The sequence below is a fragment of the Candidatus Limousia pullorum genome, assembly GCF_057405065.1.
The window spans coordinates 226613-284283 of record NZ_CM171614.1 but is presented as its reverse complement, the minus strand read 5'-3'; the positions used below and the strand labels follow the sequence as shown (position 1 = coordinate 284283).

Annotated in this window: 49 protein-coding genes, 1 tRNA gene and 2 riboswitches (1 of these 52 cut by a window edge); of the genes, 32 read left to right on the top strand and 18 right to left on the bottom strand. The window is 42.0% G+C overall.

Going from position 1 to position 57671, the window contains the following annotated elements; genetic code table 11:
- Positions 1–385: the start of a hypothetical protein gene (locus CGICJO_RS01300; RefSeq protein ID WP_486499338.1), read on the bottom strand. Its footprint begins 1133 nt before the window's first position; 385 of the gene's 1518 nt are visible here — the first part of the coding sequence; its start codon is at positions 383–385; its stop codon lies off the left edge, out of view.
- A 171-nt stretch (positions 386–556) separates the two neighbouring features.
- The gene (locus CGICJO_RS01295; protein ID WP_486499337.1) at positions 557–1360 is read right to left on the bottom strand and encodes an amidohydrolase family protein; all 804 of its coding nucleotides are present in this window, start codon (positions 1358–1360) and stop codon (positions 557–559) included.
- Between the two features lie 163 nt (positions 1361–1523).
- Here CGICJO_RS01295 and spoVAC point away from each other — a divergent pair, with 163 nt between their 5' ends.
- Complete coding sequence (gene spoVAC / locus CGICJO_RS01290) at positions 1524–1979, top strand: stage V sporulation protein AC (protein ID WP_242968277.1); 456 nt, start codon at positions 1524–1526, stop codon at positions 1977–1979.
- A 23-nt stretch (positions 1980–2002) separates the two neighbouring features.
- Here the strand turns inward: spoVAC and CGICJO_RS01285 are convergent, their stop codons facing one another.
- Genes CGICJO_RS01285 through CGICJO_RS01275 form a run of 3 tightly spaced genes read right to left on the bottom strand, consistent with a single transcriptional unit; the run spans position 2003 to position 3479 of the window.
- Positions 2003–2950 (bottom strand): HipA domain-containing protein, encoded by a 948-nt coding sequence (locus CGICJO_RS01285; RefSeq protein WP_087376938.1) that lies wholly within the window; start codon positions 2948–2950, stop codon positions 2003–2005.
- Positions 2947–3276, bottom strand: coding sequence for a HipA N-terminal domain-containing protein (locus CGICJO_RS01280; protein ID WP_087376936.1), 330 nt, complete (start codon positions 3274–3276; stop codon positions 2947–2949). The genes CGICJO_RS01285 and CGICJO_RS01280 overlap by 4 nt, the downstream gene beginning before the upstream one ends.
- Complete coding sequence (locus CGICJO_RS01275) at positions 3276–3479, bottom strand: helix-turn-helix transcriptional regulator (RefSeq protein ID WP_087376934.1); 204 nt, start codon at positions 3477–3479, stop codon at positions 3276–3278. The genes CGICJO_RS01280 and CGICJO_RS01275 overlap by 1 nt, the downstream gene beginning before the upstream one ends.
- A 662-nt stretch (positions 3480–4141) precedes the next feature.
- Between CGICJO_RS01275 and rpoB the strand changes: the two genes are divergently transcribed.
- Complete coding sequence (gene rpoB, locus CGICJO_RS01270) at positions 4142–7882, top strand: DNA-directed RNA polymerase subunit beta (protein WP_486499336.1); 3741 nt, start codon at positions 4142–4144, stop codon at positions 7880–7882.
- Positions 7883–7896: 14 nt separating this feature from the next.
- On the top strand, positions 7897–11484 hold the full coding sequence (gene rpoC, locus CGICJO_RS01265) for a DNA-directed RNA polymerase subunit beta' (protein WP_486499335.1): 3588 nt from the start codon (positions 7897–7899) through the stop codon (positions 11482–11484).
- A 428-nt stretch (positions 11485–11912) separates the two neighbouring features.
- Here the strand turns inward: rpoC and CGICJO_RS01260 are convergent, their stop codons facing one another.
- The 4 genes from CGICJO_RS01260 to CGICJO_RS01245 all read right to left on the bottom strand — a co-directional run bounded on the left by CGICJO_RS01260 (position 11913) and on the right by CGICJO_RS01245 (position 16257).
- A complete protein-coding gene (locus CGICJO_RS01260) occupies positions 11913–13307 on the bottom strand; it encodes an MATE family efflux transporter (RefSeq protein WP_486499334.1) in 1395 nt (464 codons plus the stop codon).
- A 165-nt stretch (positions 13308–13472) separates the two neighbouring features.
- Positions 13473–14864, bottom strand: a complete 1392-nt coding sequence (gene gltA / locus CGICJO_RS01255) for an NADPH-dependent glutamate synthase (protein WP_087376926.1) — start codon at positions 14862–14864, stop codon at positions 13473–13475.
- Positions 14857–15705, bottom strand: coding sequence for a sulfide/dihydroorotate dehydrogenase-like FAD/NAD-binding protein (locus CGICJO_RS01250; RefSeq protein WP_087376924.1), 849 nt, complete (start codon positions 15703–15705; stop codon positions 14857–14859). Before CGICJO_RS01250 ends, gltA begins: the two co-directional genes overlap by 8 nt.
- A gap of 66 nt (positions 15706–15771) precedes the next feature.
- On the bottom strand, positions 15772–16257 hold the full coding sequence (locus CGICJO_RS01245; protein WP_087376922.1) for a VanZ family protein: 486 nt from the start codon (positions 16255–16257) through the stop codon (positions 15772–15774).
- 184 nt (positions 16258–16441) lie between these two features.
- Between CGICJO_RS01245 and CGICJO_RS01240 the strand changes: the two genes are divergently transcribed.
- The 5 genes from CGICJO_RS01240 (at position 16442) to pulA (ending at position 23657) form a co-directional block, all read left to right on the top strand.
- On the top strand, positions 16442–16951 hold the full coding sequence (locus CGICJO_RS01240; protein ID WP_486499333.1) for a COG2426 family protein: 510 nt from the start codon (positions 16442–16444) through the stop codon (positions 16949–16951).
- Positions 16952–17270: 319 nt separating this feature from the next.
- Positions 17271–18497 (top strand): BaiN/RdsA family NAD(P)/FAD-dependent oxidoreductase, encoded by a 1227-nt coding sequence (locus tag CGICJO_RS01235; protein WP_486499332.1) that lies wholly within the window; start codon positions 17271–17273, stop codon positions 18495–18497.
- A 3-nt stretch (positions 18498–18500) separates the two neighbouring features.
- A complete protein-coding gene (locus CGICJO_RS01230) occupies positions 18501–20105 on the top strand; it encodes an NAD(P)/FAD-dependent oxidoreductase (RefSeq protein WP_486499331.1) in 1605 nt (534 codons plus the stop codon).
- A 70-nt stretch (positions 20106–20175) separates the two neighbouring features.
- On the top strand, positions 20176–21435 hold the full coding sequence (eno, locus tag CGICJO_RS01225) for a phosphopyruvate hydratase (RefSeq protein WP_486499330.1): 1260 nt from the start codon (positions 20176–20178) through the stop codon (positions 21433–21435).
- Positions 21436–21602: 167 nt separating this feature from the next.
- The gene (pulA, locus tag CGICJO_RS01220; RefSeq protein WP_486499329.1) at positions 21603–23657 is read left to right on the top strand and encodes a type I pullulanase; all 2055 of its coding nucleotides are present in this window, start codon (positions 21603–21605) and stop codon (positions 23655–23657) included.
- Between the two features lie 90 nt (positions 23658–23747).
- On the opposite strand, the gene CGICJO_RS01215 is transcribed toward pulA, so the two are convergent.
- The 5 genes from CGICJO_RS01215 to CGICJO_RS01195 all read right to left on the bottom strand — a co-directional run bounded on the left by CGICJO_RS01215 (position 23748) and on the right by CGICJO_RS01195 (position 28770).
- Entirely contained in the window at positions 23748–24674 is a 927-nt protein-coding gene (locus CGICJO_RS01215; protein ID WP_486499328.1) for a DMT family transporter, read from the bottom strand.
- A 125-nt stretch (positions 24675–24799) separates the two neighbouring features.
- The gene (locus CGICJO_RS01210) at positions 24800–25387 is read right to left on the bottom strand and encodes a folate family ECF transporter S component (RefSeq protein WP_486499327.1); all 588 of its coding nucleotides are present in this window, start codon (positions 25385–25387) and stop codon (positions 24800–24802) included.
- A gap of 87 nt (positions 25388–25474) precedes the next feature.
- Positions 25475–25571, bottom strand: a riboswitch (THF riboswitch).
- Between the two features lie 46 nt (positions 25572–25617).
- Positions 25618–26256 carry an ECF transporter S component gene (locus tag CGICJO_RS01205; RefSeq protein WP_486499326.1) on the bottom strand — a complete coding sequence of 213 codons (639 nt, stop codon included), beginning with the start codon at positions 26254–26256 and terminating at the stop codon, positions 25618–25620.
- A 130-nt stretch (positions 26257–26386) separates the two neighbouring features.
- Positions 26387–26501, bottom strand: a riboswitch (FMN riboswitch).
- Between the two features lie 56 nt (positions 26502–26557).
- Positions 26558–27382, bottom strand: a complete 825-nt coding sequence (locus CGICJO_RS01200) for a DUF975 family protein (RefSeq protein ID WP_486499325.1) — start codon at positions 27380–27382, stop codon at positions 26558–26560.
- Between the two features lie 26 nt (positions 27383–27408).
- Positions 27409–28770 (bottom strand): Sapep family Mn(2+)-dependent dipeptidase, encoded by a 1362-nt coding sequence (locus CGICJO_RS01195; RefSeq protein WP_486499324.1) that lies wholly within the window; start codon positions 28768–28770, stop codon positions 27409–27411.
- Positions 28771–28935: 165 nt separating this feature from the next.
- On the opposite strand from CGICJO_RS01195, the gene yfbR reads away from it, so the two are divergent.
- The gene (gene yfbR, locus CGICJO_RS01190) at positions 28936–29520 is read left to right on the top strand and encodes a 5'-deoxynucleotidase (protein ID WP_486499323.1); all 585 of its coding nucleotides are present in this window, start codon (positions 28936–28938) and stop codon (positions 29518–29520) included.
- A gap of 288 nt (positions 29521–29808) precedes the next feature.
- Complete coding sequence (locus tag CGICJO_RS01185) at positions 29809–30972, top strand: LCP family protein (RefSeq protein WP_486499322.1); 1164 nt, start codon at positions 29809–29811, stop codon at positions 30970–30972.
- 118 nt (positions 30973–31090) lie between these two features.
- Here CGICJO_RS01185 and CGICJO_RS01180 read toward each other — a convergent pair whose 3' ends face one another.
- Positions 31091–32773, bottom strand: a complete 1683-nt coding sequence (locus CGICJO_RS01180) for a DUF1653 domain-containing protein (RefSeq protein ID WP_486499321.1) — start codon at positions 32771–32773, stop codon at positions 31091–31093.
- Between the two features lie 156 nt (positions 32774–32929).
- Between CGICJO_RS01180 and CGICJO_RS01175 the strand changes: the two genes are divergently transcribed.
- Positions 32930–33460 (top strand): inorganic diphosphatase, encoded by a 531-nt coding sequence (locus CGICJO_RS01175; RefSeq protein WP_087376895.1) that lies wholly within the window; start codon positions 32930–32932, stop codon positions 33458–33460.
- A gap of 65 nt (positions 33461–33525) precedes the next feature.
- On the opposite strand, the gene CGICJO_RS01170 is transcribed toward CGICJO_RS01175, so the two are convergent.
- Positions 33526–34800, bottom strand: coding sequence for a chloride channel protein (locus tag CGICJO_RS01170; protein WP_486499981.1), 1275 nt, complete (start codon positions 34798–34800; stop codon positions 33526–33528).
- Positions 34801–35038: 238 nt separating this feature from the next.
- Between CGICJO_RS01170 and CGICJO_RS01165 the strand changes: the two genes are divergently transcribed.
- The 3 genes from CGICJO_RS01165 to CGICJO_RS01155 all read left to right on the top strand — a co-directional run bounded on the left by CGICJO_RS01165 (position 35039) and on the right by CGICJO_RS01155 (position 43287).
- Complete coding sequence (locus tag CGICJO_RS01165) at positions 35039–35989, top strand: L-lactate dehydrogenase (protein WP_087376894.1); 951 nt, start codon at positions 35039–35041, stop codon at positions 35987–35989.
- Positions 35990–36327: 338 nt separating this feature from the next.
- Positions 36328–39300: a dockerin type I domain-containing protein gene (locus CGICJO_RS01160; RefSeq protein WP_486499320.1), complete on the top strand. Its 2973-nt coding sequence runs from the start codon at positions 36328–36330 to the stop codon at positions 39298–39300.
- Between the two features lie 297 nt (positions 39301–39597).
- Positions 39598–43287 carry a dockerin type I domain-containing protein gene (locus tag CGICJO_RS01155; protein ID WP_486499319.1) on the top strand — a complete coding sequence of 1230 codons (3690 nt, stop codon included), beginning with the start codon at positions 39598–39600 and terminating at the stop codon, positions 43285–43287.
- Positions 43288–43582: 295 nt separating this feature from the next.
- Here CGICJO_RS01155 and CGICJO_RS01150 read toward each other — a convergent pair.
- Positions 43583–43659, bottom strand: a tRNA-Pro gene (locus CGICJO_RS01150).
- A 238-nt stretch (positions 43660–43897) separates the two neighbouring features.
- On the opposite strand from CGICJO_RS01150, the gene CGICJO_RS01145 reads away from it, so the two are divergent.
- From CGICJO_RS01145 to CGICJO_RS01115, 7 genes are all read left to right on the top strand, one after another.
- Complete coding sequence (locus CGICJO_RS01145) at positions 43898–45019, top strand: hypothetical protein (RefSeq protein ID WP_486499318.1); 1122 nt, start codon at positions 43898–43900, stop codon at positions 45017–45019.
- The gene (locus CGICJO_RS01140; RefSeq protein ID WP_486499317.1) at positions 45016–46287 is read left to right on the top strand and encodes a dihydroorotase; all 1272 of its coding nucleotides are present in this window, start codon (positions 45016–45018) and stop codon (positions 46285–46287) included. Before CGICJO_RS01145 ends, CGICJO_RS01140 begins: the two co-directional genes overlap by 4 nt.
- A gap of 1 nt (position 46288) precedes the next feature.
- Positions 46289–47221, top strand: coding sequence for an orotidine-5'-phosphate decarboxylase (gene pyrF, locus CGICJO_RS01135; protein WP_087377448.1), 933 nt, complete (start codon positions 46289–46291; stop codon positions 47219–47221).
- A 180-nt stretch (positions 47222–47401) separates the two neighbouring features.
- Positions 47402–48487 carry a 3-phosphoserine/phosphohydroxythreonine transaminase gene (gene serC, locus CGICJO_RS01130; RefSeq protein ID WP_486499316.1) on the top strand — a complete coding sequence of 362 codons (1086 nt, stop codon included), beginning with the start codon at positions 47402–47404 and terminating at the stop codon, positions 48485–48487.
- A complete protein-coding gene (locus CGICJO_RS01125) occupies positions 48480–49637 on the top strand; it encodes a 3-phosphoglycerate dehydrogenase family protein (protein ID WP_486499315.1) in 1158 nt (385 codons plus the stop codon). The genes serC and CGICJO_RS01125 overlap by 8 nt, the downstream gene beginning before the upstream one ends.
- 168 nt (positions 49638–49805) lie before the next feature.
- Positions 49806–50378 (top strand): phosphatase PAP2 family protein, encoded by a 573-nt coding sequence (locus CGICJO_RS01120; protein WP_242968320.1) that lies wholly within the window; start codon positions 49806–49808, stop codon positions 50376–50378.
- Positions 50379–50390: 12 nt separating this feature from the next.
- Positions 50391–51062, top strand: a complete 672-nt coding sequence (locus CGICJO_RS01115; protein ID WP_087377454.1) for an acyltransferase — start codon at positions 50391–50393, stop codon at positions 51060–51062.
- A gap of 465 nt (positions 51063–51527) precedes the next feature.
- Here the strand turns inward: CGICJO_RS01115 and CGICJO_RS01110 are convergent, their stop codons facing one another.
- Positions 51528–52043: a cob(I)yrinic acid a,c-diamide adenosyltransferase gene (locus tag CGICJO_RS01110; protein WP_486499314.1), complete on the bottom strand. Its 516-nt coding sequence runs from the start codon at positions 52041–52043 to the stop codon at positions 51528–51530.
- 500 nt (positions 52044–52543) lie between these two features.
- Here CGICJO_RS01110 and rpsJ point away from each other — a divergent pair, with 500 nt between their 5' ends.
- From rpsJ to rpsQ, 11 genes are all read left to right on the top strand, one after another.
- Positions 52544–52855, top strand: a complete 312-nt coding sequence (gene rpsJ / locus CGICJO_RS01105; protein WP_087377457.1) for a 30S ribosomal protein S10 — start codon at positions 52544–52546, stop codon at positions 52853–52855.
- Positions 52856–52937: 82 nt separating this feature from the next.
- Positions 52938–53570, top strand: a complete 633-nt coding sequence (gene rplC, locus CGICJO_RS01100; protein ID WP_087377459.1) for a 50S ribosomal protein L3 — start codon at positions 52938–52940, stop codon at positions 53568–53570.
- A 20-nt stretch (positions 53571–53590) separates the two neighbouring features.
- Positions 53591–54214 carry a 50S ribosomal protein L4 gene (gene rplD, locus CGICJO_RS01095; protein WP_087377461.1) on the top strand — a complete coding sequence of 208 codons (624 nt, stop codon included), beginning with the start codon at positions 53591–53593 and terminating at the stop codon, positions 54212–54214.
- Positions 54211–54504 (top strand): 50S ribosomal protein L23, encoded by a 294-nt coding sequence (rplW, locus tag CGICJO_RS01090; protein WP_087377463.1) that lies wholly within the window; start codon positions 54211–54213, stop codon positions 54502–54504. The genes rplD and rplW overlap by 4 nt, the downstream gene beginning before the upstream one ends.
- Positions 54505–54587: 83 nt before the next feature.
- Entirely contained in the window at positions 54588–55421 is an 834-nt protein-coding gene (gene rplB, locus CGICJO_RS01085) for a 50S ribosomal protein L2 (protein ID WP_087377465.1), read from the top strand.
- 26 nt (positions 55422–55447) lie between these two features.
- On the top strand, positions 55448–55723 hold the full coding sequence (gene rpsS, locus CGICJO_RS01080; protein ID WP_087377467.1) for a 30S ribosomal protein S19: 276 nt from the start codon (positions 55448–55450) through the stop codon (positions 55721–55723).
- A 21-nt stretch (positions 55724–55744) separates the two neighbouring features.
- The gene (rplV, locus tag CGICJO_RS01075; protein ID WP_087377469.1) at positions 55745–56080 is read left to right on the top strand and encodes a 50S ribosomal protein L22; all 336 of its coding nucleotides are present in this window, start codon (positions 55745–55747) and stop codon (positions 56078–56080) included.
- An 18-nt stretch (positions 56081–56098) separates the two neighbouring features.
- Positions 56099–56767 (top strand): 30S ribosomal protein S3, encoded by a 669-nt coding sequence (gene rpsC, locus CGICJO_RS01070; RefSeq protein ID WP_087377471.1) that lies wholly within the window; start codon positions 56099–56101, stop codon positions 56765–56767.
- Positions 56767–57192: a 50S ribosomal protein L16 gene (rplP, locus tag CGICJO_RS01065; protein ID WP_087377473.1), complete on the top strand. Its 426-nt coding sequence runs from the start codon at positions 56767–56769 to the stop codon at positions 57190–57192. Before rpsC ends, rplP begins: the two co-directional genes overlap by 1 nt.
- Entirely contained in the window at positions 57192–57395 is a 204-nt protein-coding gene (gene rpmC / locus CGICJO_RS01060) for a 50S ribosomal protein L29 (protein WP_087377475.1), read from the top strand. Before rplP ends, rpmC begins: the two co-directional genes overlap by 1 nt.
- 17 nt (positions 57396–57412) lie before the next feature.
- Positions 57413–57670, top strand: coding sequence for a 30S ribosomal protein S17 (gene rpsQ, locus CGICJO_RS01055; RefSeq protein WP_087377477.1), 258 nt, complete (start codon positions 57413–57415; stop codon positions 57668–57670).
- The last annotated feature ends 1 nt before the right edge of the window (position 57671 follow it).

The window sequence follows — 57671 nt, the reverse complement described above, 5'->3', positions numbered from 1 at the left end:
CCTCAAAAAAGATGTCGTCAAGAGCCATGAAACATCCGTTTTCCACACAGTTTATAATGTCTTGAAGATACGATGTAAAATCATCGGGATTGTTACTGTTTTCCAGATAGAAAATATCAAAATCTGAGGAAAGCTTTTCATAATCATCGCCGTAATCAGAATAATTAAAGCCGGAAATATCCACACGGTAGGGCTTTGACAGGTTTTCAAGCTCCGCATTGAGAGAGCTTTCCAAAATTACGGCGTCTTCCTCTGAACATCTGTAAATACCCCATTTAATTGTGGCTGTGTTTTGTTCTTTCTTACATCCTGAAAGGGTCAGCACGCCTGCAAGTACAGTGAATGCAAGCAGACAGCACAGAATTTTCTTAAAATTTTTCCTCATAATATCAACTCCTTACTTTTGCAATTATTTTTAATATTTCGTTAATTTAATTATATAATATCCAAAAAACTTTTCAACAATTTATGTAAAAATTAAGAATTTTTTAATAATTACAGAAGCTGCACATAAAAAATCAGCGCCCGAAAGGACGCTGACTAATATATAGTTATATTAAAGTATTTCTAAAAGATTTTTGCTGTTTTTCCAGAGGATTTTTTCTTTCAGTTCATCGGAAATGGGAAGCTCTTTAAAAAGCTTCAAAGCGTTTTTCTGGTCATCCCAAGGGGAATCGGTTCCGAAAAGAATTTTGTCGGGATTGTGGTTTTGTAAAATTCTTAAAATCTGCTTTTCATCAAACTTTCCTATGGTGAAGCTTGTGTCGATGTATACATCTTTGCCCACAAGGCAATCCTCAACATCATCCATATATTCATAACCGCCCATGTGTGCGGCGATTATTTTTGCACCGTTAAGTCTTGGGAGAATACCGGCAAGTCGTTTCGGTGTGCTTCTGTGAACATCCGGGAATGATGGGTCCATTCCGCAGTGGATTAAAATTATAAGTCCCAGCTCTGCGGCGTATTCCATAATGCGGACAACCGCTTCGTCGTCGAGATACAGTCCCTGAAAATCAGGATGTATTTTTATTCCCTTTATTCCTGCGGATTTAAGCCTTTTAAGCTCGTCTTTCATGTCGGGATTTAAAGGATGACAAGCGCCGAAGGAATAAAGTCCTGTTGTATCGCCCTCGTTGTTTATCTCTATTGCATAATTGTTTATTGAATGAACCTGGTCTGCTCTTGAGGCTACCGGCATGTTTACGCTTATGTCAATGCCGTTTTCTCTCATGGATTTTATTAAATCCTCTTTGGTTCCATTTAAAAAGGCATGAGCGCCGGCGGAACTTTCCAAAGCCTTTATAGCGTGGGGTGCAAGCTTTGGCGGAAAAATATGTGTGTGAATATCTATAACCATCTAAACACTTCCTTGATTTAAAGCTATAATTTATTAAAAGAATACAGTATAATTATACATCTGTTTTCATAGCAATTCAAGTTAATTTTTCCGTTGTTTATTTGAATAAATAAAAATACAGGGGAAAATACTACTTTAAAACAGTATGATAAAGGTGATAACTATGAAAAAAATCACAAAAGAGGAATATTCAAAGCTGACAGAGAAAATCTCCCCGCCGTCGCCCACATTGAAAAACTGTGTGTTTGCATTTCTTATAGGCGGTTTAATATGCACCGTTGGTCAGATTTTTCTTGATACCTATTTGAGCTTTGGTTTTTCAAAGGAAGAGGCAGGAATGCTCAATACAATTACAATGATTTTTATAGGCGTAACATTGACGGCTTTCGGAATTTATGAAAAGATAGGAAGCAAGGCGGGAGCAGGAACTCTGGTGCCTATAACAGGCTTTGCAAACTCCGTGGCGTCCTCAGCAATCGAATTTCGCACAGAGGGTTTCATAACCGGAGTTGGCGTTAAGATGTTTGTAATAGCCGGCCCGGTAATAGTCTACTCGATAGCCGCAGGCGTGGTTTACGGGGTTGTTGTTTTTCTTATGAAGATTATAACAAAGGCATAGGAGGTAAAATTCCTATGCCTTTGTTATAGAGTTTGTATTCTTGCGGAAATAAGATTTATCAGATTTTCTTTTTGTTTGTCGGCGATTAAAGATTCTTTGCACATTGAAATGAGTTTATCTTCCGATTTTTTCAGCTTGTCTATCATTTTCTCGGCGGCGGTTTTTGAAAGACCGGAGTTTTCGGCAAACACAAGAAAATCTTTTCTGCGTATGTTTGTTTTTTTACCGTTCATTGTCAAGGCAAACTGTTCCTTGTCCTCCGGCATTATTGTATTGACAGGAAGCAGGTCATAGGCCGGTGAGAGAACATATTCCCCTGAGCCTTCAAAGGTTTCTATAAGGGAAAAGTTTTTAAGATGCATGTCGGAATTTCCAACAATATATGAAAATACAAGACGCATGAAAAGCTCTGTCATATCAAGTCCGGTTCGTGAGGAATATTTGCTTATTATTTTTGCACAGCGCTCATAGGAGCCTCTGTATTTATCCTGTGTAAGCCTCAGGTCAAGCTGACAAAAATCTTCCATAGCCAGCATCTGTATTTTTCCTTTATCAGAAAAAATTCTGTCCACACGTTTTGTTATATAGGCGAGATTTTCTCCGTCTTTTACAAGTGCATGAGGAACCGTAGGAATTCCAACAACATCAGCCATTGTCATTATAAGCTGTTCCGCCTGAGGAAGACATTCAAATTCTTCTACCTGAGGTTTTAAAATGTATCCGGTGGGATAATTTACGATTGTAAGCTTTGTTTTTTTATCGGTTGACAGATGGAGAGATAATTTTTTCTGTACGCCGGGAACGGTGTAACCTCTGTTTATATTTTCTGATACCAAATGTATCAAAGCTTGGTTTGATATTTCAATTTCCGGAAGCTGTGCAGTTCCGAAAAATTTTTTGATACAGCTTTTATGCCAGCCTGTTTCGTATTCCTGTGTTTTTAAAGGCTTACCGCAGCAAAGACAGTTCATATGCGTTCCTCCCTTATACTTACATTTCCTATGCAGTCTTTACAGGCAACCATGAGAAGCTGAAACCTGTCTTTTGTGTCGATTTTCCAGTTTCTGCTGACGATATTTAACAACCAGCCTTCGGGTATTAAACCGTCAAAAAAAGGAAAAAGAACTTTTGATGTGTACATTTCTTTTTGTAATGGAAGGGTAAGGGACACGGGAGCAGGGTTTTGGGATAAAAGATAGTTTTCATCGTAGAGAAAAGAATAACCGCTGTCTGTTTCTTTTAATTCTCCTGCGTAAATATTTCTCACATACACATAGGCAGTTCTGAGAGTCTGCATTACTTATCTTCCTTTCTGCCGGGAACCGCTTCCATGCCGAACATGGCAAGTGCGGCGTTTACTTTGTCCATTCTTACTGTTTCTTTACCTTGTTCCAAATCCCTTACAAATCTAAGGCCAAGCCCCGAACGCATGGCAAATTCCTCCTGGGTAAGACCTGCCGCTTTTCTGTTTTCTTTAATAAATCTGGCAATCCTGTTCATGGTATCACACTTTCAATAATTTTATTGTTAATAATTATTTTATACCTTATCGGGTATAAAGTCAATGATTTTTTATAAATTATACCTTTTCGGGTATATTTTATGTGTTAATGATAATTTTATACCTTATCGGGTATAAAAATAAACTTAGATTTTCAAAAAAGGAAATAAAATCTCATAGATAAATTGCTGTCAAAAGTTCCTTTAAAAACAACCAACACCACCGGGTGTTTCTTGGTAGAGCTTAAAAATTTCCCCAAAGGCGTTTTAATGCTTTTGGGGAATTATTTTTTGAAAAATCTTTATTAAAATGAAAAAAATCCCGTAAAATACGGGAAAAAGGCAAAAATGCCCTTGACAAACAAAATGAGATGTAGTAAATTATTAAGATGTAACATCATGGGGATATGTGTCTGCTTGTCTTTAAAAACAGGCAAAAAAAATTTGTTGACCGTTGGTATATTAGCACATAATATGCCGGATTGTCAAGAGTTTTTCAGAAACATTTCCTCCCTGATTAAAACAGAAAAATTGCTTATTTTGTGACTGCATTATATATATCGCTTTTGTCGCATGAAGCAAAACCCGAAGCTTTAAAAGCTTTGAGGGAACAGCGTTAGATTTTTTATCCTAAATGATTTCTTAAAGGAGTGATACGCCCGATGGTAAATGTCAAACCGGTAAAGCTTGGAAACAACATCAGACAGAGCTTCGCAAAAATTGACGAAGTTATCGAAATGCCAAACCTTATTGAGGTTCAGAAAAAGTCATATGACTGGTTTATCAAAGAGGGACTTGCAGAGGTATTCAAGGATGTTTCAGGAATAACCGATTACACAGGTAATCTTGTTCTCGATTTCATTGACTACAGTCTGGACGTTGATAAGCCCAACTACAGTGTTATCGAATGTAAAGAGAGAGATGCAACATATTCCGCAGCATTGCGTGTAACTGCTCGTCTTATCAACAAGGAAACAGGCGAAATTAAGGACTCCAACGTGTTCATGGGCGATTTCCCGCTTATGACCGCAAGCGGCACCTTTGTTATTAACGGTGCAGAAAGAGTTATAGTTTCTCAGCTTGTAAGAAGCCCGGGCGTTTATTATAAGATGGACCACGACAAGACAGGTAAAGAGCTTTTCAGCTCCACTGTTATTCCTAACAGAGGTGCCTGGCTTGAATACGAAAACGATGTAAACGACGTTTTCTATGTTCGTATAGATAAAAACAGAAAGATTCCGGTTACTGTTTTCATCAGAGCCTTGGGACTTGGTACAAACGCAGAAATCCTTGAGTGCTTCGGCGACGACGCAAGAATTAAGGCAACTATTGAAAAGGATACAACAAACTCAGTAGACGAGGGTCTTATTGAAGTATACAAGAAGCTCCGTCCAAGTGAGCCTCCTACAGTTGACAGCGCAAAAACCCACATTCACAATCTGTTCTTCGATTCAAGAAGATACGATATGTCAAGGGTTGGCCGCTATAAGTACAACAAAAAGCTCGGTATCTCCAACAGACTTGCAGGCTGTGTTTTGGCAGAGCCTATTGCAAATCCGAGAACAGGCGAGGTTATGGCTCTTCGTGGCGACACAATTTCCAGAGAAAAGGCAAAGGAAATTGAAAACGCCGGCGTAAGCGTTGCATTTGTTGCAGGCGAGGACGGAAAGGTAATCAAGATTATATCAAACGGAATGGTTGATATAAACGAGTACGTAAGCTTTGACGCAAAGAAAGAATGCGGCATAAACGAAAAGGTAAGCTTTGCAGTTCTCTGCGAAATCCTTGACAGCTGTGAGAATGAAGAGGAACTCAAGCACACAATCAAGAGAAGAGCTGCTGACCTTATTCCTAACCACATAACAATCGACGATATTTTCTCTTCAATCAACTACATGAACTGCCTTGCAGAGGGCATCGGCGTTACAGATGATATCGACCATTTGGGCAACAGACGTATCAGATGCGTAGGCGAGCTTTTGCAGAACCAGTTCAGAATCGGTTTCAGCCGTCTTGAAAGAGTTATCAGAGAGAGAATGACATTGCAGGCTTCCGACCTTGAGTCACTTTCCCCTGGTTCTCTTATAAATATCAGACCTGTTACAGCGGCAATCAAAGAGTTCTTTGGTTCTTCACCGCTTTCACAGTTCATGGACCAGAACAACCCTCTTGCAGAGCTTACTCACAAGAGAAGACTTTCAGCATTGGGTCCTGGCGGTCTTTCCAGAGATAGAGCCGGATTTGAGGTTCGTGACGTTCACTACACCCACTACGGACGTATGTGTCCTATCGAAACTCCTGAAGGTCCTAACATCGGTCTTATTTCCTACCTTGCAACATTTGCAAGAATTAACGAATACGGCTTCATTGAAGCACCATTCAGAAAGATAAACAAAGATACCGGCGTCGTAACAGACGAGGTTATCTACATGACAGCGGACATGGAAGACGAATTTGCAGTTGCTCAGGCTAACGAGCCTTTGGACGAAAACGGCAGATTTGTTCATAAGAAAGTAAACGGACGTTTCAGAGATGAATTCGTTGAATTCCCGGCAGAGCGTTTCGACTTTATGGACGTTTCTCCAAGAATGGTTGTTTCCGTTGCTACCGCTATGATTCCGTTCCTTGAAAACGACGACGCAAACCGTGCTTTGATGGGTTCAAACATGCAGAGACAGGCAGTTCCGCTTCTCGTTACCGAGTCACCAATCGTTGGTACCGGTATGGAGTACAAGGCAGGCGTTGACTCAGGCGTTTGTATCCTCTCAGAAGAGGACGGCGTGGTTATGAGCGTTGACGCAAACCACATCAGAGTTCAGTATGACTCAGGCAGAGTTCAGGACTTTGACGTTATCAAGTTCCTCCGTTCCAACCAGGGAACATGTATAAACCAGATTCCGGTTGTTTCAAGAGGACAGAGAGTTGTAAAGGGCGAGGTTCTTGCAGACGGTCCTTCAACAAAGAACGGCGAAATTTCCCTTGGTAAAAATGCCCTCATCGGCTTTATGACATGGGAAGGTTACAACTACGAGGACGCAGTTCTCATCAATGAAAAGATAGTTAGAGATGATGTTTACACATCAATTCATATAGAAGAATACGAAACAGAAGCAAGAGATACAAAGCTTGGACCGGAGGAAATCACAAGAGATATTCCAAACGTGGGCGAGGATATGCTTAAAGACCTTGACGAGGACGGTATTATCCACATCGGCGCAGAGGTTCATGCAGGCGATATTCTTGTTGGTAAGGTAACACCAAAGGGAGAAACAGAGCTTACAGCCGAGGAAAGACTTTTGAGAGCTATTTTCGGCGAGAAGGCAAGAGAAGTAAGAGATACATCTTTGAGAGTTCCTCACGGTGAATGCGGTATCGTTGTTGACGTTAAGGTGTTCACAAGAGAGGACAGCCGTGACGAGCTTCAGCCCGGCGTTAACAAGGTTGTACGCTGCTATCTTGCTCAGAAGAGAAAGATAAGCGTAGGCGACAAGATGGCCGGACGTCACGGAAACAAGGGTGTTGTTTCCAGAATTCTCCCTGTTGAGGATATGCCATTCCTTCCGAACGGTACTCCGCTTGATATCGTTTTGAACCCGTTGGGCGTTCCTTCACGTATGAACATCGGTCAGGTACTTGAGGTGCATCTTGGTTATGCAGCAAAGGCTCTTGGCTGGAAGATAATGACTCCTGTATTCGACGGCGCACACGAGCAGGATGTATTCGAGGCTTTGGAACAGGCTGGCTACAGCCGTGACGGTAAAACATGGCTTACCGACGGACGTACAGGCGAGCGTTTCGACAACCCTGTTACAGTAGGTTACATGTATTACCTCAAGCTCCATCACCTTGTTGACGATAAGATTCACGCAAGAAGCACAGGTCCTTACTCCCTTGTTACTCAGCAGCCTCTGGGCGGTAAAGCTCAGTTCGGCGGCCAGCGTTTCGGAGAAATGGAAGTTTGGGCACTTGAAGCTTACGGCGCAGCTTATACACTTCAGGAAATCCTTACAGTTAAGTCCGACGACGTTGTTGGACGTGTTAAGACCTACGAGGCAATCGTTAAGGGCGAAAACATCCCAACACCTGGTATTCCTGAGTCCTTTAAGGTTCTCATTAAGGAACTCCAGTCCTTGGCTCTTGATGTTAAGGTTCTCGATAAGAACAACGAAGAAATCGACCTGAAGCAGAAGTTCGACGATGACGACGATATTCCGACACATGCAGATGACGGAGAAGAGCCGGATACAGTATTCGACGAAAACGAAGTAATGACAAATATGGACGACGGTTTCTCCCTTGACGAGGATTCCAACGAGGGCAACTTCTTTGACGAGCGTTCAATATTTGATGACACCGATGATTCCGCCTTTGATTATGACGATCACGGCGCAGATGAGTTTTAAGGAGGAGAAGCACAATGGATCATAATGTTTTTGAGTCTATTAAAATAGGACTTGCTTCCCCTGACCAGATAAGAGCATGGTCTTATGGCGAGGTAAAAAAGCCGGAGACAATCAACTACAGAACATTGAAGCCTGAGGTTGACGGCTTGTTCTGCGAGCGTATTTTCGGACCTACAAAGGACTGGGAATGTCACTGCGGTAAGTACAAGAGAATCCGCTTTAAGGGCAAAGTCTGCGACCGCTGCGGCGTTGAGGTAACAAGAGCTAAGGTAAGACGTGAGCGTATGGGTCACATCGAGCTTGCCGCTCCTGTATCACATATCTGGTACTTCAAGGGTATTCCATCAAGAATTTCACTTATGCTTGATATTTCCCCAAGAATGCTTGAAAAGGTTCTGTATTTTGCCTCATACATCGTAACAGATCCCGGCGACTGCCGTGACCTTGTGAAGATGCAGTGTCTCTCAGAGCGTGAATACAACGACATGAGAGAAAAATATGACGACGATTTTAAGGCGTCTATGGGTGCGGAAGCTATCAAAGAGCTTTTGCAGGAAGTAAACCTTGACGAGCTTTCAGAGCAGCTTAGAGCACAGCTTGAAAACGCTTCAGGTCAGAAGAGAGTTCGTCTTTTGAAAAGACTTGAGGTTGTAGAGAGCTTCAGAATGTCAGGCAACCGTCCTGAGTGGATGATTCTTGACGTTGTTCCGGTAATTCCACCGGATATCAGACCGATGGTTCAGCTGGACGGCGGACGTTTCGCAACCTCCGACCTTAACGACCTTTACAGACGTGTAATTAACAGAAACAACCGTCTTAAAAGACTTTTAGAGCTTGAAGCTCCGGATATAATTATCAGAAATGAAAAGAGAATGCTTCAGGAAGCTGTTGACGCACTTATCGACAACGGCAGAAGAGGCAGACCTGTTACAGGTCCTAACAACCGTCCTTTGAAGTCACTTTCAGATATGCTTAAGGGTAAGCAGGGACGTTTCCGTCAGAACCTTCTCGGTAAGCGTGTTGACTACTCCGGACGTTCTGTTATCGTTGTTGGCCCTGAACTTAAAATGTATCAGTGCGGTCTTCCTAAGGAGATGGCATTGGAGCTCTTTAAGCCATTCGTTATGAAGCGCCTTGTTGAAACAAAGAATGTTGTAAACATCAAGGCTGCAAGAAAGGCTGTTGAAAGAGCAAAGCCTGAGGTTTGGGACGCTCTTGAAGTTGTAATCAAGGGACATCCGGTACTTTTGAACCGTGCTCCTACACTTCACAGACTTGGTATTCAGGCTTTCGAGCCGGTTCTTGTTGAAGGCCGTGCATTGAAGCTTCACCCACTTGTTTGTACAGCATTTAACGCCGACTTCGACGGCGACCAGATGGCTGTTCACGTTCCTCTTTCCGCAGAGGCACAGGCTGAGGCAAGATTCCTGATGCTGGCTGCCGGAAACCTTTTGAAGCCTTCCGACGGACGTCCTGTTGCAGTTCCTACACAGGATATGATTCTTGGTTCTTACTACCTGACCCTTGATAAGGACGGAGAACCGGGCGAGGGCAAGGTATTCTGCGATGTAAACGAAGCTATGATGGCATACAGCGCAGGAGTTGTAAAGCTTCATTCAAAAATCAAGGTTCGCCGCACTATGGTTATCGACGGTGTGGAGGAATCCGGTATCATCGATACAACAGTTGGTAAGATTATATTCAACGATCCAATTCCTCAGGATTTGGGATTTGTTGACAGATCTAAGCCTGAAAATAAATTTAAACTTGAAATTGACTTCCTTGTTGGCAAGAAGCAGCTCGGTAAAATTGTTGACGCTTGTATCCGTATCCACGGCGCAAACGTAGCCGCTCAGGTGCTTGACGATATCAAGGCACAGGGTTACAAATACTCAACAAGAGGTGCTATCACCGTTGCTGTTTGCGACGCTGAAATTCCACCGGCAAAGAAAGAGATTATCGCAGCCGCTGAAAAAGAGGTTGACGAGGTAAGAGAGTACTACATGAACGGTATGTTCTCCAACGAAGAGCGTTATGCAAGAGTTCTTAAGATTTGGGAGAAAGCCACAAACGACGTTACCGCCGCACTTCAGAAGAACTTGGGCAGATACAACCCAATCTACATGATGGCGGATTCCGGTGCCCGTGGTAGTATGAGCCAGATTCGTCAGCTTGCCGGTATGCGTGGTCTTATCGCCAACACATCAGGTAAAACAATCGAAATTCCAATCAGAGCTAACTACCGTGAAGGTCTTAACATTTTGGAATACTTTATTTCATCCCGTGGTGCTCGTAAGGGTCTTGCCGATACAGCTCTTAGAACTGCTGACTCCGGTTACCTTACCCGTCGTCTTGTTGACGTTTCACAGGATGTTATCATCCGTGAGGACGACTGCGGAACCCACGAAGGTCTTGAAATCTTTGACATCAAGTCAGGAAATCAGGTTATCGAAGGTCTCCACGAGCGTCTTGTGGGCAGATATCTTGTTGATGATTTCTGTGATAAGGAAACAGGCGAGGTTCTTGTATCCAAGGATAAGATGATGGACGAACACGATGCAGATATTATCGTAAATGCAGGTACAGAAAAGATTACAATCCGCAGCATTTTGGGCTGCCGTGCAAAACACGGTGTCTGCAAGAAGTGCTACGGTTCCAACCTTGCAAACGGTATGCCTGTTAATGTGGGTGAGGCTGTTGGTATTATCGCAGCTCAGTCAATCGGTGAGCCTGGTACACAGCTTACAATGAGAACCTTCCATACCGGTGGTGTTGCTTCCGCAGAAGATATCACACAGGGTCTTCCACGTGTTGAAGAGCTTTTCGAAGGCAGAAAGCCAAAGAGCCTTGCTATCATCAGTGAAATCGACGGTGTGGTTCGCTTTGAGGAAATCAAGAACAACAGACACGCTGTTGTATTCAATCCGGAAACACAGGAAGAGAAACAGTACCTCATCCCATTCGGATTCAGAGTTAAAGTTGAAGAGGGACAGCAGATTAAAGCCGGCGATAAAATCACCGACGGTTCTGTTAACCCACATGATATACTTGCAATTCTCGGCGCAAATGCCGTACAGGACTACCTCATCTCTGAAGTTCAGAGTACTTACCGCTTGCAGGGTGTTGATATCAACGATAAGCATATCGAAGTTATCGTTCGCCAGATGATGAAGAAGGTAAGAGTTGAGGATGCCGGAAGCACAGAGTTTATGGCAGGCCAGATGTACGACAAGAACGACGTACTCTTTGCAAACGAAGAAATTCAGAAGAGAATCGCAAACGGCGAAACCGGACTTAAAGAGGCAACATATACTCAGCTTCTCCTGGGTATCACAAAAGCATCTCTTGCAACAGACAGCTTCTTGTCTGCCGCTTCCTTCCAGGAAACAACAAGAGTTCTCACAGACGCCGCTATTAAGGGTAAGGTTGACCCGCTTATCGGACTTAAGGAAAACGTTATTATCGGTAAGCTTGTTCCTGCCGGTACAGGTATGGCAAGATATAACAACATCCAGATAGAGGAGAACACACCGGCAGTTCAGTCCGCCGCCAACGTAACTCCTCTCGAAACCTCCGACATAGAAGACTCCTCCGAAGAATAATTTTATATCCGACTTTTTTGATTCCGCCTTGCATGGCTTTCTTATAAAAATAAGGATGATTACAAGGCGGGCGAGACCTTTTGATTAGTCTTTGGAGTGGTTCGCTCTCGGTTGGGTTCCATTTTTAAATATTAAAATTTACAGCCATGGTTTATTTTGTGCCATGGCTGTGTTTTTTAATTCCGCCTTGCTGCATGGTTTTCTTATGAAAATAAGGATGATTAAAAGGCGGGCGAGACCTTTTGATTAGTCTTTGGAGTGGTTTGCTCACGGTTGAGTTTCAATTTTAAATATTAAAATTTACAGCCACGGTTACTGTTTAACCGTGGCTGGGTTTATTTGTAAAAGATAATATTTATTTTCTTTTATAGAAAACAAGAAAAATCCGCAGTTACCATTGAACTGCGGATTTTTGTGTTATAAGTTATTTATATCTCAGCTATAGGAACTCCGGGCTGGAGCTTTGAAAATACTTTTCTGTTTATTCTTGTATAGAGGAAGATTGCCACTATAAGTGCGCCTACCTCAGCTATAGGATATGCAAACCACACAGCGTTTACGCCAAAGTTTGAAAGAACAAAAGCGGCAGGTAAAATGAAAACAAGCTGTCTAAGCAATGAAAGTATCATGCTGGAAAATCCTTTACCCACAGCCTGGAAGGTGGTGGAGAAGATTATATCGATAGCCGCAGGCAGGAAAGAAAGGCTGATAAATCTCATGGCCTTTATACCCATGTTCAATATATCGCCGTTGGCGTTGAACAAAGAGAGTATCTGAGCAGGGAAAACCCAGAAAATTACTGTTCCGCAAAGCATTATAAAAGCGGCTATGATACAGCCGTATCTTATAGCGGAATGAAGTCTGTCCTTGTTTTTTGCGCCGAAGTTGTAGCCCATAATAGGCATAAGTCCCTGATTTAACCCGAAAACAGGCATAAATACAAAGCTCTGCATTTTGTAGTAAATTCCGTGTACGGAAACTGCCGCCTCGGAAAATCCCATAAGAATTGCGTTGAGTCCAACAACAAGCACAGAGCTTATGGACTGCATTATAATAGAGGGAAATCCTACGGCATAAATATTTTTTATAATTTTAAGGCTTGGCTTGAAATTTCTGACATGAACCTGAACCGCATGTTTCTTGAAAAAGAAAATATATATTGCAAAAAGCATTGCCAAAATCTGACCTATAACAGTTGCGATTGCTGCTCCGGCAACCTCCATTCTCGGGAAAGGTCCGATTCCGAAAATAAACAGAGGGTCAAGTACAATGTTTGTAACAGCTCCTATAAGCTGGAAAATCATTGGGAAAATCATGTTTCCCGTTGCCTGAAGAACCTTTTCAATGGCTATTTCCACCATAACGCCCACGGAGAATATAAGAATAATTGAGGTGTAGTCTACACCGTACTTCATTACTCCAGGTGTTGGGTTAAAAAGCTTGAAAAAAGGAACTGTCAGGAAAATTCCAACCAGCAAAAATACCAGCCAGCTTATTATAGAAATAAAAATTCCGTTTGCCGCACCGTTGTTGGCAAGCTCCTGATTTTTTTCTCCCAGTCGTCTTGAAATAAATGAGTTTATACCAACGCCTGTACCTACAGCCACAGAAATAGTCATAAGCTGTAAAGGATAGGCAAGAGAAAGGGCGGTAAGTGCGTCCTGACCCAAACTTGAAACAAACACACTGTCAACAATATTGTACATTGCCTGTATAATCATTGAAAACATTGTGGGCAGTGACATTGAAAGTATAAGCCTAAGCATTGGGGTACTTCCCATTTTATCGGCAGAAATGCTTTTCTTTTTAATGTTCTGACTCATATTATCCCCCTTGCAGTAATAATGAAGAACAAAAAAGATGATATATTATGTTTTCTTGAAATAAAATTTAAGGTAAGTGGTTTTTACTTTCTAAAAAAAGAGCAAAATATATGATGCATATCAAAACTGGTATGCATCATATGAATTTGTCTTATTATATAATAATCACTTGCGCTTCTTCAAAAGCTCGTCAATGGATTTAGCAGCCTGCTTACCTGCGCCCATAGCCAGGATAACTGTTGCAGCACCTGTAACAGCGTCGCCGCCTGCATAAATATTTTTAAGTGATGTCTGCATTGTCTTTGGATTTACTGTGAGACAGCCTCTTCTGTTTGCCTCAAGACCCGGAGTAACTGAAAGGATAAGTGGGTTTGGAGTATTTCCTAAAGCCATGATAACGCAGTCAATATCCATTGTGAAGTTGGAACCCTCAACTACTACAGGAGCACGTCTTCCTGATGCGTCAGGCTCGCCAAGCTCCATGGATACACACTCGAGCTTTGATACCTTGCCGTTTTCATCGCCGATAATTCTTACAGGGTTTGTAAGTGTCTTGAAGATAATCTCTTCTTCCTTAGCGTGATGAACTTCTTCTTTTCTTGCAGGCATCTCATTTTCAGAACGTCTGTAAACTATGTAAACATTCTCTGCGCCAAGACGCTTAGCACTTCTTGCGGCGTCCATAGCAACGTTACCGCCGCCTACAACAGCTACGTTCTTTGGCTTAACAATGAATGTGTCGTACTTGTCATCGTAAGCCTTCAAAAGATTGATTCTTGTGAGGAACTCGTTTGCGGAATAAACACCGATAAGACCTTCGCCGTCAATTCCCATAAATGCAGGAAGTCCTGCGCCTGTTCCAAGATAGATTGCCTCAAATCCCATATCGAAAAGCTCGTCAAGTGTGAGGATTTTTCCGATAACCATGTTTGTTTCAATCTTAACGCCGATAGATACCAAATCCTCGATTTCCTTTTCAACAATCTTCTTAGGAAGTCTGAATTCAGGAATACCGTACATCAAAACGCCGCCGGCTTTGTGGAGAGCTTCAAAAATTGTAACCTCATAACCAAGCTTTGCAAGGTCGCCTGCGCAGGTAAGACCGGATGGGCCTGAACCGATAACAGCTACCTTGTGGCCGTTTGTTGCAGGCTTTACAGGTTTTTCCTCACAGTTTTTCATGTGGTAGTCGGCAACAAATCTTTCAAGACGTCCGATAGCAACGCTCTCGCCCTTGAGACCTCTTACGCACTTGCTCTCGCACTGTGTTTCCTGAGGGCAAACTCTGCCGCAAACAGCAGGAAGTGAGTTTACAGTCTTAATAATCTGATAAGCCTCTTCAAATTCGTTGTCCTTGATTTTCTGAATAAACTGTGGAATCGGCACGTTAACAGGACATGCGCTTACGCAGGCAGGAGTTTTACAGCCCAAGCAGCGGTTAGCCTCGTTTATAGCCATTTCCACATTGTAGCCTGCGGAAACCTCTTTGAAGTTCTTGTTTCTGAGCTGTGGCACACGCTCAGGCATTCTTGTTTTATTTTTATCCATATTAAACATTTTCTGCACCTCTCATCAAACGGCAGTCAGGCTCTCTTACTGCTCTCTGCTCTAAATCCTTATATGTGCCGAGACGCTTCATAGCCTCGTCGAAGTCAACCTCGTGACCGTCAAAGTCAGGGCCGTCAACACATGCAAACTTTGTCTTTCCGCCTACTGTAAGTCTGCATCCTCCGCACATTCCTGTGCCGTCAATCATAATCGGGTTCATGCTTACGATTGTTTTGATGCCGTATTCCTTTGTAAGCTCGGAAACAGCCTTCATCATAGGAATAGGACCGATAGCGATAACCAAATCGTATGTGTCGCCGATTTCAAGGCTTCTTCTAAGTGTGTCTGTAACAAAACCCTTGTTGCCGTTTGAACCGTCGTCGGTCATAACGGTGAGTCTTGAGCAAACCTTCTGCATGTCTTTTTTGAGTATAATAAGGTCTTCTGTTCTGAAGCCTGCGATAATGTCAACATATGCGCCCATATTGTGAAGAGCTTTTGCCTGTGGATAAGCGATAGCACAGCCTGCACCGCCGCCGATTACACATACTCTTTTGTATCCCTCAAGCTCGGAAGCTTTTCCCAGAGGGCCTACAAAGTCGGAGATGCTTTCGCCTGCTCCGTATGTGTCCAAAAGCATTGTTGTTTTGCCGACTTTCTGATATATAATAGTAACAGTTCCCTTTTCTCTGTCGTAGTCGGCAATAGTGAGAGGAATTCTCTCTCCGTATTCATCAACACGAAGAATGATAAACTGTCCGGCTTGTGCCTTGGCAGCTACAAGGGGAGCTTTTATTACCATTTTTGTCATGGATGGATTGAGATAAGTCTTTTCTACAATTTCAAACATCTTAATCTTCCCTTTACTTATAGAATAATATATGTATCGCCTTGCTTTTATGGCAAAGGCGGATTTTCAGCAGTTTTTTTCTTCTTTTTTCTTTTTATGCCTTGCCATTACAATATAAAAAAGCAGGGCAATTAAGGTTCCGGCTAGAACGCCGCTGAAGTCAAGCAATACATCTGAAACCTGACTTCCTCTGCCGTCAACAAAAAGCTGTACTGTTTCGTCGCTTACGGCAGTTGCAAGCCCTATAAAAAGAATTGTAAATATGTTCTTACAGGGAGTTTTTGTGAATACTCTGAAAGCAGAGGTTGTTATTATACCGAGAAGAAAAAATTCGGCAAAATGCGCCGTTTTTCTAATGATATGGTTTGTCAAAACTATGTTTAGATTCAGGCTTTTAAAAAAGCCGTTGATAACGTCAACTATGCTTTGACTGTTTGCGCCGGACACAGTCGCCGGCTTTAAAGAATTGGATAAAATAAAAACAATGTAGCCTGCGGTGAGTATAATCATGAAAACTTTTAATATTTTGTTATCTTTGGCTGACTTATTCATTATATCACCCCATTGTCTTATCTATTTTAAACCAAAAAGATTTTTATGTCAAACTTTAGTTGTAAATTCTCCGTTTTTGAGGTATAATGAAGTACTGACAGGCTTACTTTTGTTTATATTTTTGTCTATATAAACACTGTAAAAAATATATGTTAATTTTTTGTTTAGTTTATTACGGAGGTTGATGTTTTTGGAGGGTCTTATTCAGTCAATGATTGAAGCAATGGCCGGTATTCCCAAGGAATTGATTATATTTATCGTTTCCATGTGTCCTATACTGGAGTGCCGTGGCGGACTGATTGCGGCAAGCTTTCTCGGAGTAGATCTTTTGCCTGCTTTGGGTATCTGTATTATCGGTAACTTGCTGCCTATACCATTTATCTTACTTTTTATTGAAAGAATTTTTGCAAAGCTGAAAAATACAAGGTTTGTAAAGCTTGTTGATAAACTTGAAGCTAAAGCAAATGAAAAAGCCGAAGTGATTATGAAGCACAAGGTTTTCGGATTGTTCATTTTTGTAGGTATTCCTCTTCCGGGTACAGGAGCTTGGACAGGTGCTTTGGTTGCAGCTTTGTTTAAGTTTAAATTTAAAGATGCTATGAAGAGCATTATCCCCGGCGTGCTTATGGCTTCAATTATAATTGCAAGTCTGTTCTTCGGACTTATTCCTGCAATTGTAAATTTGTTTGTGTAATTTAAAACATAAAATATAACGAGAACAAAAACCGTCTGGCTTTTAAAAGTCAGACGGTTTTTGCCATGTTAAAATGATTTAGTGTGATATATTGTGTTTTATTTGGTGTCCAATTAAAATTTTAATTATATCATAGGGAAAAATCGGATAATGCAATTTTTTTCCGGCAGATATTTTATGGAATTTCTTCTGTAACAATTATATACGATGAAAAAACCAATTCTGTAACTTTTTTCCGAATTAAAATCAGAAAACACATCGAAAAATTACGATTATATGCTATAATAAAAACAACTAAAAAATAAGATACGGAGTAGCTATGGAAAATTATTTTGCCAATGTGGCTGTAATAGGCGGAGGAGCGGCCGGTCTTGTATGTGCCGTAACCTGCGCTCAAAAGGATAAAAACAGAAAAGTAATTATAATAGAAAAGGAACAGCGTGTGGGAAAGAAAATTCTTGCTACCGGCAACGGAAGATGCAATCTCACAAATATGAAGGCTTCCCCTGAAAATTATCACGGAAGCTTTCAAAAGGGCGTTGAAAATCTGTTGAAAGAAATACCCCCCTCAGAGGTTTTGAGATTTTTTGAAAATATAGGTCTTTTTTGGAAAGAAGAGGACGAGGGGAGAGTTTATCCCTACAGCAATCAGGCGTCATCTGTGCTTGATGTTTTAAGACTTGCCCTTGACCGTCTGGGCGTTGAAGAAAAATGCGGATGTGCTGTTAAATCTGTTTCAAAAAGAGGAAATAAGTTTTCGGTTGTCTGTGACAGCTGTACTGTGACAGCGGAAAAGGTTGTGGTATGTACAGGTGGAAAAGCCTCGGAAAAGTTAGGCTCCGACGGAAGCGGACTGAAATTTTTAAAGGAAATAGGACATACAATAACACCTCTCTATCCGTCACTTGTGCCTGTTTCAGTAAAAAATCCATATATGAAATCATTAAAGGGAATTAGATGTATGGGAGAGGTTTCCCTTGCTGATGAAAAGGGAAAGATAGTAAAAAGAGAACAGGGAGAAATCCAGTTCGGCGAAAAGGCTCTTTCCGGAATTTGTGTTTTTAACCTTTCATCATATGTTGGTGAAATCAAAAAGCCACGCATATATCTTAATCTTTTTCCGGAATATGATTTTAACACACTTGTTGACCTTTTGTTTAAGCGTAGGAAAATGCTTTCTGAAAATACTCTTGAGGACTTTTTTACGGGAATGCTTCACAAACGAATAGGCTTTGTTGTTCTTAAAGATGTTCTTTCAAAAAACCTTTCACAGAAGGTTGGAACCCTTACAAAAACCGATATAAAGCAGATTGCGCAGACACTCACAAAATGGGAATTTGACTGCACAGTTAATATGAATTTTTCCTCCGCTCAGGTGACAAAAGGCGGAGTAAGCGGAAAGGAAATAGACCCTTTTACAATGGAAAGCAAAAAGATCAAAGACCTTTATATCTGCGGAGAGGCGGCAGATGTGGACGGAGACTGCGGCGGCTATAATCTGCAGTTTGCATTTTCCTCCGGAATTATGGCGGGAAGGATGGTTTGATTTATGATAAAAATATCTGATATGAAATTCCCTGTTGACTATACGGAAAAGGATATACAGCAGAGGATTGCAAAAGAACTTAGAATAGAAAAAGAGAAAATAAAACGTTTTTCCATTGCCAGACGTTCCGTGGACGCAAGGAAGAAAAACGATGTTAAATTTATAATTTCTGTAAATGCTGAGATTGACGGCGACGAGAAAAAAGTAATCTCCCGTGCAAAAAGCAAAAACGTGACCACAGCAAAACCCTTTACCTATAAAATAGAAAAATGCAGGGAAATGAAAAATCCTCCTGTTATAGTTGGCTTCGGGCCTGCGGGACTTTTTGCAGGACTTTTCCTTGCACGTGCCGGAGCTAATCCCATAATCCTTGAAAGAGGAGAGGACGTGGACAGCCGAACAAAGGCGGTTGAAAATTTCTGGAATAACAGGGAGTTTTCACCTCTTTCAAATGTGCAGTTCGGAGAGGGCGGCGCAGGAACCTTTTCCGACGGAAAGCTTAACACAGGCACAAAGGATATAAGAAGCCGCATTGTATTGGAGGAATTTGTGGCTCACGGCGCGCCCGATGAAATACTTTACAATGCCAAGCCCCATATCGGCACGGATAAGCTGAAAACCACGGTAAAAAATATACGTGAAGAGATAATTTCTTTGGGAGGACAAGTGTATTTTTCCACAAAGCTTACGGATATAAACATAAAAAACGGAGCAGTTACCGGAGCGGTGGCAGAGCAGAACGGAAAGAAGCTTATATTTGATACGGAAAATCTTATTCTTGCCATAGGTCACAGCGCAAGGGATACCTTTGAAATGCTTTACAATAAAGGTATTTTTATGGAGCAAAAGCCTTTTTCCGTTGGTGCGAGAATTGAACATCTGCAAAAGAACACAGACAAAGCCCAGTACGGAGAATTTGCAGGAAAAGGACATCTGGGAGCTGCCGACTACAAGCTAAGCGAGCATTTAGAAAACGGCAGGGGAGTTTATACCTTCTGCATGTGTCCCGGCGGAATGGTTGTAGGTGCCGCCAGCGAAGAAAACACGGTTGTAACCAACGGAATGAGCGAATTTGCCCGTGACAGAACAAATTCCAACGCCGCACTGCTGGTTGGAGTAAATCCCTCTGATTTCGGTTCGGACAATCCTCTTGCAGGCGTTGAATATCAGAGAAAGCTGGAAAAAGCCGCATTTCTTTTGGGCGGTGAAAACTACAACGCCCCTGCCCAGCGTGTGGAGGACTTTCTCCAAAACAAAAAATCCACAGCTTTCGGAGAGGTTATACCCTCATATCTTCCAGGAACAGAGCCCTCAAACCTCAGGGGAATTCTTCCCGACTATGTGTCCGAGTCAATGGCTCAGGCGATAATTAAAATGGACAGAAAGCTTCACGGCTTTGCAAACGGCGACGCAGTTTTAACGGGAGTTGAAACAAGAAGCTCTTCACCGGTGAGAATTTCAAGAAACGCAGAGTATCAGTCCGTAACCCTTTCAGGACTTTACCCCTGCGGAGAGGGCGCAGGCTACGCCGGAGGAATAGTTTCCGCCGCTGTAGACGGTATAAAGCTTGCTTCTTATATAGCAGATGTGTCCGTGTGCGGTGATTGATAATTTTTCTTTCATAGATAATATATCAGCTTAAATTGGAAAAACTATTACTTGACAGGAGGTTTTTCTAATGGATTTAAAAATAAAATGTATTGACGGAAGAGAAATAATTGACTCAAGAGGAAATCCCACGGTGGAAGCTCAGGTTTATCTGGAATGTGGTGTCACTGCGGTGGCTTCTGTTCCCTCGGGAGCGTCAACCGGTGTTTATGAGGCGGTGGAGCTTCGTGACGGTGACGGAAGATACAACGGAAAAGGCGTTTTAAAGGCGGTTGAAAATATAAAAGAAAAAATTTCTCCGGCTTTAAAGGGAATAAATGTAACAGAACAGCGAAAAATCGATAGAATAATGATAGAGCTGGACGGAAGCGACAACAAGAAAAATCTTGGAGCAAATGCCGTTTTGGCTGTTTCCCTTGCCTGCGCAAAGGCGGCGGCTAAGGCTCTCTGTGTACCGCTGTACCGTTATCTCGGCGGTTTTAACAGCTCAAGACTACCGGTTCCCATGATGAATATTTTAAACGGCGGAGCTCATGCTTCAAACAATGTGGATATTCAGGAATTTATGATTATGCCGGTGGGCGCTCAGAGCTTTTCAAAAGGCCTTATGCAGTGCTGTGAAATTTATCAGGCATTGGGTTCAATCCTTAAAAGTCAGGGAAAATCCACAGCGGTGGGAGATGAGGGCGGTTTTGCCCCTGACCTTGCCACAGATAAGGACGCTTTAAAGCTTATTATGGAAGCTGTTCATAAGGCAGGCTACAACAGCGAAAATACAAAAATCGCCTTGGACGCCGCTTCCTCCGAGTGGTATAAGGACGGAATTTACACACTTCCAAAGCGTGGAACAGTGGCGGACAGCGACCAGCTTATTGACTATTACGACAAACTGGCTTCTGAATTCCCTATTATCTCCATTGAGGACGGACTAAGCGAGCACGACTGGACAGGATGGCAGACATTGACTTCACGTCTGGGAAAAAAGCTTCAGCTTGTGGGTGACGATTTGTTTGTGACAAATGTTACAAGACTGAAAAAGGGAATCAAAATGGGCGCAGGAAATTCCGTATTGGTGAAGATAAATCAGATAGGAACATTGTCTGAAACCTTTGACACCATAGAAACCGCCCACAAATCCGGATACACCGCAGTTATTTCCCACAGAAGCGGAGAAACCGAGGACACCACAATAGCCGATATCGCAGTTGCGGTAAATTCGGGACAGATTAAAACAGGAGCTCCATGCAGAACAGAGAGAACTGCAAAGTATAACAGACTTTTAAGAATTGAGCAGGTTTTAGCAAGTTCTGCACAATATGGAATAATATAGAAAAAATCTAATCAAAATGTGAATATTGTAAACTAAATATTAAAAGAATAAAACCGCCTGATGGGTGGTTTTATTCTTTTAGGGAAAATCAAAATGACGGTTATGTGATAAAATAATGTTAAATTATGACTATTATACGAAAATACGAATGGGTAGGGGCTAAAAATATGCAATATGTGAAAGATGCATTGTTAAAGTCAAAAGAGAAAAACGAGGCGACTTGGAAGGTTCTTGATAAGTTTTCATACGACGGCGATGATTTGGGTGCGGTCTATTCAAAGGCTGCAACCACCTTTAAGGTGTGGGCGCCCACAGCGCAGATGGTAAAGCTGCGTCTTTATTCAGTTGGAAGCCGTGAGGAACAGCCCAATGTCAGCGATGTTATATCTACCAAAGAGATGGAGCACACACCTGAAAATGGTCTGTGGAGCATTACTGTAAAAGGAAATCTTAAAAATATATATTACACATACCTTGTAACCGTATACGGACAGGAAAATGAAACAGCGGATATCTATGCAAAAGCCGCAGGTGTAAACGGACTTAGATCCATGGTTGTGGATTTAAGCGATACAAACCCTCACGGCTGGAACAAGGACTCACATATATTTGTGGAGAATCCCACCGACGCAATTATCTGGGAAACACACGTTAAGGATTTTTCCTATGCTCAGTCCAGCGGCGTCAGCCATAAAAACAGGGGAAAGTTTCTGGCTTTTACCGAGCATACAACCATGTACGGAGTAAGGGACAGACGTGAAACCTGTGTTGATTACTTAAAAAAGATAGGAATTACCCATGTTCAGCTTATGCCTATATACGACTTTGCAACCGTCAACGAGGCGGGCGGCGACGAGTACAACTGGGGATATGACCCGCTGAATTACAATGTTCCCGAGGGAAGCTATTCCAGCGACCCGTTCCACGGCGAAGTTAGAATAAAGGAATGTAAAGAGATGATAAAAGCTCTCCATGACGCAGGTATCGGCGTTATCATGGATGTAGTTTTCAATCACACATACAAAAGCAGGGATTCCTGGTTCAATCTCACTGTTCCCGGCTACTATTACAGAATAGGAAAAGACGGAAAATGGTCTAACGGCTCAGGCTGCGGAAACGATACAGCCAGCGAGAGAAAGATGTACAGAAAATATATGGTTGATTCTGTTCTTTACTGGGCAAAGGAATACCATATAGACGGATTTAGATTTGACCTTATGGGACTTCACGATGTGGATACCATGAACGAAATAAGAAAAGCTCTGGACAGTCTTCCAAACGGAAGCAAGTACCTGATGTACGGCGAGGGCTGGAAGATGTTTACAAATGTGGACAGCGGAATTTTTCTTGCTAACCACACAAATATGGGATATCTTGACAGCCGTATAGGTTCTTTTAACGACGGAATAAGAGATTCACTGAAAGGAAGCGCCTTTGACGACAGAAACAAGGGCTTTGCTCAGTGCGGAGTAAACAAGGGCGGAATAATTATATCGGCTGAGGGTCAGTGCGGAAAATACTGCGGATGGGCGCAGGCGCCTACTCAGACAATAAATTTTGTTTCCTGCCACGACAATTACACACTTTATGACAAGCTTGTTTCCTCATGTATAGGAAACAGGGATTACAAAATGAGATACGAAAATCTTATCCCAATGGTAAAGCTTTGTCAGACCTTGATTATGACTGCTCAGGGAATACCTTTTTCTTTGGGCGGAGAGGAATTTTGCAGAACAAAGTACGGCGATAAAAACAGTTATCGTTCTGCACCGTCGGTTAATATGGTTGAATGGGAAAACCTCAGCAATTACGGCGATGTAAGCGACTACTATGCCGGACTTATAAAGATAAGAAAGCAGTTTGATATGCTCAGAGACCCAACAAGAGCCACAGCCAACAGATTGAAGTTTTTCCAAAATCTCCCGAACTATGCCGCAGGATTTATGATTTCCGAAGAGGACGGAGAGTTTGGCGAAAATAAACATCATAAAATGGCAGTTATTTTAAACGGAAGCGCAGACAATTATCTTGACGCCGAAATTGAATACAGCGACGGTTCCAACTGGGTTGTTTTGGCAGACGGAACAAATTCCGGAGTCAGAAGCTTGGGAGTTGTTTCCAATAACAGATTTATGCTGAACAGAAACTCAGCCGTTATACTTATATATAAGTCGTGGTACGACGAGATTATGGAAAAACAGCAGAAAGGGAAGAAGCATTGAACTTTCCTGAAATCCGCTTGGCAGGATTTAAAAAAGAATTTATAAAAAATAAAAGCGCAGAAACATTTTTTCTCTGTTTCTGCGCTTGTTTTATTTGCTGCTGATTTTTACAGGACAAGGACGGGAAAATTTAAGCTCCGAAAGCACAAGTCCGGAAATTGTAAGTATTATTCCCAGAGCCGCCTGAAATGTTATCTTTTCTCCCAGAACAATCACTGAGGTGATAACGGTAACAACAGGCACCAGGTAGATGTAAACGCTGGTTTTTACATCACCTAATATTTTTATTGTCTTGCCCCAGATTGCAAAGCAGGCGGCGGAAGCCAAAAGTCCCAGATACAAAAAGTTTGCGATTATCTGAGGTGATGAAAATTTATCAAGGGTTATATTGAAATCCATGAAGAAGAGAGCCGGTATCATAAAAATCAGACCATAGCCGAAGCATCTTCTTGTGGTTTGAATTGTGTTGTAGCCGTAGCTTCCGATTTTCTTGGTGATAAATGAATATACAGCCCAGATAAAAGCGGCGAGTATTGCCAGAATATCACCCATTGGATTGAAGCTGTAGCCCTGACCGTCGTTAAAGCTGATTATGGCAATTCCGCAGATTGCCGCAAAGAAACCAAGATAAAAGTTTAATTTAGGCTTGTCCCCTTTATTGAACAGGGCAGAAATTATTCCGCTGAAAAAGGGAGATATTGCAACTATTACGCCTACGTTTGAAGCCAAGGTATAGGTTAATGCAATATTCTCAAAAAGAAAATAAAGCGTAATTCCGCAAAGTCCTGCCGAAGCAAAAAGCAATTCGTGTTTTCTGTCCTTTATTTTCATTCTTTTCGGGTAAAAGATATTGAGAGCAATAAAGCCTATTATAAAGCGGCAGAAAAGAATTTCAATGGGAGTAAATGAAGTAAGCAAAACCTTTGTGGATATAAAGGTTGTACCCCATATAAGTATAGTGATGACAGCGGTAAGATGTCCGAAAGCCGGACTGTCCGTCTCGATTTTTCTTATCATACTTTAAAGACCCCTTTGTTAAAAATACCAAAGACAAATTTACATCAAAACAGCCTTTCAGTCAATAGAAAAGTTTTTAAACAAAATAAAAAACCAGCCGGGGAAGCTGGTTTTAGTATATAAAGTTAAGTTTTTGCTCTTACAAGCTTTGCCTTTTTTACAACGGATACCAAAGAGAAAATTACAATAATCTCGAAAGGTGTTGTTACAAGCTGTTTTAATGCTCTTGCGGCAAGGTACTCGAAATACGGGAAGCCGTACTGAACGGTGAGCCAGAAGGTTCCCAAAAGCAGCTCAACAAAAATTGTGATAATGAGCTTGCTTATGATTACCCTTGGAAGTGTGGCGTTGTTTTTGTAAAGAAGCATACCGTAAACAAGACCGCTTAAAGCGGCGTTGATTGTCCAGCCGGGGAAATATGCGCCGCCTGTTGAATTTAAGAAAAATGACAGCATATCGCCGCAGCCGCCCATAATGGCTGTGGGGACAGGGCCTAAAATCATACCGCAGATTGCAGTTGGTATAAAAACAAGGCTGAACTTTACGCCGGGAAATGCGGCGAGGGTGAAGTTTGCGTAATATCCCAATACAACTCTCAATGCCAAAAGCATACCGCAGATAGCCACGGATGCGGGAGAGGATAATTCGTGGGAAGAACGTCTGAGTTTTTCAAGCGGAGTCATATTGTTTCCGCTTTTTGCAAAAATTGACATAAAATACCTCCTTTTTAATTGTTGCTACAAAAGGAGGTTATAAAAAGGGCGGAATTTCACAATTCCGCCCGCATAAAGTCCTGATGTAACAGCGGGATGCGAAATTTGTACCGCAGGTTAACCTTTCGTCCCAATGACAACTCCCCGTTCATTGGGCACTTCACGCACAAATTTCTACTCTGTGAACATATCTGATTATAGCACAAATAATGTCTTTGTCAATCGGTTTTTTAAATTTTGCTGTGTATAAGTCTTGACAGCGGCTTGTAAAGTAAGAAAACCAAAGCCGAAACAAGAACTCCCTTTAACAGGTTAAAAGGTGCAACAGCCAAAATTACAAAGGACAAAATTCCGTCGATGTTTGGATTTATAGCTGAACCCATCTGAACAAATGCTTCCATTGGCATTTTAAATGCTGCGGCATATGCAGGAAGAAGCAGGTAAGCGTTTAAAAATACTGCGGCAACAGCCATTGCCACGGTTCCTATGCCCATTCCCAGAAGAGCGAAGCTTCTTTTCTTTTTCCATTTGTACAAAAGGGAAGCAGGAACAACAAAGGCGCATCCCATAAGGAAGTTGGCAAGCTCGCCCACGCCTGCGGTCATAGTGCCTTTTAACACAAACTTTAAGAGGATTTTTACAAGCTCCATTACGATTGCCCAAACAGGACCAAGAGAAAATCCGCCTATAAGCACAGGAATTTCGGAAAAGTCCAGCTTGTAGAAGTCCGGTGCGATAAATGGAAGCGGAACCTCAAAAAACATAAGGGCAGCCGCCAAAGCGGAAAGCATTGCGGCTATGATAAGCCTGTTGAGATGTGTGTTTGTGTGCTGTTTTGCACTGTTGTTGACCTTTGATTTTGTCTGCATAACAAAAACCTCCAATAATAGAAATGATTTAAAGAAGATTTGTTGTCTGTTGCAAAAAAAGAACCCCCGAATATTCGGGGGTATTCGACAGCTTAATGTGCTGCACAAAAATGTGCCAAAAGCATTAAGTGTTTATCTTCTTTCATCCGGACTATAACCGTCGGTTTCGGAATTTCACCGAATCAGCGTTACGCTCGTGGACTTTAACCACCGGTGGGGAATTGCACCCCGCCCCGAAGACAACTTATTTTCTTTTATTAAATTATATGACGTATGTTTTAGATTGTCAATAGCCTTGTTTTTAAAACTGCTGAAAAGCGGAAGCATTTGCCACAGGAATATTTTGATTTACAGCGGTTTTAAACTTATTTTTGTACTTGTTTTCAAGGTAAAAGCTGAAAATTATCATTGTTACAAAGAAATAGGGAGTAATCCATAAAATAGGAATTATAAAAAAACCCAGCAAATACCAAGGAATAAAACTCAGGTAAAATAGTATAATATTGCCTTTTTGGTTTTGACAAATTTCCCTTGAACGGCGGAAATGTGCATTGCTGTTTATCTGAGGCATCATTGTGAATGCTGTGGCAGCATAAAAAAGAGATGTACAGAGATATACAAACAGGATAAGCCCCAAAACAATGAAAATTGAAAATACCGCCGCTCCCACAAGGGGATTGGTTGTGTTTTTCAGGGGAGTGAAAACAAACAGCATAACAACTCCTAAAAGAGGGAGAAAGGATATTAAAAGCCTTGCCAGAACTCTTATTAAAAGAGAAAAGCTGAATTTTAAGGCGCACTTATAAAGTCCGTTGCCGCCGTAATAAAATATTTCCGATAATTTCGGCTGTTCATCCCTTGCAATAAGCAGAAACAGTCTATAGCATCCCAAAAACAAGGGGGAGAAGAAAAACATAGCCGCTGCGCAGAATATTCCCTGAATAACAGGCAGTAAAAATCCCGTTTGTTCTATACCGGGAATAAGGCTTCCCAAAAGTCCTATAAGATATGATAAATAATTTCCCGCCGCAGCTGTTAAAAGGCAAACCATCACGGCTCCCACGGAAAGGGAAATTCCCCCATGGGAGAGCTTGGCTTTTGCGGTAAGTTTTAAAGCTTTAAACAACTTTTTCAGCTCCTCCGAAGATATTATCAGTCCTCTGCAGCCATTTTGTACATGGCTTCAAGGCAGATTTGAGCGTGCAGGAAAAACTTTTCTGCGTCAATGCTTTCGTTTGCCTGGTGAAGTCCACATTCATCGCCTGGGAAAACTCCGCCGAATGCAAGGCCTTTTCCGCCAAGTGTCTTAGCGTAAGTGCCGCCGCCGGTTGTGTAAAGGTTTGGATATTCTCCCATAATGTCCTTGTATGCTTCGCTTAAAAGGTTTACAAGCTTGCTGTCCTTTTCAAAGTAAACAGGCTTTTCGTGTTTGATAATTCTGAAATTAAGACCCTCGTACTTTGCGGCTGAGAAAACTCTGTCGATTATATCCTTGCCGTTTACGGTGACAGGATATCTTATATCAAGTGTGGCAGAAGCACCATTCTCGCCAATGCGTACTGTTCCAACGTTGATAGTTAAATCTCCGGAAGCCGCATCACGCATTTTAAGACCCATTGAAATTCCGTTTGTTTCTGTTCCTATTCTGTAGTTTATAAATGAACAGATACTGCCCATTGCCTTTAAGCCGTAGTGGGAGCAGAGCAGAGAAACAAGCTCGGTTATTGCGTTTTTGCCCAGGTCAGGCTCACAGGCGTGGGCGGATTTGCCACGGCTTATTATCATCATTCCGTCTATTGTGTATTTAAACTCAAAATCTCCGTCCCTTGCATCGGCAAGACGCAGAAGCTGGTGGTCGTCGTTTTCGCTGGCGTCCAGCAGTGCATAGGCATAATCGGGAACAGCGTTTATAGCCTCTCCGCCGTTAAGCTCTGTAAGAATAGTGCCGTCATGTCTGTCGAGGGATATTTCAACCTGCAAAATTCCCTTTTCGCCCACGCATATTCCGTAATTGCTGTCGGGAGTAAATGCCATTTCCGGCAAGGGTTCATTTTCAAAGTAGATTTTCATATCCTTCATGCCAACCTCTTCGTCGGTTCCGAAAATAGCACGGAGTGTGTTTTTAATATCCACATTGTTGTCCTTCAATGCCTTCAGACAATACAAAGTGATAAGTGCAAAGCCCTTGTCGTCTGCAACTCCTCTTCCGTAATATCTGCCGTCCTTTACTGTCAGTGCAAATGGCTCTGTATTCCAGCCGTTTCCCTCGGGAACAACATCCAGATGTGTCAAAACGCCGCAGAGCTTTCCGGAGTCGCCCAGCTGAACATGACCGCAGTTGCTCGCAACTTTCTTGGATGTCAGTCCGAATTCCTCAGCCCTTGACATTATAAAGTCCAAAGCTTTTTCACATTCGTCGTTGTAGTAACGTGATATGGATTTAAAGGAGACAAGGGTGTTCAAATCCTTTAATATATCGTCCTTGTAGTTAAGAATTTTTTCGCCAAAACTCATATATAACTTTCCTTTCTAAAATAAGGCAAATAAACTATTTACCTTACAGTAATATTGTAATATAATATTCAGAAACAGTCTGAATTTTTTTGTGTTAATTGTGTTAAATTATATTATAGCAGATAGCAGTAAAAAATGCACTATTTTTTTAAGGAAGTGATTTTTATGGAACAGAGTAATTTTTTCGCAATGCTTTCAAGAATGAAATATATAAACCGCTGGGGTCTTATGAACAACACAAGAACCGAGAATATCTCTGAACACAGCATACAGACTGCTATAATCGCTCACGCTCTCTGTGTTATACACAACAAAAGATTTAACGGCAATATTGATGCGGACAAAATAGCAGTTGCCGCCATGTTTCATGATGTTTCGGAAATAATAACAGGCGATATGCCTACACCGGTTAAGTACTATAACCCGGCAATTGTTGAGGCATATAAAAAGGTAGAGGAAATCGCTGTGGATAAGCTTCTTTCCATGCTTCCTGATGATTTGCGTGAGGAGTATTCTCCTGTTTTAAATTTTGAAAGGGAGAATAAGGAGCTTTACAGATATATTAAAGCCGCCGATAAAATCTCTGCCCTTATAAAATGCACGGAGGAGCAAATGACCGGAAGCCGAGAATTTGACCAAGCCAAAAAGACGCTGGAAAATGACCTTAAAAACATGAAAATGCCGGAAATAGAGGTGTTTTTAAAGGAGTTTTTGCCGGCTTTCAGCCTTACTTTAGATGAACAAGGGTAAAACTTTACATAATTTTGATGTGTATAAATGCATACTGTGATATTTTGCTGAATTTATTTATAATTCTAATTTAGAATTATTTTTTTCGCCTGATAGTTGTATAATATTAAAGTCAAAAATTCTACCTGATTTACACTAAAATTACATAAAATCCCATTTTAGTCGGGATTTTTTAACATGAAGTGTTTTAAGACAAGTATAATTTAACCTTAAAAGCATTATAAATTATTGCGGTTTTTCGTGATACAATCTTACACTATTATTTTTATTTTTAAGAGAGGCGATTCCATGGCGGGTAATGATAACAGAAGCAGAGATATCAGTTCCAATTCAAAAAAGAATAAAGTGCCTAAGTTTAAGCCCAAGGGAACGGCAAGAAGAGTTGTGGCAGTTTTCCTTTCTCTGATATTTATTGTGCTTGGCTCCGGTATTATTTATTATTATAAAACCCTTGATTCTTTTAATTTTGATAATTTCAGCAAGGAGAGCAATCTTACTGATGAAACCACAGAGGGAGAGGCTCCTGATTTGGGCATCGGCGATCTGAATACCGATATGGATTCCGGCTTGCTTAATGACCCTATGGTGCTCAATGTTATGCTTTTCGGCAGCGATATGAGAGACTGGAGCGGAGAGGATTACGGCAGAAGCGACAGCTTGATTCTCCTTTCCATAGATAACCGCCACGATAAAATTAAGCTCACATCATTTTTGAGAGATACCTATGTGGAAATTCCGGGTTACGGTAAGCAAAAGATTACCAACGCATATTCATTGGGCGGACCTGAGCTTGCTATAGAAACTGTTGAGTATAATTTTGGAATAAAAATAGACAGATATGCAGTTGTAGGTTTTGATGCTTTTGAAAATATAGTTAATACTTTGGGCGGAATTGACATAGAGCTTACTCAGGGTGAGATTGACTATATTAACCATCAGAGATACAGAAACGGTCAGACTGATACGGAAAATGAGATTACCGCAGAGCCGGGCATTGTACATCTCAATGGTTCTCAGGCTCTTTGGCATTGCAGAAACAGAGGCTTTGATGAAAGAGACAGCGGCGACCCGTTTATTTTTGAGGGTGACGACTGGGACAGAACCGACAGACAGAGAGATTTCCTCAACACGGTTATGGAGGATATGAAAACAGCTTCACTTCCTCAGATTATCCAGATTGTCAGTGAAATAGGACCTATGATAACCACTAACCTGACAAAAAGCGAGATAACAACACTTGTTATGAACTCCTTGACATATCTCAGCTATGATATGGTAGAAACAACGGTTCCTAATAATTATTGGGAATACGGCGAAACCTCAGACGGTCAGTCAATAATAAGAATTTATGATTTTGACGCCGCAAGAAAAGAGCTTGCAGTGTTCCTTTATGAGGAGCTTGTAAGCGGCGGTACTGAAATAGAATCGGAAGAAGAAAACGTATACTATTAAAATAATCTTAATCACCGTGCCGAAAGGTACGGTGATTTTTTATAAGAAAATCCCGGATTTACTGAACTAAGCTTTGTAAATCCGGGATTTTGAAATTTAATTTACATCAAATCAATTATCAGTCCATGGGAGCGAAACGAAGCATTTTCTTTCCGTCACGTTCTATAACCTCATTGAACATAGCGTATGGTCTTACCCAAAGGCTTCCGTCCATGGCGTTTTTGTAAACTACCATTTCCTCTTCGGTTTCGCTGTGTTTTGCAATACCTACAACCTCGTATTCGCCGCCTTTGAAATGACGGTATCTGCCGAGATGTACAGGCTGCGGAACCGGAACCTCTTCAACCTCAACAGCTGGTTCCTCAGCAACCGGTGCTTCTGTTATTTCTTCAGCTGCCGGAGCCTCCTGCTGTGGTTCAGCGTTTTGGCACTGATCTTCCGGAAGTCTGAAATCAGCAGAACCCTGAACAAGGATTCTAGCGGAATATGCCGGAATGCTTATATTTGCCCAGCCGTTTGCCTGGAATGTTTCGTAGTTATTTAAAACATCAACAAGATATGTGTCGCCGTCAACCTTGAAGTCCATGTTTTTGTCCTCTGCGGCAAGGTTTAATGCGATATATACTGTCTGATCCTCATACTGACGCTTGTAGACAAGCTGTTCGTTTCTGATATTTACATTTTCAAATGTTCCGTATTTAACGGCTTTAAGACCAAGTCTTGCCTTTCCCAGACGTCCTAAGAAGCTGCAAAGCTCAAGGTTTGGATTTACAAGATTGTGGAAATCAAGGCATGGACGGAGAGCTTCGTCGCTTGTGTTGCTTCTTACGCCCTCTATTGCGTATTCACTTCCGTAATAGATTGACGGAACACCTGGCATTGTGTACATGAGTGTGTATACGTTGGCAAGGTGATTTTTATCTCTCAGTGTGCTTGCAATTCTGTTTACATCGTGGTTGTCAACAAAATTGTAGGTGTAGATATTTCTGTAAATACCGCCGCCGTAAGCGCCGCCGAACTGACGCTGAAGTGAGTGGGCGATTTCAAAATAGTTGTGGTCATTATGGGAGGAGTAAATTCCCTTGTAGCACTCATAGTTTGTAACTGAGTCCAAAGCCTCAGGGTTTGCATAGCGTGTATAGTCGCCATGAATTATCTCTCCGTAAAGCCAGAAGTCGCTTTTCTTTGATTTGCACAGCGCTCTAAGCTCTTTAAAAAAGTTTACGTCGATGCAGTCCGCAACATCAAGACGAAGTCCGTCTATGTCAAATTCGTCAATCCAGAAAGAAACTGCGCCTAAAAGGTGGTTAACAACGTCACGGTTGTGGTGGTTGAGCTTTACCAGGTCATAGTGTCCTGCCCAGCCCTCGTACCAGAAGGGGTCGCCGTAAGGGCTTGAACCGCCGAAATTGAGATTTTGGAACCATCCGCAGTATGGTGAATTGCTTCCCTTTTCCTGAACATCCTTAAATGCCCAGAACTCTCTGCCTACATGGTTGAATACGCCGTCAAGTATAACCTTTATGCCGTTGCTGTGAAGAGTGTCACAAATTCTTTTGAAAGACTGGTTGTCGCCAAGTCGCTTATCTATTTTATAATAATCACGTGTATCGTAACCGTGTTTAGTGCTTTCAAATACAGGGTTGAACACTATGGCGTTAACTCTAAGCTCCTTATAATGGTCTATCCACTCGTAGATTTTATCAAGTCGGTACTCTTGTTTATTATCGTTCATAATAGGAGCACCGCAGAAACCCAACGGGTAGATATTGTAGATAATACTTTCGTTAATGAAACTCATGATACATGACCTCCGGATTAGTGTATTTTACTGACTTTTGTTAAACTTAATCAATAACTTTATTTAGTTTAACATAAAATTGGCTATTGTGCAACAGTTTTCTATATGTTATAATATAGGGGCAGTATTAAAAAATTTTTACTTGGAGGGAAAAAAATGAATATTTGGCACGATATGGATTCTTCCAGAATCAACGCATTGGATTTTATGGTAGTAATAGAAATACCGAAGGGCAGTCAGTCTAAGTACGAGCTTGACAAACAGACCGGCTATTTGGTGCTGGACAGAATTTTGCATACCTCTACTCATTATCCTGCTAACTACGGATTTATTCCGAGAACATATGCCGACGACGGTGACCCGCTTGACGTACTTGTTTTGTGCAGTCAGGTGATGTACCCTCTTACAACAGTAAGATGTTATCCTATCGGCGTTATAAATATGATAGACAACGGAAAGAATGACGAAAAGATTATTGCAATTCCTTTCAATGACCCGTCATATAACACATATTCCGACATTTCACAGCTTCCTATGCATATTTTCGAGGAAATGGCTCACTTCTTTAAAGTGTACAAGTCCCTTGAAAACAAGGAAACAGCGGTAGACGAAGTTCAGGATGCGGCAAAGGCTATTGAGATAGTTCATTCCTGCATCAAGAATTACAAGGAAAAATTCAACTGTTGAAATTAAAATAAAAAAACAAGACACCGGTTTCGATGTCTTGTAAAAAACTAAGGTTTATTTAGGATTTACTTTGCATTTATGTTTATGTATTCAGCCTTTAGTTTTGAATAAAGAATTTTTTGGCTGGAGTACAGACCGTAATATCCTGAGAGCATGTAGCTTACGGATACGGCAACGGCAAAGAATATAAGTCCATGTGCTCCGAAAATTTCAACGCTGAGAATAATTGATGCAACAGGGCAGTTTACAACGCCGCAGAAGGTGGCAACAAGTCCGATAGCTGCGCCGAACTGTGGGTCAAGACCCAAAAGACTTCCGGCAAAGTAACCGAAGGCTGTTCCTATAAACATGGTTGGAACGATTTCGCCGCCTTTAAATCCGGCAGATATGGTTACCGCTGTGAAGATGATTTTCATTATAAAGTCAAACCAGTAGACCTGACCGCCGTTGAATACACGTTCTATGTATTCCATACCGGTTCCGTTAAAGCGGTGTGTGTTTATAATCAAAGTGAGAATAACCACAATAAGTCCGCCTACAAATATTCTTATGTATGAATTTTTAAAAAGCTTTTTGAAAAGCTTTGCCGTATTTTTTAATGTGATACAGAAAATAATACTCACAACGGCGCAGAGAACTCCTAAAAGCAAAACCCTAAGCAATGTAAGTATTTCGATATCGGGAAAATGCTCAACGGCAAAGTAAAGGGGAGCGGCTCCCATAAGTGAAGATACTGCAAATCCTGACAGAGAAGCTATAAGACAGGGAACAAGTGCGCTGTAATAGAAAACGCCGACGCTTATAACCTCGATTGCAAATATAACAGCGGTCAGTGGAGTTCCGAAAAGAGCTGAAAAAACACTGCTCATTCCGCACATTATGGCAATATGCATGTCCTTTTCATCAAGCTTGAAAATTCCGCCCATTTGGCGTCCTATACTTCCGCCAAGCTGTAAAGCGGCTCCTTCTCGTCCGGCTGAACCGCCGAAAAGCTGAGTAGTAACAGTTGCGGCGAAAATCAGCGGCGCTATAAGTATGGGAACTTCGTTGTGAGAACGAACGGAGTTTATTACAATGTTTGTGCCGGGGTCGCTGTCGAATTTAAGTCCTCTGTACATTAAAACTATAAGAAGACCCGCAAAGGGCAGAAAATAAAGCAGAAAAGGGTTTGCATTGTGAAGCTCGGTGACGTATTTTACGCTTTCGTGAAAAAGTCCTCCGATAAAGCCTCCTGTGCATCCGGTGATACCTGCCACAACAGCCCATTTGAGAAATGTAAATATATAATTTCGTATGGAGAGAATTTTCCTGCGAAGAAAAGATTTTAACTGGTCTTTTATTTCTTCCGGAGATTTCTTCGGGAATATTGATTGATTGCCCTCATTTTCCTGATTCAAATAAGACGCCTCCTAACTGTCTTTTAATTTGAATGAATTTGTTTTAGAGTAAAACACTGATAATTTTACCACCAAAAATCAGCGCAGTCAATTTTAATGAGTAAGTTTTGTTTATATTAAAAATTTCGGTTTCTTTCTTTAAGGAGGGGAAAAACCGTTCATATGAAAGGTTGATGTAAAAATGATGCTTAACAAAAGAAAAGTTGTTATTGTAGGTACAGGAATGGTAGGAATGAGCTTTGCTTATGCTCTCCTTAACCAGAATGTCTGCGACGAGCTTGTGCTTATAGATATTAACAAGAAGCGTGCAGAAGGAGAAGCAGCAGACCTTAACCACGGCGTGGCTTTCTCTTCAAGCAGCATGAGAATTTATGCAGGCAACTACAGCGATTGCTCAGACGCAGATATCGTTGCAATCTGCGCAGGCGCAAACCAGAAGCCCGGCGAATCCCGTCTTGAGCTTTTGCAGAGAAACACAGCTGTTTTCAAGTCCATAGTTGGCCCTGTTGTAAGAAGCGGCTTCGGCGGAGTTTTCCTTGTTGCTACAAACCCTGTTGACATTATGACAAGAATTACCTGCGAGCTTTCAAACTTTAACCCATCAAGAGTAGTGGGAACAGGTACAACCCTGGACTCTGCAAGACTTCGTTACCTTGTTGGCGATTATTTCAGCGTTGACCCAAGAAACGTTCACGCCTATGTTATCGGTGAGCACGGCGACAGCGAATTCGTTCCGTGGTCACAGGCTCTCATCTCCACAAAGAGAATTACAGATATAGTTGAAAAGAGCGGTGACCAGTACAGCCTTGAGGATTTGGATAAAATAAGCGGCCTTGTAAGAGGTGCAGCTCAGCACATTATCGAGGCAAAGGGTGCTACCTATTACGGAATAGGTATGGCTATGGTTAGAATTGCAAAGGCTATTTTGCAGAACCAGAACAGCGTTTTGACAGTTTCCGTAAGACTCAGAGGCGAATACGGCAAAAAGGGCGTATTTATCGGAAACCCTGCAATTATCAATAAGAACGGTGTAGACAGAACAATCGAGCTTGAACTTACTCCGGACGAGCTTGAAAGAATGGAAAATTCCTGCACACTTCTTGATGAATGCTTTAACAGCATTGAGCTGTAATGAGAATTATTTAAACCTTAAAAATAAGATTTTAATAAAAATTATATATCTTGTTATAAACAGAGAGCGATTGCCGTTCTCTGTTTATTTTTTATACCTTTTTTTCCTTTTTCTAAAATTAAATTTGAGTAAGCAACATGCATTTTTTAAAAAAGAAAATTCTGTAAAAGCGAAACAAAAATGATTTATGAAAATGTGATAAAATAAATAAAACTTATCAAATTAAACCGGATATTTTTATTGACAAGGCCGCTGTTTCTGATATATAATGGAGAAGGTAAAAAGTGTACTTTTTATTCCGAATACTGATTACTAAAAAAAGAACGGAGGTTATTGTTTTGAAAAAAGGATTAAAAAAATGTCTTTCAATAGTTCTTACTATTGCAATGTTGGTATCTGTTATGTCTGTATCCCTTATTGCTAATGCAGCAGAAGATACTGTAACAATTAACGGTAAGAAATATTCTGTTGGAGATACTATTGAAGTGAAGAAGGAAATCACTGTTAATGATAAGTGGCTGCTTAACGGCCAGGTATCCATCCCTTATAACAGTGATGTCCTGAAATTTGTTGAAGAAGAACCATCAAAAATGTTCCCTGTAGCTAACGGACATAGTTTGGTATACTTTAATACAGGAAGTGAAATCAATTTCAACTTCCTTGATGTAACCAACGGTATCGACTTTACACAGGGCGGAATTCTCTATGACCTTACTTTTGAGGTTATCGCAGGTTCAGCTGAAGAAGTTACAATCGATGACGATCTTCAGGTTATAAGCACATTCCCATTTGCTGGTGACCCTCAGTCAGAAGAGAATAAGGGTAAGCCAGTAGAATATCCTTTTGACAGCGCACTTGAAAATGGCACAATTCCAGCTGATAAGGGTACAGAAGGCGAAATAGAGATTAAAGGTCCTGAGGCTGAAACTTTGACAATCAACGGTTACGAAGCAACAGTTGGCGAGACAGTTTATATCTCAAAGAAAATTCAGGTAAATAACAACTGGCTTATGAACGGTCAGATTTCTGTTAAGTATGACCCAGAGTATCTCCAGTTTGCTCCTGTAGAAGATGAAAAAATGTTCCCGAATGTATTCGGAATCGGTTCTTTCATGTATAACGATGTAAAAGATAAAGAGAGCGGCGCAAGCGTTGGCGAAATTAGAATTACCTTTACTGATGTTACAGCAGGTTATAACTTTACAAACTCAGCAGTTCTCTACGATCTTCCATTCACAGTTATAAAGGGTTCAGATACAGCTAAGAACGTTACTGACGAAATCGAAGCAATGAGCAGCTTTAATTTTGCCGGCGATCCTGCAGATCAGGAAAATCCTGACTATACAATGGTAAATGTTGTTGATGAGTCTACAGGCGAAATCGATGCTGCAAAGGGTACATCCGATGAAGAGCCGGTTGTAGCAGATACACCTGCAACAACAGAGAAGATTATCGTTAACGATATTGAAGTTGTTGCCGGCGACGAAATCAATTATTACCTCAATATAAAGGATGATAATTGGTTTGCAAACGGTCAGTATGAGATCACATTCAACAACACAGTTCTTGATCTTGTTGTAAATGACGATTCTATTACATATCCTGTTATTACAGCAGCAGGCGTTTCTGTAGTTGACAACGTAGTAGACAACGGCGACGGTACATCTACAATTTACTTCAACTTCTCCACAACAAACGGTGTAAGCTTTGAGGAACTTGGCAAAGTATTTGATTTCTACTTCACAGTAAAAGAAGATGCAGCTCCTGGCAACTACACAGTTGATACAAAGATTGTTGAAACATATGTATTCTCTAAACCAGGTCAGCCTGACGGTTCAAGCTATGATATGACAAATGTATATAATGAAGAGACAGGCGAACTCGATGTTCAGGAATCAAATCTTGTAACAGAGATTAAAGATATCGACGCATCCGCTCTTGAGGCTCTCATCGCAGAGGCAAAGGCTCTTGCAGCAGAAGAAGGCTACACAGAAGAATCTATCGCAGCTCTCAATGAGGCTATCGCAGCAGCTGAGGCAGTTGCAGCAGATCCACAGTCACAGGATCAGGTTGACGCAGCAGTTAAGGCTCTCCAGGCAGCTATGGACGCAGTAAAAATCGACGTATCAGCTCTCGAAGCACTTATCGAGACAGCAGAAGCAATGGATACAACAGGCTACACATCAGAATCTGTTCAGGCATTGGCAGATGCTATTGCACACGCTAAGACAGTAGCAGAAGCTCCTGAAAGCGTACAGGCAGTTGCTGATGAAATCGTAGCTCTCCAGGCAGCTATCGATGGTCTTGTAGTTGATACAGCAGAACTTGAGGCTCTCATCGCAGAGGCAAAAGAGCTTGCAGCAAAAGAAGGCTACACAGAAGAGTCTATCGCAGCTCTCAATGCAGCAATCGCAGCAGCAGAAGCAGTTGTAGAGAACCCAGCAGTTGAGGACGTTGCGGCTCAGCTCGAAGCTTTGAAGGCAGCTATGGATGCAGTTAAGCCTGACACAACAGCTCTCGAAGCACTTATCAAGACAGCAGAAGCAATGGATACAACAGGCTACACATCAGAATCTGTTCAGGCATTGGCAGATGCTATTGCACACGCTAAGACAGTAGCAGAAGCTCCTGAAAGCGTACAGGCAGTTGCTGATGAAATCGTAGCTCTCCAGGCAGCTATCGACGGTCTTGTAGTTGATACAGCAGAACTTGAGGCTCTCATCGCAGAGGCAAAAGAGCTTGCAGCAAAAGAAGGCTACACAGAAGAGTCTATCGCAGCTCTCAATGCAGCAATCGCAGCAGCAGAAGCAGTTGTAGAGAACCCAGCAGTTGAGGACGTTGCGGCTCAGCTCGAAGCTTTGAAGGCAGCTATGGATGCAGTTAAGCCTGACACAACAGCTCTCGAAGCAGCAATCGCAGCAGCAGAAGAGAAGCTTGCTGATGACAAGTACTCACCAACAAGCAAAGCAGCTCTCCAGGCAGCAGTAGATGCAGGAAAAGAGCTCCTTGCAAAGGTTGAAACAGAATTCGTTGTTTACGAAGATGTAGTTGCAGCAACAGAGGCTATCAACACAGCTATTGACAACCTCGTAGAAGGCGTTCTTCTCGGAGATGCAAATGACGACGGTAGAGTTAATATCGACGATGCATCTTATATCCAGAACTTCCTTGTAAAGCTTAACGTAACAATTAACGAGCTTGCAGCTGATGTTAACAAGGATGGCAAGATTACAATAATGGATACAACAATGATTCAGGTTCGTCTTGCAACTAATGCTGAGAATGAGTATGTATTCCCGGACGAAATCTGATTATTAACAGGTATTTAAAATTAAGGTATTGAAAGTTTGTTTTTTATTCAGTATTTGGGATTATAACAAGTAAATAAGTTATGCGGAGTTTGTAAACTGTTTTTACAAACTCCGCTTTTTTATTAAGGTGATATTTTTGATATGATACATAAAAGTATGTAAAATGTATTGTGAATAATACTAAAAAAAGTTTTTATTGATATATATTATTGACAAAAGGGTTGAAAATGGTATAATGAATATGTACAAAATAAATTAAATTATAGTTGTGCGTAAAAAAGATTGGAGGTTTAAACAGTGAAAACAAACTACTTGAAAAAGTGCATTTCCGTGCTACTTTCCATTTCAATGATTGCTTCTCTGTTTGCTGTTTCCTTTACAGCCTCAGCGGAAGAAGTTTTGGTAGTTGACGGAAAAAGCTATCAAATGGGCGATATTGTTGAGCTTAAGGGCGAGCTTCAGGTAAACAATTGGCTCATGAACGGACAAGTTGAAGTTCCTTACGACAATTCAAAGCTTAAACTTGTCGATAATCAGACAGAGGAAGCTATGTTCCCAGAACTTACAGCTCAGGGAATCACAGTATTCTACAACAACCTTGACGAAGGAAAATTCCTCTTTAACTTCTCACAGCCATTGACCGGAGCTGACTTTACAACAAGCAAGACTTTGTATGATCTTAAGTTTGAAGTAATCGGCACAGGTGAAACAGCTTTGGCAGACGGCGTTAAAATTGTAGATATGAAATCTTACAATTTTGAAGGAAGTCCTGAAGGTAAAGATGACTTTACAATGGTTACTGTTAACGATGAAAACGGCGGAATTATTGCTGATAAGGGTGCTATAAAGAACGAGGCAGCTCCTGATGCAGAAGAGCCGGTTGAAAAAACTCTCACAGTTGACGGTAAAATTTATAATGTAGGTGACACATTTACATTTGTAGGCGATCTCCAGACAAACAGATGGCTGATGAATACCCAGTTTGAACTTAACTTCGACCAGACAAAACTTAACGTTGTTGAAGCAAATTATCCTGTTCTCGATGCAGCAGGCATTACAGTATTTGAAAATTTCAGCAACGAAGAAGGCTGGTATACATTTAACTTCTCAGATCCATCAAAGGGTGCAAACTTCACAGAGAAGGGCGAACTCTATGTTATCACATTTGAAGTTGTAGGCACAGGCGAAACAACTTTGAATGACAAGACAAACATCGTTGAGATGTCCTCCTTCCCATTTGACGGAGATCCTGCTGATCATAAGGATGAGGATCTCAGACCTGTTGATATTACAGACGGAAACGGTGCTTTGAATCCTGATAACGGTACAATTAGCAACGAAATTAAGGACGAAACTCCAGTAGAAAAGACTCTTACAGTTGACGGTAAGACCTATAATGTAGGCGAAACATTCAAGCTCGTAGGACAGCTCCAGGCTAACAGATGGGTTATGAATGCTCAGTTCGTTCTCAACTTTGATGCTTCCAAGATTAAGATAGTTGACACAGCTTATCCTGCAATAGAAGCTGCAGGCATCGCAACCGTAGAAAACTACAGCAATGATGAAGGCTGGTACAAGTTCAACTTTACAGATGTTGAAAAGGGTGTTGACTTTACATCTACAGCAAACCTTTATGAGGTAACCTTTGAGGTTATCGCAGGCGGCGAAACAACTCTTGCTGATAAGGCAAATGTTGAGGTTCTTTCAACATTCCAGTTCGAGGGTTCACCTGCTGATCATCCTGATGAAGAAATAGAAATCGTTGACATCGCAGACGGCAACGGCGGTATCAAGGCTGAAGAAGGCAAGATCGAACATCTCGTTGACCCAGAGGAAATTCCAGTAGAAAAGACTCTTACAGTTGACGGAAAAACTTACGATGTAGGCGATACATTTAAGCTTGTAGGACAGCTCCAGTCTAACAGATGGGTTCTCAATTCCCAGTTTGATTTGGAATTCGATGCTTCCAAGCTTAAGATAGTTGATACAGCTTATCCTGCAGTAACAGACGCAGGTATCACTGTTTATGACAATTATGACAACGACGAAGGCTGGTACACATTTAACTTTACAGATATTGAAAATGGTGTTAACTTTACAAAGACAGCTAACCTTTACGAGGTAACCTTTGAGGTTATCGCAGGCGGTGAAACAACTCTTGCTGACAAGGCTAAGTTTGTAGCTCTTTCAACATTCCAGTTTAAAGGTTCACCTGCTGACAATCCTGGCGAGCCAATCGAAATCGTAGATATCACTGACGGCAACGGCGGTGTAAATCCTGACGAAGGTAAGGTTGAGCACGTTATCGATCCAGAAGAGATTCCTGTTACAACTCTTGTAGTTGACGGAACAGAATACAATGTTGGTGATACATTCAGATTTAACATTGACCTCGAAACATTGAGATGGATTTTGAATGCTCAGTATACAATGAATTTCGATGCTTCTAAGCTCCAGATTAAATCAGTTGAGTATCCAACAGTTACAGAGGCTGGAATTGGTGTTATTGACAATATAAGCAACGAGTCCGGATTCTTTACATTTAACTTTACAGATGTAACAAACGGTGTTGACTTTACAATAAGAAACGTACTCGCAACTTTGGAATTTGAAGTTGTAGGCACAGGCGAAACAAGCCTTAAAAATGCAGGTAAGTTCGATGTATTGAGCACATTTAACTTTGACGGTTCTCCGGCAGATCCTGCAAACGAAGGCAAACCAATTGAAATCACAGATATCACAGACGGTAAGGGCGGCGTAGATCCTGAAGACGGTAAGGTTGTATATTACTATGGTGACCCAACAGTTGTTGAAGACTTTACAGTAAATGGACAGGAAGTTCAGGAAGGCGATATCGTTGAGTACCGTGTATGGGTTAAGAACGACGAGAACTGGCTTGTAAACGGCGAGTTTGATATTCTCTATACTAATGCATATCTTGAGTTCCTCGATGTTACATATCCGGGTCTTGCAAGCATTGCAGGATACGTTGTAGACAATCAGATTCCTGATTCCGGTCTTACAGAATCTCAGGGCAAGCCAGCAGGCGAATTGCTCTTCAACTTCTCCAACATCCACTCCGGTGTTGACTTTACTGAGGGTGCATACATGGCAATCTTCAGATTTAAGGTTCATGAGTCCACAAATCCTGATATCCCTGCACAGGGCGCTTCTGTAATCGAGCTCAACGGCAATGTTGTAAACGATATGTATGCATTTAAGTTTGCAGGTTCAGGTGCATCACACTCTATCACAGAGAAACAGGAACTCGACAGATTGATCGGTGAAGACGGCTTGCCAACAACAGACGAGTTCAGACTTGAAACAGAAATTATCCGTGAAATCAAGATTGATGTTACAGAGCTTCAGAAAGCTTATGACAAGTGGTCACAGTTTGACACAGAAGGCTACACAGCAGAGTCAGTTGCAAACCTCAATAAGGCTCTTGAAGAAGCTAAGAAGATTCTTGATGACGTAGCAGCAGGCAACGCAGACGCATATACTCAGGAAATCATCGACAATATGACAGCAGACCTTAATGCTGCAGGAGAAGCACTTGTAGTAGATAAGCAGCCTCTCGTTGATAAGATTGCAGAGGCTCAGGGTTATGTTGACGATGAAGAAACTCTTTATGTACCTGAAACAATAGAGGCTCTCAAGGATGCTATAGAAGCTGCTCAGGCAGTTGTAGACGATGAGAATGCTACAGTTCAGGATGTTAAAGATCAGATTGCAGCTCTCGAAGAGGCTATAAACAATCTTAAGAAGGGCGCATATCTTGGTGACGTAGACCTTAGCGGTGAAGTAACCGTAGTTGATGCAACAATTACACAGACTGTTCTTGCTAAGTTTACAGTATCTGTATTCTATGAAACACTCGCCGATGTAAACAAGGACGGAGAGATAACAATTTATGATGTTACATTGATTCAGATGATTGCAGCTGATCTCTATGAAACTGAAATCGTAGCTATTCCAGTAGAATAATTCCTATTAATTTGTTTCATTGATTGCGCACGAAAGATGAACAAATAATTTAATTTATTGAAAAGGGCTGCGGCGTATGCTGCAGCCCTTTACCTTTGAAACGAAATAAAAGAAAATACAAAAAAACAAAAAGCCGATACTTTATGTGTCGGCTTTTAATGGATAAGTCTGTTTCAATGTGTTATAACGGTTGATATGATATCTGGTGAAAATAAGGTTTAGAAACCTGTATTTTTGTTTGTTACAGAATAAAACAAAAAAACCGATACATTTGTATCGGTTTCCTTGCTTTTAGTGGTCGAGGTGACAGGATTCGAACCTGCGGCATCTTGGTCCCAAACCAAGCGCTCTACCAAACTGAGCCACACCTCGATATTTGTCGGTGCTGACAACGTCTATTATTATATATGCTCTTTGTGGTTTTGTCAAGCTTTTTTTAAAAAAATGTTTAAAAAAATATTTTTGCCTGTTTTTAGAGTATTTCAGGGCGAATAATCTATGTATCTCCCTCTTTTAAGTGTTTTTACTTGTGTTTTTTGTGCAAAAGGGTTATAATTAAAAAGAATACACTGTTATCAATTTATCCCTTATATTAAAAGAGGTGGTTTTATTGAAAAAACTTTCAAAAGCTTTTGTATCCCTATTTATTGCCGCTTTGCTTCTTGTTATTTCTGCGGTAAGCGGTTTTGCGGTTTTAATGTCTTACGAGATAAACAGCATAGGTCTGAAAATTGATATACCTAACGAATACAGAATTATTATGAGAGATACTCCCTCTGACGATCCGGTATTTGAGCAGGTGGGTTTGGATTACGACAGTGTAATGACCAATCTGGGAAAATCGAATGTTTATTTACAGGGCTATAACAGCGATAATACGAAGATTATAGCTGTTACCATGAATATAGATGAGTCCAGCAAAGAAATTGTCAGCTACAATAATCTTGATGAAAGCCAGCTGGAAACTATTCAGCAGGGTTTTATGGCTTCGGAAATGTACAAAGAAGCAAAAGTAACGGAGTTAGGTCAGCTCAAGATGATTTCTCTGGAATTTCAAAGCACAGCCAGCGGGGTTGATGTTTACGGAATACAGGGGAATGTGGTTGAAAACGGAATGAACTATAACATAGTTATTCAAAAGACAGGCTCTGCCCTCACTCAAACAGAGAGAAACGAGTTTGACTCTATATTAAATTCCGTTGAAATAAGAGAACCTGATACCGGCGTGTTTACAGGAAATATGATTTTAACTCTGCTTATCGCTTTTCTTTGTGCAGTGGTTGTAATTTTGTTTGTGATAATATTAAAAAACAGAAAGAAAAACAATATGGAAATCACAGCCAGCAGCAGCCGCAAACTTCCCTCATATATTGACGGTCAGGAAGCAGACGACCTTATGGTTGTAAGGGCTAAACATGCTGAAAAGCACGATTATGTTACAAAGAGCATAGACGAAGCTATAAGCGAGGAAAAAAATAAAAAGGAAAATAAAAAGGATAAGGAAAAGGACTCCAAGGTTGAAGAAGGCAAAAAAGAGGAGTACCTGGACAAATTCTTTGATAACAAAGGGGAAAACAATGTCCCTGAACCCAAGGAAAAGAAAAAGAATTTCTTTGAAAAAAGACAGGAGAAAAAACAGGCGGAGAAAAGGGAAAAATCCCTTGAAGCTTTTAAAAACGCCGAAGAATATAATGTATTTGACGACCAGCAGAAAGGTGATGATGAAAATTGAGTACCCTTCTTATTAAAAACTGTTATGCGGTACTGCCTGAGAAAGAAAAAGAGGAGAAATGCTCTATATTGGTGGAAGACGGAAAGATAAAAGAGCTTTACACCCATGTTCAGGAGGCTGACAAGGTTATCGACGGTGAGAACCTTGTGGCTGTGCCGGGATTTGTGGATATACATGTTCATCTGAGAGACCCGGGACAGACTCAGAAAGAGGATATTATAACAGGCTGTAAGGCTGCCGCAGCGGGAGGAGTTACTTCTCTCTTGGCTATGCCAAACACACTGCCTACAACAGATAATCCCGAAACTGTTGAATATATTTTAAATAAGGCTAAAGGAGCGGACGCAAAGGTTTATGTTGCCGCAAGTATAACAAAGGGACTTGAAAGCCACGAGGCTACAGATTTGGAAGCTTTGGCAAAGGCGGGAGCAGTCGGACTTACCGACGACGGAAGACCTGTTGAAAACACAGCAATCCTTGCTGAAGCAATGAAAAAAGCGCCTAAGCTCAATATGACGGTTGTTGCCCATTGTGAGGACTTGTTCCTTGCCAAGGGCGGTAAAATCAACGAGGGAGAGGTTTCAAAGGCTCTGGGCGTAAAGGGAATTCCGGCCGCCGCAGAGGACTGCGGAACAGCCAGAGAAATTGCCCTTGCTGCTGCCTATGATGTTCCTGTACACATTTGTCACGTAAGTACAGCCACATCCGTTGCCCTTATCAGGGACGCAAAGAACAGGGGTGTCAAGGTGACAGGAGAAACAGCTCCTCATTATGTAACGTTTACAGAAAAAGAGCTCCTTTCCCGTGATGCGGACTTTAGAATGAATCCGCCGCTGAGAACCGAAAAGGACAGACTGGCTGTTATTGAGGGACTCAAGGACGGTACACTGGACGCAATAGCAACAGACCATGCGCCGCATACACCGGAGGAAAAATCAGATTTTGAAAAAGCTCCAAACGGCTCAATAGGTATGGAAACATCATTTTCCGCCAGCTATACCGCATTGGTTAAAACAGGAGAGCTTACATTGTGCGAGCTTGTAAAGAAAATGAGCACAAACCCGGCAAAAATTCTGGGAATTGAGGGCGGAGAAATCAAAGTAGGCGCAAGCGCAGATATTGCCCTTATAAACCTTGACAAGAAGTGGACGGTAGACCCGGAGAAGCTTCACGGAAAAAGTAAAAACACCCCGTTTAAAGGCAGAGAACTTTACGGTAAGGTTGAATATACCATCTTAGATGGAAAAATAGTTTTTGGAGGAATATAAAATGGCATTTGACAGACTGATTGAAAATATTGTGGAGAAACAGAATCCAACTGTAGCAGGACTTGACCCTAAGCTTGACTACATCCCTTCCTACATCAAGGAAAAGGCATATGCACAGTACGGAAAGACCCTTGAGGGAGCAGCAGAGGCTCTTTTTGAGTACAACAAGGGACTTATTGACGCTCTTTGCGACATCGTTCCGGCAGTTAAGCCACAGGCAGCATATTACGAAATGTACGGCTGGCAGGGTGTAAGAACACTTGCAAGAACTATCGAATATGCTAAGAGCAAGGGAATGTTTGTAATCACAGACGGTAAGAGAAACGATATCGGCTCAACAATGGAAGCTTATGCAGCAGCTCACCTTGGCACAACAGATATCGAGGGTGAAGCTTGTGAGGCTTTCGGCGGCGACGCTCTCACAGTAAACGGATATCTCGGTTCTGACGGTATTATGCCTTTGGTTGACATCTGCAAAAAGGGCGACAAGGGTATTTTCGCTCTTGTTAAAACTTCAAACCCAAGCTCAGGAGAACTCCAGAATCTTCAGCTCACAGGCGGCGAAACAATCTACCTCCACATGGGTAAGATGTGCGAAAACTGGGGCGAATCTCTCCCAGGCAAGTACGGTTACTCAGGCGTAGGCGCAGTTGTAGGCGCAACATACCCAGAACAGCTTGAGGAGCTTAGAAGAGAGCTTCCAAGAACATTTTTCCTTGTTCCCGGCTACGGCGCACAGGGCGGCGGCGCTCAGGATATAAAGCACGCTTTTGATAAGAACGGTATAGGCGCAATCGTTAACTCCAGCCGTGCTATTATGTGCGCATGGAAAAAGGAAGGCTGCCCGGAGGAAGATTACGCAATGGCAGCAAGAAGAGAAGCTATAAGAATGAGAGATGATATCAGAGCTGTAGTAGGAGAAATGAAGCTCTGATTTGATATCCAATAAATATATGAAAATACGAAAAAACAGCAGGATATTTTAAGCAAAATGACCATTTTCTATTGACTAAATGGCATAAAAGGAATATAATTATTCCAATCGAGTATCATGCTTTCTCGTTAAAATTTTCACGAGGTAAGCGTCAAAACTTATTTAAGGGAGTAGATAATAATGGCACGAGTATACAATTTTTCGGCAGGCCCCTCTATGCTTCCTGAGTCTGTACTCAGAAAAGCAGCTGACGAGATGCTGGACTATCAGGGCAGCGGTCAGTCTGTAATGGAAATGTCACACCGCAGCAAGGTGTATGACGCAATCATTAAAGAAGCAGAGGCTCTTTTGAGAGAAGTTATGAACATACCTGACAATTACAAGGTTTTGTTCCTCCAGGGCGGCGCTTCATCTCAGTTTGCAATGGTTCCAATGAACCTTATGACAAAGAGCGGCAAGGCCGACTATGTTATCACAGGTCAGTGGGCTAAAAAAGCATACAAGGAAGGCGCACGTTACGGAAAGGCAAACATCGTTGCTTCCTCCGAAGACAAGACTTTCTCTTATATTCCAAAGCTTGACCCTTCAACCTTTACAAAGGATGCAGACTATTTCCATATCTGCATGAACAATACAATCTACGGAACAGTTTATCACGAGCTTCCTGACACAGGAGATGTTCCTCTTGTAGCTGATATTTCTTCCTGCATTCTTTCTCAGCCAATCGACGTTTCTAAGTTCGGCGTTCTCTATGCAGGCGCACAGAAGAACATGGCTCCTGCAGGTCTTACAGTTGTTATCATCAGAGAAGACCTTATCGGCCACGCTATGGACATTACACCAACAATGTTCAACTATCAGACACACGCCGACAACGGCTCTATGTTCAATACACCTCCTTGCTACACAATTTATATTGCAAAGCTTGTTCTTGAGTGGATTAAGAACGAAATGGGCGGACTTGAGAAGATGAAAGAGTACAACGAGAAAAAGGCTAAAATCCTTTATGATTTCCTTGACAGCTCTAAACTTTTCAAGGGCACAGTTGTTCCTGAGGACCGTTCTTTGATGAATGTTCCGTTTGTAACAGGCGATGCAGACATGGACGCAAAGTTTGTTAAAGAGGCAACAGAACACGGTTTTGTTAATATCAAGGGCCACCGTTCAGTTGGCGGTATGAGAGCTTCTATCTACAATGCAATGCCAATCGAGGGCGTTGAGAAGCTTGTAGCCTTTATGAAGGAGTTTGAAGAGAAAAATGTATAATATATTAACTTTAAATAAAATTGCAAAAGTTGGCACAAACAGACTGGGCGACAATTATGCTTGCTCAGACAGCGTAGCAAATCCTGACGCAGTTCTTGTACGTTCTGCCGCTATGCACGATATGGAAATGCCTGAAACTCTTCTTGCTATCGCAAGAGCAGGCGCAGGCGTAAACAACATCCCTGTTGCAAAATGCGCAGAAGAGGGTATCGTTGTATTCAACACACCAGGCGCAAACGCAAACGCAGTTAAAGAGCTTGTTATCGCAGGCTTGCTCATGAGCTCAAGAAAGGTTCTTGCAGGTATTGAGTGGGCTAAGACACTCAAGGGCAACGGCGACGCAGTTGGCAAGATGGTTGAAAAGGGCAAGAGCCAGTTTGTAGGCCCTGAAATTAAGGGTAAGAAGCTTGGCGTTATCGGACTTGGTGCAATCGGTATTCTCGTTGCTAACGCTGCTGCTGACCTTGGCATGGAAGTTTTGGGTTATGACCCATATATCTCTGTTGACGCTGCTTGGAAGCTTTCACACAACGTAAAGCACGCACAGACAGCAGACCAGATTTATGCAGAGTGCGACTACATTACAGTTCACGTTCCTCTCAACGATTCAACAAGAGCAGGAATCAACGCATCTACAATCGCAAAGATGAAGGACGGAGTTAGAATTCTCAACTTCTCCCGTGACGGTCTTGTTAATTCCGCTGATATCCTTGCAGGAGTTAAGTCAGGAAAAATCGCATGCTATGTAACAGACTTTGCTACAGATGATATCCTCTGCGAGGAAAACATCATCGTTATGCCTCACCTTGGCGCATCTACACCTGAGAGCGAGGACAACTGCGCTGTTATGGCAGCAGACCAGATTAAGGATTATCTTGAGAACGGAAATATCACAAATTCCGTTAACTATCCTGCACTTTCAATGGCAAGATCCGGAGATATTCGTTTCTGCGTAATGCACAAGAATGCTCCTAAGATGCTCACACAGATTCTCGACTGCATCACATCAAACGGTGCAAACGTTGAGGGTATGGAGAACAAGAGCAAGGGTGAGTATGCTTATACAGTTGTTGACGCAACAGGCGCAGACCAGGCTGTAAAGGCATCCATCGAGGCAATCGAAGGAGTTATCAGAGTAAGAGTTATCTGATTATAAATAATAAAAAGCTGTATGGGTTTTCCGTACAGCTTTTTTGTTTTTAAAATATGCAGAAAAGCAATAACTTAGCAAATATTTAGAAAACTAACACTTTAAATTGAATATTAACTGTGGTATAATGCCTCTTGTAATATCCTTTTATTGGTTGGAGGTGAATACTTGGAAACTTTTATTCAAAATGTGACAAATATTGACTTTGGTATTCTGGATTTTATACAGCAGAATCTTAGAAATCCTTTTTTCGACTTCCTTATGCCATTTTTAAGCGCAATAGGAGAAGCCGGCATTGTTTGGATTGTAATTTGCATAGGTATGCTTTTTCCTAAAAAGACCAGAATGTGGGCGATTGCCGGTCTTTTGGCTATGCTTGTGACCTGGCTTTCCGGAGAAGTAATTCTGAAAAACCTTATTGGAAGAGTCAGACCCTGCAATGTAAATTTGGCGGTGGATATGCTGGTTGACAGACCGTCTTCCTACAGCTTCCCGTCAGGACATACAAGCTCATCCTTTGCCTGTGCTACGGTTATTTTCCGTATGAATAAAAAGTGGGGCATAGGTGCTTTGATTCTTGCCGCTTTGATTGGATTCTCCAGACTGTACAATTATGTGCATTTCCCAACAGACGTATTGGCAGGTATGCTCTGGGGTATTTTGCTTGCATCGGTTGTAGTTTGGGTATTTAAAAAATATAATTTGTTTGATGACAAAAAAGATTTAAACCTTAATAAATGAGGAGAGATTATCATGGAAAAATTGATGATTAAAAACTTGTTTGACCTTGACAAAACTATTGCGAAAGATCTTTTTGAGGGCGCTGTTTATCCCTGGGAAGTTCTTCCGAAGATTAAGGAGTTTATTGTAAAGCTAGGCAACACTCTTGACCCTGAGATTTACGAGAAAAGGGGAGAGGATATCTGGGTTGCAAAAAGCGCAAAGGTTGCACCATCAGCATATCTGGGCGGTCCACTTATAATTTGCGAAAATGCGGAAATCCGCCACTGTGCTTTTATCAGAGGCAGTGCAATAGTCGGAGCAGGAGCAGTTGTTGGCAATTCCACAGAGCTTAAAAATGCAGTGCTCTTTGACGGGGTTCAGGTTCCTCATTACAATTATGTGGGCGACAGCATTTTGGGCTACAAGGCTCACACAGGTGCAGGCGCAATCACTTCAAATCTTAAATCAGACAAAAAGCTTGTTACTGTTATGTGTGACGGAGAAAAGGTTGAAACAGGCGTTAAGAAGTTCGGCGCAATGCTGGGCGACTTTGCAGATATCGGCTGCAACAGCGTTTTGAACCCGGGCACAGTTGTCGGCAGAGGCACAAGAGTTTATCCTCTTTCAATGGTTCGTGGCTATGTTCCCGAGCACAGCATATACAAGAACAGAAACGAAGTAGTAATAATAGAAGACAAATAATTTTTTTGTCCGCCTTTTTTTAGTTCCGCCTTGCAAAACTTAGTTGTAGAAATAAACATCGTTTCAAGGCGGGCGAGACTTTTGATTCCGACCTGCAAAGGAAAGATATAAAAATTAACTTCCACACAGGTCGGACGAGACCTTGGTTTTAGAAATTAGAATGGCTCTGACACGGTTAACTTCGTGCAGAGCCATTTTTTTATTATTATAATGTTTAATGAAAAATAACACTCAATATGCGCAGCGATTACTATATATAATAGAAAGCCATAATATACATATTAAAGCTAAAAGAACAAACCCTATTAAGAGCAAGCCATTCTAAGGCGCACAACGAAAGGTTTCGCCCGCCGAGTGCTGGCGTTGATATCTATAGAAAACTTTAGCTCGGCGGAACAAAAAGACTCGCCCGACGTGTGCAGGTGTTTATTTCATAGGTAAACTTTTGCACGTCGGAAATAAAAATCAAAATTCGATGCCTTCTCGGGCGGGGATGCCTCGCTGGTAGGGGTGCTTTTCGTTTACGAAATGGGTGATGTAGTCAGCAAGAACGGAAAACTTCTCGGGAACTTCATGACCGGTGAGAACTATTTCCAGAGTTTGTGGGGCGTTGGAAAGAAACTCGTAAACCTCTGCATGGGATACCATATTTAAAGTAACAGCGGTCAAAAGCTCGTCAAGGATTATCATGTCGAATTTGCCCACTATGGATTTTTCAGCGGATACTCGGAAAATCTCTCCCATAAGACGGGCGCAGTTTTCCTTTTCCTCTTCTGACATGGTAAAGGTGAATTTTAGCTCCACGGGACATGGGGCAAGGGTTATGTTTGAAAGCTGCTTTAGAGATGTTCGTTCCCCTGTTGACATGGTTTTTAAAAACTGAACAAAAAGAACCTTTAAATCCCTGCCGGCTGCTCTTACGGCAAGACCTGTTGCGGCGGTGGTTTTTCCTTTACCGTCGCCGTAATAAATGTGTATCATAAAAAGATACTCCTTTTCGTAATATATTTCCAGACCAATAGAATTATGTATATGATAAACGGAAATGGATTATTTTTCAAGGTTTGGTGATGAAGATTTTCTCAAAAATATTATGTACAAAATATACAAAAATATCATATATATTGAATGAAATATTTTCGCATAATTTTTGTGATTTTTCTTGAAAAACAGGGGTTCATAGTGTATAATAATACCTGCGTGACTGCACTATATATGATATGCGATGAAGCGGGAGGTTGCGGCAGTTAGCCGGTTTTTCCGTGGAGTATGTCCGATTTTAAACCGGGCGATAACGAAATAAATTCGGGGTTTTTGCGACATAAGGAGTTGCTGTGTCGTATTGTGTCCGAATGCTTTTCTGTGAGTACCCGTTGGTTGATAAAAGCCAGACGGGTTTATTGTTAGGGTGAGAGGAAACACCCGGCAATGTGGAAAGAATTTTAAAAGCCCGCCAACTAAAAATTAAGGAGGCGACGACAATGGCAGTCAAGGAAAAAATCAGAATAAGACTTAAGAGCTACGATCATCAGTTGGTTGATCAGTCAGCAGAAAGAATCGTTGCAACAGCAAAGAGAACAGGTGCCAGAGTTTCCGGTCCGGTTCCGCTTCCAACAGAGAAGCAGGTTGTTACAATCCTCAGAGCTGTTCACAAGTACAAGGATAGCCGTGAGCAGTTCGAGATGAGAACACACAAGCGTCTTATTGATATTTTAAGACCGTCAAACAAGACAGTCGAGGCTCTTATGAGCTTAGAGCTCCCTGCCGGCGTTGATATTGATATTAAGCTTTAATCTTAATAGGCATATCAACCTACAAGCAGACAGGGTCATGTTGGCGAAAGCCAACCAATAACCTTATAAGGAGGATATAGAAATGCAAAAAGCAGTAATCGGAAAAAAGGTTGGAATGACACAGATTTTCGATGAAAAGGGAATTGTAGTTCCTGTAACTGTCGTTGAAGCAGGTCCATGCGTTGTTTCAATGATCAAGACAGTTGAAAACGATGGCTACGCAGCAGTTCAGATGGGCTGGGGCGATTTAAAGCCACACAAGGTTACAAAGCCAATGAAGGGTCACTTCGAGAAGGCTGATGTAGCTCCAAAGAGAATTCTCAAAGAGTTCCGTTTTGACGATGTTGATGCTTACAAGGTAGGCGACATTGTTAAGGTAGACGCTTTTGAGGCAGGCAACAGAGTTGATGTAACAGGTACCAGCAAAGGTAAAGGTTACGCCGGTGTAATTAAGAGATGGAACTTCCAGAGACTTAAGGAAACACACGGTTCAGGTCCGGTTGCTCGTCACGGCGGTTCAATCGGTGCTTGCTCTGACCCATCAAGAGTATGGAAGGGCAAGAAGATGGCAGGTCACTTGGGTGCTGAGAGAGTTACAGTACAGAACCTGCAGGTTGTTAAGGTTGATGTTGAAAACAACCTTATCGCCATCAAGGGTGCTATCCCCGGCCCTAACGGCGGTACAGTAGTAATTAAAGATACCGTTAAGGCTTAAAAGGGAAGGAGGATTTATAAATGCCAAACGTAGCAGTAGTAGATATGGCAGGCAAGCAGGTTGGAACAATCGATCTTGCTGAGTCCGTATTCGGTATAGAGCCAAATGCAGCAGTTATGCATCATATGGTAGTTAACTATCTTGCTAATCAGCGTCAGGGTACACAGTCTGCACTGACAAGAGCAGAAGTTTCCGGCGGCGGCAGAAAGCCATGGAGACAGAAGGGCACAGGCCGTGCAAGACAGGGTTCAACAAGAGCTCCTCAGTGGACACACGGTGGTATCGTATTTGCTCCGAAGCCAAGAAGTTACAGATTTACAGTTAATAAGAAGGTAAGAAGACTCGCTATGAAGTCTGCTTTCTCTTCAAAGGCAGCAGCTAATGAGATCATCGTAATCGATGCAATCAAGGCTGACGCATATAAGACAAAAGTTATCGCAGAGATGCTCAAGGCCATTGGCGCCGAGAAGAAAGCTCTCATCGTTCTGCCCGAGGTTGATGCAAAGGTTATCAAATCCGCAAGCAACATCAAGGGCGTTAAGACCGCTCAGGTTAACACACTTAACGTATACGACATTCTCAATGCAGATAAGCTCGTAATTGTTAAGGATGCGGTTAGCAAAATCGAGGAGGTGTACGCATGATAGCACATGACATCATCATTCGCCCAATCATCACTGAAAAGAGCATGCAGGGCATAATGGAAAAAAGGTACACCTTTGAGGTTGCCAAAAACGCCGGTAAGGTTGAAATTGCTAAAGCAGTTGAGGAAATCTTCAAGGACGTAAAAGTTAAGAAGGTTAACACACTCAACGTAAGAGGCAAGCTTCGCCGCCAGGGTAGATACGAAGGCTACACAAGATGCTGGAAGAAGGCTGTTGTAACCCTCACAGAGGACAGCAAGCCAATCGAATTCTTTGAAGGCATGATGTAAGCCTGTAAAAAATAATAACAGGCAGTATGTATGGGGATGAAAGCCAGTCCCCGCAAAGCCCATCATGAGGAGAGTGAAACCAAATGGCCATTAAAGTTTATAAGCCGACTACAAACGCACGCCGTAACATGTCGGTTACAGATTATTCAGGTCTTTCAAAGGTTGCCCCCGAAAAGAGTCTGCTTGCTCCCGTAAAGAAAAACTCGGGTCGTAACAGCTACGGCAGAATTACAGTTCGCCACAGAGGCGGCGGCAATCGCAGAAAGTATCGTATCATAGATTTCAAAAGACAGAAGTTCGATGTACCGGCAAAGGTTCTTACACTTGAGTACGATCCTAACCGTTCAGCTTTCATCGCTCTTGTACAGTACGAGGACGGCGAGAAGGCATACATCATCGCACCACAGGGTCTCAAGGTTGGAGACACAGTAGTTTCCGGTAAGGATGCAGATATCAAGGTTGGTAACGCACTTCCTTTGAGCTCAATTCCTACAGGTACATTTATCCATAACGTAGAGCTTTATCCAGGCAGAGGCGCTCAGCTTGCCAGAGCAGCCGGTAACATGGCTCAGCTTATGGCTAAAGAGAACGGAATGGCTCTTCTGAGACTTCCTTCAGGCGAACTTAGAAATGTTCCTGATGCTTGCATGGCTACAATCGGCCAGGTAGGAAACACAGACCATGAAAATGTAAAGATCGGTAAGGCTGGTCGTAAGCGCAACATGGGCTGGAGACCAACAGTAAGAGGTTCTGTAATGAACCCTAACGACCACCCGCACGGTGGTGGTGAAGGTAAATCTCCGGTTGGACGTCCGGGTCCTGTTACTCCGTGGGGTAAGCCTGCACTTGGTTATAAGACAAGAAAGACACACAACCGTTCTGATAAGTTTATCGTAAAGCGTAGAAACGGTAAGTAATAGGCGGCAGAAAGGAGCTTTAAATTATGAGTAGAAGCACAAAAAAGGGTCCTTATGTTCAGCCTGTGCTGCTCAAAAGGATTCAGCAGATGAACGAAGCTGGCGAGAAGAGAATTCTCAAGACTTGGTCAAGAAGCTCAACAATTTTCCCAGATTTCGTAGGTCATACATTTGCGGTACATGACGGCCGCAAGCACGTTCCGGTATATGTAACAGAAGATATGGTTGGTCACAAGCTCGGCGAGTTTGCTCCAACAAGAACATTCAAAGGCCATGCCGGTTCAAAAACATCTAAGAAGTAATAGGCGGAAGGAGTTATTGCAATGGAAGCTAAGGCATATTTAAACTATGTCCGTATCTCACCCCGCAAGGTATCTATTGTTTTGGATCTCATCCGTGGCAAAGATGCAAAACTTGCAAAGGCTATTCTTGCACAGACACCAAAGGCCGCCTGCGAGCCACTTTCAAAGTTGCTCAAGTCAGCTATGGCAAATGCTGAGAATAACCACGATATGGATGTATCAAGACTTTACGTTGCAGAGTGCAGCGTAAGCCAGGGCCCAACCCTCAAAAGAATTCGTCCGAGAGCTCAGGGCAGGGCATTTAGAATTAACAAGAAAACATCCCACATTACCCTTGTGCTCAAGGAAAGAGAATAATGAGGAGGAGGTAAGATTATGGGCCAAAAAGTTAATCCACACGGTTTGCGTGTAGGCGTAATTAAAGATTGGGATTCACGCTGGTTTGCAAATAAGAAAGATTTTGGCGATACTCTTGTTGAGGATTACAACCTCCGCAGGACTCTTAAGAAGCAGCTTGCAGGTGCAGGCGTGCCAAAAATCGAAATTGAGCGTGACGGTAAAAGAGTAAGAATTCACATTCACTGCGCTATGCCTGGTAAGGTTATCGGCAAGGGCGGCAGCGAGATAGAGAAGCTCAGACTCCAGTGCGAGAAAATGCTGGGCAAGGCTGTTGTAATCGACATCGTGGAGGTTAAGTCCCCGGATTTGAACGCACAGCTCGTTGCAGAGAGCATCGCACAGCAGCTTGAGAAGAGAATTTCTTTCCGCCGTGCTATGAAGCAGGCAATCGGAAGAGCTATGAAGCTGGGCGCTAAGGGTATCAAAACTCAGTGTTCAGGACGTCTCGGCGGCGCAGAAATCGCAAGATCCGAGCAGTATCACGAGGGTACAATCCCTCTTCAGACAATCCGTGCAGACATCGACTACGGTTTTGCAGAGGCTGACACAACCTATGGTAAGATCGGCGTTAAAGTATGGCTGTACAAAGGTGAGGTTCTCAACGAAGTAAAGAAGAGACCTCGCAGGGAAGGAGGCAATAAATAATGCTGTTACCAAAGCGTGTAAAGTACAGAAGAGTACACAGAGGTCGTATGACCGGTAAAGCATACCGTGGCAACAAGGTTACTTACGGTGATTATGGTCTTCAGGCATTAGAGCCAAGCTGGATTACATCAAACCAGATCGAATCTGCCCGTATCGCTATGACACGTTACTGCAAGAGATTCGGTAAAGTTTGGATTAAGATATTCCCGGATAAGCCAATCACAGAGAAGCCTGCTGAAACTCGAATGGGTTCCGGTAAAGGTTCACCTGAGTATTGGGTAGCAGTTGTTAAGCCGGGCAGAGTTATGTTCGAGCTTGCAGGTGTTGACGAGGCTACAGCTAGAGAGGCTATGCGTCTTGCAGCTATGAAGCTTCCTATTAAATGTAAGTTTGTAAAGAAAGAGGAAACGGAGGTTGAGCAATAATGACAGCAAAAGAACTCAGAGAATTGTCTGTAAACGAGCTTGAATTAAAGCTCAAGGAGCTCAAGGAAGAGCTTTTTAATCTTCGTTTTCAGCTTGCCATTAACCAGCTCGAGAATCCAATGCGTATTCAGGCAGTTAAGAAGGACATTGCAAGAGTTTCTACAGTTCTTCGCCAGCTTGAGCTTGAGAATACAAGAGCATAATTGAGGAGGGCATAGCAGTGAGCGAAAGAAACATGAGAAAAGTAGCTATCGGCAAAGTTGTAAGCGACAAGATGGATAAGACAATCGTTGTAGCAATCGAAGATAGCGTTAAGCATAAGCTTTACAATAAAATCGTTAAGCGCACAGTCAGACTCAAAGCACATGATGAAAACAATGAGTGCGGTGTTGGTGACCGTGTAAAAGTTATGGAGACCCGTCCTCTTTCTAAGGATAAGAGATGGAGACTCGTCGAGATTATAGAGAAAGCTAAATAAT

Excerpts from the sequence above, each read along its gene's own strand:
- CGICJO_RS01295 (WP_486499337.1), bottom strand. The coding sequence starts at position 1,360 with ATGGTTATAGATATTCACACACATATTTTTCCGCCAAAGCTTGCACCC.
- spoVAC (WP_242968277.1), top strand. The coding sequence starts at position 1,524 with ATGAAAAAAATCACAAAAGAGGAATATTCAAAGCTGACAGAGAAAATC.
- CGICJO_RS01285 (WP_087376938.1), bottom strand. The coding sequence starts at position 2,950 with ATGAACTGTCTTTGCTGCGGTAAGCCTTTAAAAACACAGGAATACGAA.
- CGICJO_RS01280 (WP_087376936.1), bottom strand. The coding sequence starts at position 3,276 with ATGCAGACTCTCAGAACTGCCTATGTGTATGTGAGAAATATTTACGCA.
- CGICJO_RS01275 (WP_087376934.1), bottom strand. The coding sequence starts at position 3,479 with ATGAACAGGATTGCCAGATTTATTAAAGAAAACAGAAAAGCGGCAGGT.
- rpoB (WP_486499336.1), top strand. The coding sequence starts at position 4,142 with ATGGTAAATGTCAAACCGGTAAAGCTTGGAAACAACATCAGACAGAGC.
- rpoC (WP_486499335.1), top strand. The coding sequence starts at position 7,897 with ATGGATCATAATGTTTTTGAGTCTATTAAAATAGGACTTGCTTCCCCT.
- CGICJO_RS01260 (WP_486499334.1), bottom strand. The coding sequence starts at position 13,307 with ATGAGTCAGAACATTAAAAAGAAAAGCATTTCTGCCGATAAAATGGGA.
- gltA (WP_087376926.1), bottom strand. The coding sequence starts at position 14,864 with ATGTTTAATATGGATAAAAATAAAACAAGAATGCCTGAGCGTGTGCCA.
- CGICJO_RS01250 (WP_087376924.1), bottom strand. The coding sequence starts at position 15,705 with ATGTTTGAAATTGTAGAAAAGACTTATCTCAATCCATCCATGACAAAA.
- CGICJO_RS01245 (WP_087376922.1), bottom strand. The coding sequence starts at position 16,257 with ATGAATAAGTCAGCCAAAGATAACAAAATATTAAAAGTTTTCATGATT.
- CGICJO_RS01240 (WP_486499333.1), top strand. The coding sequence starts at position 16,442 with ATGTTTTTGGAGGGTCTTATTCAGTCAATGATTGAAGCAATGGCCGGT.
- CGICJO_RS01235 (WP_486499332.1), top strand. The coding sequence starts at position 17,271 with ATGGAAAATTATTTTGCCAATGTGGCTGTAATAGGCGGAGGAGCGGCC.
- CGICJO_RS01230 (WP_486499331.1), top strand. The coding sequence starts at position 18,501 with ATGATAAAAATATCTGATATGAAATTCCCTGTTGACTATACGGAAAAG.
- eno (WP_486499330.1), top strand. The coding sequence starts at position 20,176 with ATGGATTTAAAAATAAAATGTATTGACGGAAGAGAAATAATTGACTCA.
- pulA (WP_486499329.1), top strand. The coding sequence starts at position 21,603 with ATGCAATATGTGAAAGATGCATTGTTAAAGTCAAAAGAGAAAAACGAG.
- CGICJO_RS01215 (WP_486499328.1), bottom strand. The coding sequence starts at position 24,674 with ATGATAAGAAAAATCGAGACGGACAGTCCGGCTTTCGGACATCTTACC.
- CGICJO_RS01210 (WP_486499327.1), bottom strand. The coding sequence starts at position 25,387 with ATGTCAATTTTTGCAAAAAGCGGAAACAATATGACTCCGCTTGAAAAA.
- CGICJO_RS01205 (WP_486499326.1), bottom strand. The coding sequence starts at position 26,256 with ATGCAGACAAAATCAAAGGTCAACAACAGTGCAAAACAGCACACAAAC.
- CGICJO_RS01195 (WP_486499324.1), bottom strand. The coding sequence starts at position 28,770 with ATGAGTTTTGGCGAAAAAATTCTTAACTACAAGGACGATATATTAAAG.
- yfbR (WP_486499323.1), top strand. The coding sequence starts at position 28,936 with ATGGAACAGAGTAATTTTTTCGCAATGCTTTCAAGAATGAAATATATA.
- CGICJO_RS01185 (WP_486499322.1), top strand. The coding sequence starts at position 29,809 with ATGGCGGGTAATGATAACAGAAGCAGAGATATCAGTTCCAATTCAAAA.
- CGICJO_RS01180 (WP_486499321.1), bottom strand. The coding sequence starts at position 32,773 with ATGAGTTTCATTAACGAAAGTATTATCTACAATATCTACCCGTTGGGT.
- CGICJO_RS01175 (WP_087376895.1), top strand. The coding sequence starts at position 32,930 with ATGAATATTTGGCACGATATGGATTCTTCCAGAATCAACGCATTGGAT.
- CGICJO_RS01165 (WP_087376894.1), top strand. The coding sequence starts at position 35,039 with ATGATGCTTAACAAAAGAAAAGTTGTTATTGTAGGTACAGGAATGGTA.
- pyrF (WP_087377448.1), top strand. The coding sequence starts at position 46,289 with ATGGCATTTGACAGACTGATTGAAAATATTGTGGAGAAACAGAATCCA.
- serC (WP_486499316.1), top strand. The coding sequence starts at position 47,402 with ATGGCACGAGTATACAATTTTTCGGCAGGCCCCTCTATGCTTCCTGAG.
- CGICJO_RS01125 (WP_486499315.1), top strand. The coding sequence starts at position 48,480 with ATGTATAATATATTAACTTTAAATAAAATTGCAAAAGTTGGCACAAAC.
- CGICJO_RS01115 (WP_087377454.1), top strand. The coding sequence starts at position 50,391 with ATGGAAAAATTGATGATTAAAAACTTGTTTGACCTTGACAAAACTATT.
- CGICJO_RS01110 (WP_486499314.1), bottom strand. The coding sequence starts at position 52,043 with ATGATACACATTTATTACGGCGACGGTAAAGGAAAAACCACCGCCGCA.
- rpsJ (WP_087377457.1), top strand. The coding sequence starts at position 52,544 with ATGGCAGTCAAGGAAAAAATCAGAATAAGACTTAAGAGCTACGATCAT.
- rplC (WP_087377459.1), top strand. The coding sequence starts at position 52,938 with ATGCAAAAAGCAGTAATCGGAAAAAAGGTTGGAATGACACAGATTTTC.
- rplD (WP_087377461.1), top strand. The coding sequence starts at position 53,591 with ATGCCAAACGTAGCAGTAGTAGATATGGCAGGCAAGCAGGTTGGAACA.
- rplW (WP_087377463.1), top strand. The coding sequence starts at position 54,211 with ATGATAGCACATGACATCATCATTCGCCCAATCATCACTGAAAAGAGC.
- rplB (WP_087377465.1), top strand. The coding sequence starts at position 54,588 with ATGGCCATTAAAGTTTATAAGCCGACTACAAACGCACGCCGTAACATG.
- rpsS (WP_087377467.1), top strand. The coding sequence starts at position 55,448 with ATGAGTAGAAGCACAAAAAAGGGTCCTTATGTTCAGCCTGTGCTGCTC.
- rplV (WP_087377469.1), top strand. The coding sequence starts at position 55,745 with ATGGAAGCTAAGGCATATTTAAACTATGTCCGTATCTCACCCCGCAAG.
- rpsC (WP_087377471.1), top strand. The coding sequence starts at position 56,099 with ATGGGCCAAAAAGTTAATCCACACGGTTTGCGTGTAGGCGTAATTAAA.
- rplP (WP_087377473.1), top strand. The coding sequence starts at position 56,767 with ATGCTGTTACCAAAGCGTGTAAAGTACAGAAGAGTACACAGAGGTCGT.
- rpmC (WP_087377475.1), top strand. The coding sequence starts at position 57,192 with ATGACAGCAAAAGAACTCAGAGAATTGTCTGTAAACGAGCTTGAATTA.